Raw genomic sequence first — 57,671 nt, forward strand, 5'->3', positions numbered from 1 at the left:
TTTTACAATACCCAAAGAATACATTCTGCTCTGGGGTATAAAACCCCTAAGCAGATCGAAGAGATGCTATTGGAAAAAGAAAAAATGGCAGCATAAAAAAGTCTCCTAATTTAAGTTGCAATTCCAGACTGCTGTTCGGGTGGCAGTCGAAGAACAACCGAAGCTCACCCGAAGCAATACCGAAGTTGTCCCGAACCAGTCCCGAAGCGGACTCGAAGCGCTCCCGAAGGACACCCGAACAGCACCCGAAGAAACAGGTGGCGTTTTTGCCGTTTTTTTGACCTGCTTAAAGCGAGGATCAAGTATAGATGCAGTAAGGATGTAGTACCTTTTACGCAACTTTTGCGTAAGATAGCTGAGGTACCGTTAATGTACCGCGAGTGTACCGTTAGTGTACGGGGAGTGTACCGAAAAGGTACTGGAGATCTACTAAGAAGCTACTGGAGATCTACTACTGACCTACTAAACGCATGTACCTCTGGCGTAGATCAGCGATACAGTAAAAGTAGGAAAGTGGTAGGGGTAGAGGCAATGACGAACAAAGTAACCCTTTGTCTGACAGGGTTACTTTGTTTTTCAAGGAGATTGTTTTCTTTAATGGCATTGAAGAACATAAGAATCCTTTGGTTGGGATTCTTTTGTTTCATGTTGTTTAATCTATCAGACGCCTGGGCGCAGTCCGCGGAACCGCGGACTGCCGAAGGGCAAACCGAAATCAAGCCTTTACAGATTGGGGATACCATACCAGAGGAGGTGTGGGATATGCCTTTGCAGCTGGTAAGCCATTCAACGGGAGAAGATACCATTAAGCTAAGGGATTATCGGGATAAGAAGCTGATCATACTCGATTTCTGGGCTACGTGGTGCGGAAGTTGTTTGGCAAGTATGCCTTATATGCACGAGCTAGAGACCAAGATGGGGAAACAGGCAAAGTTGCTGCCCATTACCTTTCAAGATCATAATACGATTCTTAATTTCTTAAATAAAAGTGTTTCTCCAACTATCACCGCTATAAAAAGTAGTTTTAGTTCTATCGTAGACGGTAAGGTATTAGATGCCTACTTCCCGAGCAAAAGCATACCCCATGTCGTCGTTTTAGATACAAGAGGAAGAGTTAGAGCTGTTTCCGTGCCGTCGGCATTGAACGTGGAGAACTTGGAAGAAATGATAGCAGATGGAAATGCGGAGCCAGTCCGTCAACGGATGCAAACCATAGATTCTCCTTTATTGAGCGATGGTGCAGGTACAGACGGTATCTATTATAGTGCTTTTTTGCCCTACAATGCAGCTATGCCATTTACCACGTCCTTCAGGACAGATAGTGCAAAACGCCATGCTCATTATTATTCACTAAATACACGGCTTATTAAGCTATTTGGGCATGCCGTTTTTGTTGAAGATGAAAACGTAAAACACACAGGTATCCATCTTCTACCTTCACGACGGATTTTTGAAGTAGCAGATCCGGCACTTTATGACCAGAATAATGATGAATATCCTCTCGAGAAGGTAATGTTCACGTATGAGTCGGTCATGCCCTTCAAAACGACGGTCACTGAGGCGAAAAGGAAAATGAAAAATGATCTAGAATTCAAATTTGGTTTACAAGCAGGTTTAAAGAAAATCAAAGTTCCGTGTCTGGTGCTGACGGTATCGGATACGTCTAGAATCCCTTACGCAGAGGATGGTCTCCAGCGAAAACTCGTGAGAAAAGGTGTAACAGTTCTTAATGGAGGGTATGAAGTATTAGACCAGCCTTCTCGTAATCGATCATCGTCTTATCTGCAGAATTATCCAATCACGCAGCTGGTGTATATGCTCAACAAACTAGCTGATGGAAAAACGCCATTCGTAATCGATGAGACTGGCATACGTAAAAATATAGACCTTGATATCGTAGATGATCTATCCGATTTTGGTGAACTTCAGAAAGCTTTACTTCTACAGGGAATAAAAATAGAAAAGCAAGAACGAGAACAGGTGATGTTCGTACTCAAAGAATCAAACTATCGAAGCCCTTCTACACAATTGGAATTGACACCGAGCGGATATGTCTATCTTAAGAAAGAGGGAGGAGATTTATGAGGCCAATTTTATTGCTGATAGGTTTATATCTAGGATGTCTGTCAGAATCGTATGCACAGTCTATAAGGCTGGTTGTACGGGATGGCAATTCCAAGGATGTTCTTTCGGGAGTATCGATATCGGATTGCGGCGGTCGGTATGTTGGTCGGACAGATTCGGAAGGAGTATATCAATTGGACAACGGCGCGGATTGTTTCGTTTTTTATTTAATCGGTTATGGTAGGGACACATTAAGTTTTGAACAGATTGAATTAAAAGCTGGTCATGTCTGGCTGTACGAGACTTCACAAGAGTTGGAGGAAGTCCTCGTTTCAACAGGATATGAAACGATGTCAAAAGAACGCGCTACGGGATCTTTTGACTATATAGAAAATAGCTTGTTGGAGCGGCAGATTGCACCCGATATTATCAGTAAACTGGAAGGATTGAGTCCCGCAATACTTTTTGACAAAAGAAACGGAGCCGAGGGAAACTTCAGCGTCCGCGGGCTCAGTACGATCACGAATAATATGAAAGCCCCGTTGGTCGTTGTGGATAATTTCCCGTATGAAGGCGATATAAACGATATCAATCCGAATGACGTCGATAATATTACCGTCTTAAAGGATGCTGCGGCTTCATCGATTTGGGGTGCAAGGGCAGGAAATGGTGTGATCGTCATTACATTAAAGAAAGGCAGGACTGATTCCCCTTTCCAGCTGACGGCAAAAAGTAACCTTTCTATAATTGATAAAGAAGATGCATTTTATAGGCAGCAGGTAAGCAACGAGACCTATATCGAAACAGAACGTTTCCTTTTTGAAAGAGGAAATTATGACGCAGCCCTTAATAACCGCCGGACATGGCCGATCGTAAGTCCGGCGGTGGAACTCCTGAATAATTTCCGTGAGGGAGATATTTCGGAGGAAGTGCTATTGGCGGAACTGGAGAAGCTAAAGGATGGTGATATCCGTCGAGATATATCCAAATATTTAAGACAGAAGGCTGTCAACCAGCAATACGTCGTTCAGCTTTCTGGCGGTAGTACGAAGGCATCTACGTTAATTTCGTTGGGTTATGACAACATGCGAGATCAAGTTGTTGGTAATGGAAGCAATCGTTTGACGATGAGAGCGTCGCAAAACTGGAAACCTTTGGAGAAGCTTTCTATTGAGGCCGGCATGCTCTATACAGCTACGACTACGAACAATAATGGTTTAGCTTCGGTGAGACCGGGCGTCTCCGGCACGCTTTATCCGTATGCTCGACTTGTCGACGACAACGGAAATCCGGCTCGTCTTGTCCAGAATTATCGAACAGGTTTTGTGGACACCGTTGGCGGGGGGCAGCTATTGGATTGGACCTACGTCCCTTTGGCAGACCGCGACTTGAACAATAACCATACGCGTGCTAAAGCGTTGACGATGAACTTAGGAGCAAAATATGAGTTATTGGCAGGGCTGAATTCCGAATTTCGATATCAATATCAGTATTCAAATACTGTAAATGATCATTTGCAGGATGAGCAGAGTTTTTTTGTGCGCGATCTGATCAACAAATACAGTCAGATGAATGGTAATACCGTTGAACGTGCCATACCGCTTGGCTCGATATTAGATCGCGCGAACTCCGAAAGGAGATCACACGCCATCCGGGGGCAATTGACTTATCAGAAAAGTTTCATCAATAGTGAATTAAATGTACTGGCAGGGGGAGAGGTCCGTGAGAACGTAACGGCAGCTGGTAACATACGCTGGTATGGTTACGACGCCGAGACACTGATTATGCAACCTGTAGATTACACAACTAGATATGATTATTATGGGGGATTGGGATCAGGAACAATACCCTACCTCCATGCGGACAGAAAGTTAAATGACCGGTTTGTTTCTATATATCTAAATGGTGCTTATGCTTGGGAAAGGAAATATACTTTTTCCTTTTCCGCCCGTCGTGACGCATCCAATCTTTTCGGGGTGAACACGAATAACAAATGGAAACCGTTGTGGTCCGTTGGTGGGCTTTGGAACATCGATAAGGACAGTTTTTACAAATGGGATGCCCTACCACGATTAGCGGTGCGTCTCACGTATGGACATAGTGGAAACGTTAACAACAGCGTACCAGCGCAAACGACAATTACGTATGGCTCATCTGTTACGAGGACAGGACAATTTATAAATGCATATGTCAATAGTCCTCCTAATGCCGATCTGCGCTGGGAGAATGTTAGGCAGATTAATGGCGCAATAGAGTTTGGTACTAAAAATAACCGCGTTCGTGGATCGATAGAATACTTCAATAAACTGTCAACAGATCTTTTAGCGATTGTCAATGCCGATCCGACCTTGGGTTTTGCGATTATAAATAAAAATAGCGCGACGATGGAGACACACGGTTGGGAAGCGCAGATAACGACGTCAAATCTATCGGGTAAATTAAATTGGGATACGCATTGGATGTATTCTTTTAATAAAAGTACGGTTAAAGAATATCTGTACGATACGCCGTTGCCCTATAGCTTAGTTAGCCAAGGGAGTAGCTTGATTCCTATTGAGGGGCATTCGGCTTACAATTTGGTTAGTTACCGGTTTATGGGGCTGACACCGGAAAATGGTGATCCACAATTCAGCGTAGATGGTGAAGCTTATTCGAATTATGTAGATCTGCGGAACAAAGTTTCGCTTTCTGATCTGGTGTTCCATGGGTCTGCTATTCCGGAGCATTACGGAACCGTGAGAAATAGCTTTTCTTATGGCTCTTGGAGTTTGTCTGCGTTAATAGGCTATCGGTTTGGGTATTTCTTCAGGAGGGAGTCGATAAACTATGCAACGATGATTGGTGGTGAGGCTGCCCATGCTGATTTTTATGATCGATGGCAACAAGCAGGGGACGAGCAATCAACGAATATACCATCCTTTGTCTATCCGAATGACTCCAGGCGGGATCAGATATATGCTTATGCCGATATTTTAGTCGAAAAAGGGGATAACATCACGCTGCACGACGTAAATCTTAGTTATGCGCTGTCTCCAAAGAGGGGGATGTTTAGCCGACTGGTGCTGCAGGCTTACGCAAGGAATCTGGGCATCCTATGGAAACATACGAAGACACCCGTCGATCCGAATAGCATCAGTATGAGATTGCCACTCCACTTATCTGTGGGGATTAACATGATATTTTAGGAAAGGAATACAAATGAAAAAAATTATCACATTAGCAGGAATATTAGTATGGTGTTTCACAAGCTGTGAGCATTATTTGGATAAGAAATCGGATATGTCGCTCGCTATACCGTCAAGCGTTAAAGACCTACAGGCTATTATGGACTTTGAATTAAACTCGGTAGTCAATTACCCGATGGCAGGCGATGTGGGGGCTGACTACCACTACGTGAACGATACGAGGTTACAGGCACTGCCAGCCAGAATTCAGGACGGGTATCTATTTACAGGAACGGAGAGTTATGATGCCGATTGGATTGATGGTTACAAAAAAATATTTAATGCAAATTTGGTCATTGAAGAAATCGATAAAGTGAAATTGAACGGTTTGAACGAAGTGGATCGGAATAGAGTAAAGGGAACTGCCTATTTTGTAAGAGGATGGTCTCTCTTAACATTAGCGATAATCTATGCACCTGCCGTTGACGAAAAAACGGCCGATAGTAGGTTGGGCTTGCCACTCAGAACAACGGCCGATATCAATGTCAATTTTCAGAGAGCTACCTTAAAAGAAACGTTTTTAAGAATTACAGATGATTTAAAAACAGCTGTATCCTTACTACCTCACGTTGCGGTTAAACCGACCCGTCCATCCCGTGGTGCCGCTTATGGTGCGCTAGCGAGGACATATTTATATATGGGAGACAATCAGCTGGCAAACCTATACGCAGACTCTTGCTTGCAGATAAACAGTAGCTTAATCGATTATGCTGGAATTGATACTGCCGCAATAAGCCCATTTAGTCAGTTTAATGACGAAGTTATTTTGCATAATACGATGATTGCAAATAATAACCTTTTTAGTGATGCAAATGTTAGGGTCGATAGTGTATTGTATGCCAGCTATCTCGATTCGGACCTTAGAAAGCGGGTTCTTTACAAGAAAATGGATGATGGTGGATATGCTTTTAAGGGAAATTATTCGGGGATTAATAACAGCTTGATTTTTAGTGGTATATCCGTGAGCGAGATATTTTTGATCAAAGCGGAATCTGCATCAAGGCTAGGGTTGTTAGAACAGGCACGTGAGTATTTAAAGACGTTTTTAGAGCATCGCTACACCATGGATCAGATACCAAATATCGACCTCCCACAGCAAGACCTGATATCGTTTGTATTAGAGGAGAGGAAAAAAGAGCTGGCTTTTCGAGCAGGTATACGATGGGGCGATATAAAAAGATTGAATGAACAGTATAATGCGGAGATCAGCTTAAGGAGAAAGGTGGAGGGAAATTTCTACGACTTACCTGCTGGCGACAATCGTTTCGTTTATCTGATTCCAAGAGATGTAATTCAATTGGGAGGGTTAATTCAAAATGACCGATAATGAAAAAGAGGGAATTGCAAGACTGCAGTTCCCTCTCATTCTACTAACAAACCGTATGTGACATTTTACGGTAGGGGTTGTAGGAAAACACGTTCGGTCTCACTACCAGCATTAATTTCTGCCAACAGTTCAGGAGATATGTCCGGCATGTCGGTCGTTCCGTCTTCCGGTGCCTTTATACCACAAACTTCGCTTTCGCCACCACAGGCTTGAGAGATATCACCGTTGTAGCGTTCATAGTTTGACGCGTCGGTTGGGTCGTCATCGTGATTTTTTAATACCCAATCTTCTTCCGTCTGAACCTTTTCCGCTTCAAGCGCTTTCATTTTTGCGTTTACGGTGTAAACGCCAAGTCCTAATAGTAGTGCCATCATCGGCACGAGTTTAATGAGCTTTTTCATCTTTTTAAATTTAATTGTGTTAAAATGGTTGGTCAGGGATGGTAAAGCGAGGCGGAACGTTTCGGCAACTTGCCTGATCTAAAGTTTTTTCCTTGTGGATATCGATATCTGAATTGTCGCAATCCCAAAAGGTTCTGCCTTTGCCTCCCGATCGTCAGACCGTTTGTTGGCTTTCCGTCGAAAGCTACTATGCATAGTTTTTTCTTATTCTTTCTTTTTTGTTGATTTTAATGTTTTGCTTTTATAGGCGAAATAGAATCCCGCTAATGCTACTAAATTATGCTTGGCGTTGAAATAAAAATGCTCCCGCCAGCCCATGTCTTCAAATACTTTCCCGCAGGCACAGATCACATATCCATATACCTCGCGATAAGCCAAATAAGCATATATCGTGTAGGCAAACATCAGGGCAGAAGCAATTAACAATCCCCAAACACGTGTTCTCGTGCTACAGAGCAGAAGTACCGTTGATAATTCGATCGTCGGTAGTGCGTATACCAAGATAGGTTTTGACCATATCGGTAGTGGCTGTTTGTTCATCTGTATACTAAATACTGTATGGTATAAAACTTTGTTCAGCCCCGTTTGTACAAACAGATAGATCAGTATAGCCGAGCAAAGTATGGCAAGGATGTCGAGATACGTCGTCAAATGACGTTTGAAATGTGTTGTAATATGTGGCGTTATTGTTTGCATATTCCAAAGTTAGCTACGGTACACCAGTTATTATTGTCATGTTGTTGCCATCGCTTGTCAACATCTAGACAGCAGTTGACATTGTCTAAAAGAACCGTCGGAGATATTCACGACTCACACCAAGGTATTTCGCCAATTCGGTTCGACTGATGAGGGGAATAATGCTGCTGAATTTACTGCGGAACATCTCCAATCTTTCTGCTTTGGGCATTTCTAGCACCAACTCTCTGAAATCAGCAGCTTGCTCCTGTCTAGCCAGTAATTGATCGTATAATTGGATCGTCACGGGATAGTTATTTGCAAGCTGATAGAGGTCACGTCGTTGAATCAATAGGATGCAACTATCTTCCAAAGCGCGGAAAAACAGTGGTTTGCTGTCGAACTTGATCATGATGAGCTCACCCGGTGTAATGTAGCGCTTGGGTATTTTTTTGTGGTATTTGGCGATAGCACCGCTCGAAACAAAATAGATGTCGCCCCGCTGGCTGGGCAGCGGCTCGTCTGTTTCCAGTTTTATTTCTTCGATGTAGTCCATAAACTTTGGAACTTCCTTTTCCCAGAGGGGGAATATGCTGTCTAGGTAATCGGTAAGTAGGATTTTTTCTCTTTTCATAATGATCGTTTTTTGGTGATTGTCCTGTTGATCCGCTACTTTAAAAATAGGGCTTTATGTAAAAGGATTCGGTAAGTACCGGCATTCTGTGGGTTTGAATAGTCTGAAATGCGTTTTGCCTACCTTTTCAGGATCAAACTGGTAAACGTGTGTAGGGAAACCTTATAATCGACGGTCTTATTTGCATCAGGCTTACTTTCAGCTAATCTTTGTAATCCATCGGTCGGTGGCTTCATGATGAGAAGCCTCTGCACAGGGTAGATTACAACAGAATAAGGACGGGAATTTGGGTCTTTGGCTGGAATTCCTTATATTTTTCTACTTGAAATAGATAAACCTATCATACTTATGCGGAAATTTATAAATACTAACGTGACCAGACATGTCTTTTTTTGGATAGCATATACGCTCTATTTTTATATAATCAATCGAGCGGGAAACGATAATTTGTCTATAGCTATCACTTTGTTGACCGTACCGTATTTTGCTTTGGTGTTCTATACCGTCTATTATATATTGGAAACTTTCTTTAGGCATGGAAAGTATCTGATGGGCGCTTTGTCATTGCTTGTTTTCTATACGCTGTCAATTATCGGGGTTTATTGGGTTATGTACGGAGGATTGGATCCTAGTGGTACCTATCAACGGCTGCAATTGGAGGGGAAACTGTTCTCCTGGGGGGATTTTTTTATTTCACTCCGTGTAATGCACATAAATTTTACGATCTGGGCGATAGTATATTATCTGCACCGAAGTAAGCTGCGGACCGTTAAGGAGAAGTTAGCGGAAGCGGAACGCCGTATCGAGATGGAAGAAGAGCGGCGGCAATATGAGTTCGCGGCCTTAGCAAGCCAAGTTTCGCCACACCTGTTAACGAATGTTTTTCATAACTGGAGCCAGCAACTGCGTAAAAGTACTCCGGAAATTGCCGACCAGATGATGGAAACGTATGAGCTGATGAAGTTCTATATGAAAGCACATGAGAAAGATGGAGCGATGACAGTCCTGCTACATGACGAAATGAAAGCAGTAAACCGCTTTATCTCCATAGAGGATAAAGCAAGAAATAATAAATGTCATGTGCATATTGTCCGGCAGGGTAATCTCTTAGGCCATACCATCCCCCCGACAACCTTATTGACGTTGGTAAAGAATGCGTTCAAGCATGGTGACTTGAGCCGTCCGCTTTATCCGCTGGCAGCCGTTATCAGCATAGAAGAAGACTACTTGCTGATTACGGTAGAGAACAAAAAAAAGCGAAGCAAGACAGCGGTAGCAGCGCACGGGTATGGACTCCATAACTTGAAACGACGTTTAGCCATTGTTTATGGGGAGCGGGCCGATCTGAAGATAGAAGAAACGGAAACAACATACAAAGTAATACTAAACATTAATTTTTAATTCTTAAAAACAGCTATTATATGAGAAAATGGATTGGCGTCATTATAGACGATCAGCAATCAGCTATTGAATATCTGCTGGACATGCTGAGGGACGTGGCTTACGTTGAAATCGTTGCGACGTTTGTGGACGAACAAAAAGCAAAGCGCTTTTTACATGTAAACAAGGTCGATTTTTTGATCCTGGATGTAGAGCTGGAAGGAACGAATGCTTTTCGCTTCCTGACCGGTCTATCTAACCCAAAGATACCGACCATTTTGTATACGGGACATGAAAAATATGAAGACGAGGGGTACGACCGTGATTTCGTGGATGTATTGTTAAAGCCTGTCAGCCAAAGTCGGTTGTTGGGTGCACTGCGGCGTATAGACCGGGAGCTGAGGAATTTGATCCCGATGGCAGAGGATGCTCTGGAGAATTATTACGAGTATTTTCAGGTTAAGGGACCCGTAAGACTCCAACGTCAAATGGTATGGCTGAAAAACCTAGCCTATGTGAATATGCAAAACGGAAAACTTTGCCTCCACCTGTCGGATGCGCGTGTATTGGAAACGAATGCGACCTACAAACAGGTAAAAGAATTGCTACCCTCCAAATGGTTTTTGGAGTGTGCCAGCAGCGTGATAGTGAATGTCAATTTTTATAAAGGGATAGCAGGAGGAACTATATCGTTAACGCTTCCAAAAGCTAAAAAAAACAATAGCACAGAAGATAGTGATCAATCTGCGAATGAAACGATACCTGCGGGTTCCCGCAAAACCTATACGGACTTCTACGCTTTTGTGGATAGTAACTTATTATAGAAACCGATAAACGATAGATATGAAGAACAACGAATTAAAGAACGGGAACTGTCAGCGACCAGCAGGGAAGTGCGTACAATGTGCCATCCTACTAGCCATCTTGAAAGCACTGCATATTGATGTGGAGTTACCACAAAACTGCACGGCGGCTCCGAAACCGCACGAAATGCACTTACTATTAACCCGAAAAGAAGTGATGGGCAAGCTGAATATCAAAGACAGTACCTATACCCGCTGGGTAGACCGTGGTATCTTGGTGCCGCGTATAATGGGCACCCGCCATTTCTATACCGAAGATGATCTGGGACGCGCTTTCGAGGAAAGCAAACGCAAAGGCAAGCGTTGATGAGCAACCAGCGTCATACGCTTTAATCACGCAAGGGGAGGTACATAGATCATCGTGCTTCCCCTTTGTTTTTCCGTACGCCGACGGCTTGACGGCGTGCGACTTCTGTAATCCGTCGGACAACGGCATGCTTCTTTCGTGTGGGATCGCGGTTCTTTTACCCGCCGATACAATGAAGTTGACTTTCATGGTTATCTCCCTGTCCGGAATATTCATGGTTTCCTGTACCGAGATGATACTTCCGTCCATCATGCTCATTTCTCCGTGCGCCTGGAAGCAACTTCTATGCACTAAAGCATGCTCGGCATACGGGAACATGTATGCGTTGGGCAACGAAATTGTTGTCCCGTACACCGATATGAAAAAGATAGACGGAAGTTTGATCAGGTAGGGCAACGAAATGATGTCGGCGTACGACGACGTGATACTTCCGCCCATCGATAGGGCACTTCCGTCCGCCGAAGCGATACTTCCGTCCGGGTTGCTGACGCCGTTGTCGTCGTCGTTAGTGCAATTCCGGCTGGACGATATAGGTTGACGTTTCGGCGCTACGGAGGTATGCATGGACGTTACCATCGGTTATTTCCTGATTTTCATACAAAAATATCCTGGATGTAGATAATATGTAGCGTGCGATAAGTTGCTTGAGTAAGACCGGTTATTTACTTTTACACAGATGAATAGGTTGAATTTTTTTATTGTCTTTTTGTTATCCATAAGCATAATGAGTACACGCGCACAGGAATCTTTTACGTCTTACGGGAATTGCACAGAAAAGACCTATGGTTTTGCGAGTGTGAGCGGCCAGGACTACGACATACCGCCTACGTATTGCGATGCTACCGGCTTTTCCGAGGGGCTGGCATCGGTAAAGTTTGACGGGAAATGGGGATATATTGATGTTAACCAGAAAACACGCATTGCCTTTTCGTTCGATTATGCAGCGCGCTTTAAGTATGGGCACGCAATCGTGCAGCAGGGCAAATTCCGCGGCGTCATAGACAAGCAGGGCGATTATACAGTTCCTCCGATATACCTGGATTTACAAATGCTTGAAATAGATGGAAAACCATATTATGTATCGCGTGACAGTACTTTTTTCGCGGGGCTAATTGATAGTAAAGGGGAAGAGGTTATACCGCACCGGTATACCTACCTCATGCCGCTGGCGGGGTATCAACACCTTCCGTTCTATACGGTTTATCGCGAAATTGACACAGCTCTAGGCAGCTTCTATGAGCAGTTTGAAGATAATCCGTTTTTGTTTTCCCCTGAACAGGGTAGCCACGATCTTTACGACAGCCAATTCAATAAGCTGGCCTCCAGACAATCGCGCGACTACAGTGACGGGTTCCCGCACGATAAGCTCCAAAAGATCGACGCATTACTCTTGGAAGCTCGTGATAAACCTGCGGAAGAGAAAGTGAAGACGGCGGAACGTATACTATCCCTGCCCGACTCAACACTAATAGCAGAGTCAGTTTCTCTATATGTGGAATACGCATCTAGGAAAAGCAGCGAAGTAGACGGGTATTTGGAAGGACTCGGTTACCGATTTTTTACGGAAAACGGAAAAACCGGATTAAAAAAAGGACACGATATCTTGATTCCGGCAGCGCACCGTGAGCTGCGTTTCGTGAATGCGGTTGTCCTGTTTCCGCAACCAGCCGATAGGCCTATGTTGGAAAAGCATTATGGTGGCGTGTACCGAAACAAAGAAAAAGGGATTTTTGATATCTTTGCTGTGCTGTCGACGGACGATGAACCAACCGAAGGTGCGATGCAATACAGCTTAAGTGGCGATGTTAGTCTCCCGATTGCCGAAACCGTAGATGGAAGCAAAAAGCTGATCTCGACAATCAATTCGCTTGGGTTTTTGTACCTCCACACCAGGCAAGATGAAACCGGATTGGTCGAAAAAAAATATAGCCTTGTTAGCTGGATAGGTGAGGAGTTGCTGCCACCGGTTTACCAGAAAATAGAGGTGACAAAAGCCGGACATGTGCTGGTCTCTCAAGAAAAGAAAGTCCCGGAGGGTATGGAAGAACATGTCGGGCTGTTTAGTCCTACGGGGGAGGAAATTGTCCCGGTAGGTGTTTATTCATCTATCAAGGCATTTTCCGGGTGCGAGCGTGCGCTGTACCTCGTTACCTGGAGTGACCCTTACCCGACAATGGCGGAATGGAAAGAAAGAAACGACTCCAATAAAACCTACGTCATATTGGAAGTTGACGGGAGCGCATCTCGGGTGGTCAACACGTTTACAGCAAGCACGGTACACATGATGCAGCTGGATACAGAAACAGGAATGTTGCAATATAAAAACGGGTTAGTGGAGAGTAAGACCGCGGTATCTAAACAAGTATTTTTTAGTAAAAATTGCCAAAGATTGGAAGATTGTGGATGACGTACAGCGGAAAGTCATTGCACAGCTTAGAAAAGTTTGCACTGAAAATCAAGGTGATGAAGAAAGTACAAAAGGAAAGTGAAACAGAAAAAAACAAAGCCACCTCCAGACAGAATGCACGTTAAATTTCTTTGACGAAAAACAATGCAATGGCATTGCACTACTTTTTTACTAACTTTGCAAAGTAGTATGAAAGTCTTTTCTTCCATAATGGCGCTCTATATGATGGTATTATTCATAATACCTTGTGCCGATATGTATGAAAAAGAGGTGTTTCATCAACACGAACATTCTACGGAAATAGCGCATGAAGATAGCCACGATCACCCGGAAACAACCGATATGTGTAGCCCGTTTTGTTTTTGCGGTTGTTGCGGAATAGTTTCTGGCGTAGTTCTTCAATGGAGTACCTTTAATATTGGCAAGATAATATCTTTTGATTTACCTAAGCCTAAAGTATATTATAAATACGTCTTTATTCCCCGCTACTTCGGGGAAATCTGGCAACCGCCTAAGATTAATGCATAATTTTTAATGTTTTAGTGATTACGGCTTGGTGTAAACTGCATTAAGTTGGAAGTTTTGGCTATAAGTCGTTTTGACCTAAACGGTAATCATTATGATTTTATCATTATCAATTCATCATTAATCATAACAAAAGTGTTAGATAATATTATAAAATTCTCCGTAAAGAATAAGTTCATTATAGGACTGATGACCTTGTTACTTATCATCTGGGGGGTATGGAGTGCCACCAAAATCCCGATTGATGCCCAGCCTGATATTACCAATAATCAGGTTCAGATTATTACGCTCTGTCCGACATTGGCAGGACAGGAAGTAGAGCAATTGGTTACTTTTCCCGTAGAGCAAAGTATCGTTAATCTTCCGAAAGTAGAGGAAATAAGAAGTATTTCGAGGTTTGGGCTTTCCGTTGTAACCGTTGTATTTCAAGACGATGTTGATATTTATTTTGCCCGGCAATTGGTCAATGAGAAACTGAAAGAGGCAGAGGAACAGATACCGGAGGGCGTCGGAACCCCAGAGCTATCCCCTGTCAGTACAGGTCTTGGCGAAGTGTACCAATATATTCTCCACCCCAAAAAAGGAAGCGAGGATAAGTATTCCGCAATGGATTTACGAACGATGCAGGACTGGATTGTTGCCCGCCAGCTTTATGGTACACCGGGCGTAGCGGAAGTCAATAGTTTTGGCGGTCTGCTCAAACAATACGAGGTATCCGTTGACCCTAACCGTATCAAGGCAATGGATGTGAGCATTTCCGATATTTTTACCGCACTTGAAACCAATAACCAGAATACCGGAGGAGCTTATATAGACAAAAAACCCAATGCGTACTTCATTCGGGGAATTGGGTTGGTAACAACGCTTGAGGATGTGGGGAACATTGTCGTAAAAAATACAGGTAGTATTCCGGTATATATTAAAGATGTCGCCGAAGTAAAATTCGGAAACGCTACACGATACGGTGCAATGACCTATAACGGTGAAGTTGATGCCGTTGGGGGAATTGTGATGATGCTCAAAGGCGATAACAGTGCAGCCGTTGTAAACCGTATCAAAGAGAAACTTCCTGTTATCCAGCAATCTTTACCCGAAGATGTTGTGATTGAGGCTTATCTGGACAGAACGGATTTGGTTGGACGGGCTATCAGTACCGTACAGAAAAACCTGATCGAGGGAGCATTGATCGTAATTTTTGTACTTATTCTTTTTCTCGGAAATATCAGGGCGGGTTTAATCGTAGCATCAGCGATACCGTTATCGATGTTGTTTGCATTGGCTATGATGCGGTTGTTCGGAGTAAGTGCCAATCTGATGAGTTTGGGAGCTATTGATTTTGGACTGATAGTAGATGGTTCCCTGATTGTGGTTGAGGCGACGATGCACCATTTGGGCTTACGGAAATCGACACAGAAACTTACCCAAAATGAAATGGACGACGAGGTCTTTGAATCGGCAAGAAAAATCCGTACAAGCGCAGCATTTGGCGAAATCATTATCCTCATTGTCTATATCCCTATCCTCACTTTGGTCGGAATAGAGGGAAAAATGTTTACTCCAATGGCACAGACGGTGGGTTTTGCCATTTTAGGAGCATTGATTTTGTCGTTTACCTACATTCCGATGATGAGTGCATTGTGTCTGTCTAAAAAACCGATTACCAAAAGGAATTTTTCAGACAAAATGATGGACTATCTTCAAGGTATCTATAAGCCCCTATTGGAAAAAGCCATACGCATAAAATATATAGTTATTGCTATTGCCGTTGGGCTTTTTGCCATAAGTATATTTCTTTTTTCACGGATGGGCGGAGAGTTTCTGCCAAAATTAGGAGAGGGCGATTTTGCTTTTCACTGTATCTTGCCACAGGGAACATCGCTTAGCCAAAGTCTGGAAACATCCATGCAGGCATCAAGGATTATTAAAGAATTTGACGAAGTAAAAATGGTCGTAGGCAAGACCGGTGCCGCCGAAGTACCGACAGATCCCATGCCCCCCGAAGCGACCGACCTGATGATTATTCTGAAACCGCGGGACGAATGGAAAACAGATAAATCGTATGATGAGCTTTCCAACGAGATGATGGAGAAGCTGGAAGTTATTCCGGGCGTATTCTTTGAAGCTAATCAGCCCATACAGATGCGGTTTAATGAGCTGATGACAGGTATCAGGCAAGATGTTGCCGTGAAAATATTCGGTGAGAACCTCGACAGCCTGTTGATTTATGCCAATAAGGCTAACAGTATCATCCAAACGGTGGAGGGTGCAACTGCGCCGCAGGTAGAACGGGTAGCAGGTCTTCCGCAAATCAATATCGAATACGACCGTACACGAATAGCCAACTATGGCTTGAATGTACAAGAGATAAATGATATTGTCAGTACAGCATTTGCAGGTAAATCAGCAGGTGTGGTTTATGAAAACGAACGCAGGTTTGATCTGGTGGTACGTCTTGATGAAGCACACCGCAGTTCCATTGAGGACGTAAAGAACCTGTTTATTCCACTTCCAAACGGAGAACAAGTCCCGCTTTCGCAGGTTGCCACCATTGACTATAAATTAGGCCCTGCACAGATCAGCCGTGAAGACGGAAAGCGCAGGATATATGTCGGATTTAATGTGCAGGGACGGGATGTGGCAAGTGTTGTAGAAGAAATTCAGGATAAATTGGCTGAACAGATTAAGTTACCGACAGGATACTATTTTACTTATGGAGGCCAGTTTGAAAATCTTCAAAAAGCAACCGACAGATTGCTGATTGCAGTACCTATTGCATTACTGTTGATTTTTATCTTACTGTATTTCACATTCCATTCATTTAAGGAGGCCATTTTGGTTTATACGGCTATCCCGATGAGTGCCATTGGCGGTGTGTTTGCCCTTTTGTTGAGGGATATGCCGTTCAGTATATCGGCAGGTGTCGGGTTTATCGCCCTGTTCGGTGTCGCCGTTCTAAACGGAATTGTACTGATTGCCACATTCAACAGATTGGAAAAAGAGGGTTGGAACGAGATTATTCCAAGAATTATCGAGGGAGCAAAAACGAGGCTAAGACCTGTATTGATGACGGCATCGGTGGCAAGTTTAGGGTTCTTACCAATGGCGTTGAGTACGAGTGCAGGTGCGGAAGTACAGAAACCGTTGGCAACCGTAGTCATCGGAGGATTGATTTCGGCTACTGCATTGACGTTGTTTGTATTGCCCCTGCTATACCTTGTATTTATGAGAAATAATAGACCCCCTAAAAATAATAAAATGAAAGCTATAAATCCGGTAGTATTGGTATTGTTGTTCTTGGGTTTTTCTCAAATCAGTAATGCGCAAAGCTCAATAAATGTAGACAAAGCTATTGATATAGCTATGGAGAATAACCCTCAGCTCCGTTCCAAAAATCTTGATATTCAATCTGTCCAAAGCCTAAGCAAGACAGCGTTTGAATTGCCCAAGACCGATGTAAACTTTCAATATGGAAATAATGAGGGATTTGAATACAATGACGGCATCCAGATTTCGCAGACTATACCCTTTCCGACACTTTTTGGATCAAAGAAAGACCTTGTTAAAGAGCAGGTAAAAGGTCAGCAGTGGGCAAAGGCACTAACTGAAAACGAACTGAAACAACAGGTCAGGTCGTATTATTATCAGTTAGCATATCTTGAAAATAATGCCGCTGTTCTGAAACGTCTGGACAGTATTTATACAGACTTTATACGTGTCGCAGAATTGCGGTACAAAACTGGAGATATAGGCAGGTTGGATGTCAGTACGGCTGTTACCAAACAAGGGGAAATTAATTTGTTGTTCCAGCAAAACGAGACTCTTAGACAGAATGCGTATCAGAACCTTAAAAACCTCATGCAGATCAATGAAGAATTTGTCATTGAATCCAGATCAGATTATGAGCCGTTGCTCTTAACTTCTGTAATGGACAGTTCAGCTATTGAAAACCATCCAAGTATCCAGCTATTGTATCAGGAGGCAAAAATTGCCGAACAGAACAAAAAAGTAGAACGTGCAAATGGGCTGCCTGATTTTATGATCGGATATAACAACGTATCGTTGATAGGGATGCACAGTAAAAACGGTGTAGAACAATTTTACGGCAGAGGACAGCGGTTCAGTTTTTTTGATGTGGGTGTATCCATCCCGCTGACCTTTGGTGCAACAAAAGCAAGAATCCGCTCCCTTGATTATCAGAAACAATCGTTGGAACAGAATGCCCAATGGCAGGAGAAGCAGCTAAAAACGGAATTGACAAATGCCTTGAAACAATACGAACAATATGTGGCACAGTTTACCTATTTCAAGGAGCAGGCACTTCCGAACGCTGATGAAATTATTCAAGCAGCAAAGCTGGGGTACAGTACGGGAGAGATTTCCTATGTTGAATATCTTTTTGCTTTACAGACGACATCCGATATTCAGCTTAACTATTTAAAGAGCATACAGCAAATCAATGAATCTGTAACGCTTATCCATTCATTAATCAGTAAATAATACAATATATGAAACGTACCATAAATAAGATAGCTTTTGGTGTTATTGCCTTTGTCACACTCCTTGCCTTTAACGCCTGTACGAACAGCCATAAAGAGGGCGACGGACATAATCACGGTACAGAGGCAGAAGCAGAACCAGCGACGGACGAACACGAAGAAGAAAATTCGGCCGTGCTTACCGATGAGCAGATGAAAGCTGTCGGCATTGAAATCGGCATGGTTGAACAGAAACAGTTATCGGCGACTTTGAAAGCAAATGGGGCATTAAGAGTTCCCAATAGCAATAAAGCGAACGCAACTTCAATGTTTGGTGGAATCATTAAATCCCTCAATGTAGAGATTGGAGATTACGTGAAGAAAGGTCAGGTCATTGCCACTATTTCTAACCCACAATTCATACAGTTGCAGGAGGAGTATCTAAGCATCAATAGCCGGATAGAATTTGCCGAACAGGAGCTTGCGAGACAAAGAGAGCTGAACGATGGAAATGTCGGAGCAAGAAAAAATCTGCAAAATGCAACTACCGAACTGAATACCCTGCGGACACGAAAGGCATCATTGAACCAGCAAATCCAAATGATGGGTATCAACCCGACATCCTTATCAAATGCGAGCCTTAAATCGTCATTGGTCGTTACAAGTCCAATAAGCGGAACAATCAGCGATGTTTTTGCCAAAATCGGAAGTTATGTCGATGTGTCATCGCCTATTGCCGAAATAATCGAGAATAGTGCCTTGCACCTGGATTTGCAGGTGTTTGAAAAAGACATTCCTTTAATCAAAATAGGTCAGAAAATAGATTTTGTCGTAACCAACAATCCTAATAAAACCTATTCTGCCGAAGTGTACAACATTGGTTCTTCTTTTATCGGAGGCAGTAAGACAATAGCAGTACACAGTAAGATTATCGGAGATAAAACAGGGCTTATTGATGGCATGAATATAACCGGAGTGGTAAGTTTAGATAATGTATTAAGTCCGGCTGTACCCAACGATGCGATTGTCAATGCCGATGGCAAATATTATATCTTTTTAGTCAAAGAGCAGGAAGAAGAACCTCACGACCATAAAGAGGGAGAAAGTCACGACCATAGCCACGATCACGGTTCGGAGCAAGGCACTCGTTTTGAAAGAATGGAAATAACTATAGGCGCTTCTCAATTAGGTTATACCGCTATAACGCCTGTTAGTGAAATTCCACATGGTACACATATCGTAGTAAAGGGAGCGTTTTTTGTGAATGCAAAAATGAACGATACCGGAGAACACGGTCACGCCCATTAAAAAAATTGTGTAGTAATGAAGAAGAATATTGAACAAAAGCTGTTGAAAAAAAATACCAGTCCAACCAGTATGCGGATTTTGGTGTACGACTTTTTGGAGCAACAGCAAGTAGCGATGTCCTTGTCCGAAATCGAAAGTCATTTTTATAAAGCCGACAGGGTTACGATTTACAGGACTTTGAAAACTTTTGAGGAAAAAGGCATTGTACACAGCATTCAGGAGCATACGACTACCAAGTATATTTTGTGCCATGATGGGTGCGATGAGAAAACCCATAAGGATTGGCACTTACACTTCTATTGCAAGATATGTAAACAGACGACTTGCAAAGAAGATTTTATAATGCCGCAGAATGGAAGCCAAGAATACCGAATTGACGAGATAAAAGTATTCGGAAAAGGTATTTGTGAGGATTGCCTAAAGGGGAGTTTGCAATAGTATTGCAAGCTCCCTTGCTTAATTTTAGGTTTAATGAGGCACTATATAAAAGAAGACATGAATATTGAAACATAGCATAAAAATGCAACAGTCATTAATTTATTACGCTAACCACATATTTGATTATTCCAGTTCAGATACGGTTAGAAGAAACGTTTCTAATAATAGAACATGCCAAAAAATATCAGGCATATAAACAGAAAACTAAAAGATTACTGTAATGGAACACAAACACAGATACGATGCACAGGGCAAACAGCTTTGTTGCATACCACAGGAAGAAAAAATTTACACGGATGCGGACGCTAAAAAACTATTGGAACAAAAGCATCCCAAAACAGCCCACAGCAACGACCACGATGATGAAGACGGACACGACCATTCGCATTCGGGCGATAGCGACAATATTTTCAAAATGTTTCTACCTGCCATTATCTCTCTTGTGCTATTGCTCGCAGGTATCGCAATGGATAATTGGTTTCCGCAAACATGGTTTACGGATTGGGTAAGGGTTGTTTGGTACGTGTTTGCCTATATTCCAGTCGGATTACCTGTACTCAAAGAGGCCGTAGAAAGCATAGGTAAAGGCGAAATCTTTTCGGAGTTCTTTCTTATGGGGATAGCCACTATCGGAGCATTTACAATTGCCGAATACCCGGAAGGTGTTGCAGTCATGTTGTTCTATGCCGTTGGAGAAGTGTTCCAGACATTAGCTGTTTCCAGAGCCAAAGCAAATATCAAATCATTGCTTGACCAAAGACCCGATGAAGTAACCGTTTTACGAGACAATGAACCACAGACCGTCAAAGCAGAGACAGTAGAAATTGGCGAAATCATACAACTGAAACCAGGAGAAAAATTAGGTCTGGACGGAGAACTGTTATCCGCAACATCGTCATTCAATACGGCAGCTCTAACAGGTGAAAGCAAACCCGATACAAAGAACAAAGGCGAAACGGTTCTGGCTGGAATGATAAACCTAAACACCGTATCACAGGTAAAGGTTACAACTGCATACACCGACAGTAAATTGAGCAAGATTTTGGAATTGGTACAAAACGCCACATCACAGAAAGCACCAACGGAGTTGTTTATCCGTAAGTTTGCCAAAATTTACACACCTATTGTAGTGTTTTTAGCCGTAGCCATTTGTTTAGTGCCCTACTTTTTCGTGAACGATTATCAGTTTACTGATTGGTTGTACAGGGCTTTGGTATTTCTGGTTATTTCCTGTCCATGTGCTTTGGTTATCTCTATTCCGTTAGGTTATTTCGGAGGAATTGGAGCAGCTTCAAGAAATGGAATATTGTTTAAAGGGAGCAACTTTTTAGATGCTCTTTCCAATATTCAAAACGTAGTTATGGATAAGACGGGAACGATGACAGAGGGTGTTTTTAACGTTCAGGAAGTTGTTTTTGATTCTGCATTTAATGAAACCGAAATCCTGCAAATGGTCAACGTATTGGAAAGTCATAGTACGCACCCGGTCGCAACGGCCATTCACGAATACGTTGGAAAGCCAAGTAATGAAGTTGAATTGCAAGATACAGAGGAAATTGCAGGACACGGATTGAAATCAACCATCGATGGTAAGGAATTATTGGTTGGCAATTTCAAACTGATGGATAAGTTCGGAATACAATATGATTTAGACCCGAACACTATCGTTTATACCACAATTGCGGTTGCTTATGATAATAAATTTGTAGGTTATATCACTATTGCCGACACGATTAAAGAAGACGCACAGGACACTATAAATCTACTGCACAAACTCAATGTCAAAGCTACAATGCTTAGTGGTGATAAAAGTACCGTTGTAAAGTATGTAGCAGAGCAGTTAGGTATAGACAATGCTTTTGGCGATTTGCTGCCGGAAGATAAAGTAAACAGGGTAAAAGAAATCAAAGCCAAAAATGAAACGGTTGCTTTTGTTGGGGATGGTGTAAATGATGCCCCTGTTGTGGCATTAAGCGATGTAGGTATTGCGATGGGCGGTTTAGGAAGCGATGCCACGATTGAAACGGCAGACGTAGTGATACAAGACGATAGGCCGAGCAAAATACCTATGGCCATCAACATTGGCAAACAGACAAAGAAAATCGTTTGGCAAAATATCACATTGGCATTTGTTGTAAAAGGAATTGTATTGGCTTTGGGCGCAGGAGGTCTGGCTACCATGTGGGAAGCCGTTTTTGCCGATGTAGGTGTGGCATTATTGGCAATATTAAATGCGGTAAGGATACAACGGATGAAATTTTAGAAATAGATAATCGTGTCCTATTAAAAATAAGTAGCAAAGCTAAGCTTTAAGATATATTATATAAGTTGAAACTAAAAAAATAAATGGAAGAAACAGTCGTTCACACCAACAAAACATTTTCAGGTGTTGATTATTCAGAAAAAAAATTAAGAAACAGAGAATTCGTACAATGTGAATTTGTAAGTTGTGATTTCAACAAAAGTGATCTGAAAGAGAATGACTTTGAAGATTGTACATTTAAACAATGTAATTTTTCAATGGCCGACATCGACGGAACAGGATTTCGTAACGCTGTGTTCTTTGGCTGTAAAATGCTCGGCGTGGATTTCACAAGATGTAGTAAGTTCGCTTTCTCTCTTTCATTTACAGACTGCCATTTAGATTACAGTAATTTTTTTGGAACAAAGCTAAAAAAAACAATATTTAAAAACTGTACTTTAAAAGATGTAGAATTTACGGAAGCTGACCTGACCGCTTCGGAATTTTTGGATTGTGATCTTACTTCTGCAAAATTTTCTAACACCAATCTTGAAAAAGCAGATTTTAGAACAGCTGTCAACTTCGCAATAGACCCTGACGGAAACAGAATGAGGAAAGCAAAATTTTCGTCACTAAATATCGCAGGCTTATTGTATAAATACAATCTTGATATTTATTACAGGAATTAATTGTTCACTTCCGTAAATAAAGCTAATTTAGCATTCTGATGAGCAACATTACACCAAGTATTACAAATTACTTTCAGCGATACCTTTTCGTATTCGCTACGTTGTTTTTGGTACTATTCTCATCTTGTGCCGTTAAAGCGAGTGTCAAAACATTCGTTGGCATTCCTACAAAAACACAACAGGGTTTACCAAAAGCAAATCATAACTTACCTGTAAACTCTGTTGATAGATGTACCGTAGTTGCGGCATCGGATACGCAAATCATTCAAAAGCGTGTTTTCGACGCTAATGATTTACTACCTGTAGTTCTTTTTACGGCTTCTTTTCTGTTTTTATTTAGTTTTCGTACTGTAAGCAAAGAAAATAAACATCCTGTTTATAGCGGTAGCTCAAAAATTCGCAGTTCTATTCCAATCTTCTTGGAATACCGGAAACTTATCATTCATTTTTCCCACTAATCCTTTTTCCTTATCAATCACAAAGTTTGGTAGGTAAGACTTCTATTGTTTTCATCGAAATAATTGATTTTTCAATGGCCGATGAGAGCTCTCCCGACTGCGTCGGGTTCAGTTTCATTTTCAAATAATCTTAGGTCGCCTTTATACGACCTTTCCAAAAACTGTACAGTAATATGATTAAACATATTATGGCAACCACAATAGTGTGGGGTGCCGTTGTTGCGACATTTCCACTATATGCACAGCAACAACAAGAACATGCTTTGGGCAGCCTATGGCTCAAAGTAGAGGAAAACTATGTGGGTATTAATGCGAAAACGGCTTCCGTTGATGCCGCTAAACTCCATGAACGGGCAGTAAAAAGCAATATGCTACCGCAGATAAAAGCACAGGTACAGAATACCTACGGAACTTATGAGGGAAGTTCGGGAGGCTTTTTTCCGCAGGCAGGTTTCTTTAACGTGAGCGGTTCGACCGCAGGATTGGATGGTAGTTCCATAGCCGCCAGTACCTTTGGCTCCGCAATTGCCGAATGGGAGGTTTTTTCTTTCGGAAAGCTCCACAAGCAGAAAGAGGCTGCCGGAGCTTTGTACGATAAATCGCTAAACGAAAAAGACGCGTATTTGCTCAATCTGAAAAAGATGTTGTCCGAACGGTACATTGTCTTTTTATATAATAATGCTAAACTGAATTGGACGGAGAAAAATGCCGAACGCCTGAACGATATTCGCAAAATAACTTCGGGGTTGTCCGCATCAGGATTACGACCTGTGGCGGACAGCTTGCTTGCTTCATCATCGTACGTTCAGGCAATGGGCGAATACGATAAATGGAGCGGTTTCAAAAATGCTTCCTTTATCAAACTATTGGAACTCTACGGCGACGAGACAATTGATTATACAACTTCTGTCGAACGGTTCAGCAACCCGTCAGCAATGAATTTAAACAGCGAAAACGCTATAAATCCTTCGCACCCTATATTGAATACATTGGACAAGCAATCTAAATATTATACATTGAGCGGTCAGGCACAAAAAAGAGCCTCATTACCGTCTGTCAGTATTTTGGGAGGTTATGCACACCGTGGAACAGGTATCAGCCCGAACGGAACGGTATCGGGTGCTTGGAAAGACGGCTTTAGCAACACCACCAATAATTTTTTGGCAGGTATCGGCATTACGTGGAATATCACAAGCCTGCATACCAACCGTATGAAAGGCGAACAGCTTTTTAAAGAAGCGGAAAGTATCAAACTGCTCCAAACACAGTACGAGCAGACCATGCAAGCGGATCTGTCCGCATCAAAGACAAAAATCGTACAGCAATACGAACAGCTCCAAAAAACAAGGCTTGCCGTACAGCAGTCGCAGGATGCTTACGAAATGTACCTCGCAAGATACAAAAGCGGTCTTATTGCATTGAGCGAGCTTTTGCAGATAAGAGCCTTGTTGGAGCAGGCTGAAAACACCCATATCGCGGCATCACGGGATTATTGGGTTTTCCTGGCTTATGAGGCAGAGCTGACTGCCAATTTCGATTTTTTGTTTAACAATCTTTAATTAATCGTATATGAACATCATAAAATTTGCGTTAAGGAAACCGATTGCGATTATGGTTGTCGTACTGTCGATTGCTTTCTTTTCCTATAACACCGTAAAAAAAATCAACGTAGATATATTCCCCGAAGTGGAATTACCTACGATATACATCGCTATGCCCTACGGGGGATTGTCCCCGGCCTATATGGATGGGTTTATGGCGAACGAGTTCCAAAAGGTACTTTTATTCGTCAGTGGTGTAGAAAACATCGATTTCAAAAGCGTACAGGGAATGACCCTGATGAAACTGAGCTTTTACCCTGGAACCGATATGGCGCAGGCTGCTGGAGAGGTAGCCACCTTTACCAACCGGGCAATGGGGTTTCTGCCAGCTGGAGCGGTTCCGCCTATGGTCGTCCGCTTTGACGGTAGCTCACTTCCCGTAGGACAGCTGGTTTTTGAGAGTGAACAGCGTTCGGTCAATGAATTACAGACACTTGCCATCACGCGAATACGGCCGATGTTTACCGAAATCCCTGGCATTACTTCTCCAGCTCCATTCGGAGGGAACGTCCGGACAATCGTGGTCAATATAAACCCCGAAGCCATGCAGGCAAACGGGTTAAGTCCTGAAGAAATTACGGCCGCTATTACCAAGAACAGCCTGCCGTCGCCTGCGGGAAATATTCGCATCGGCGATAAAAACTTAATGGCTCCGATTAACTCCATTGCCAAGAACCCCGAAGAATTTCTGAATACACCTGTAAAAACAAACGATAATAGGACTATATATGTCCGTGATGTCGCAAGTGTATTGGACGCAGCAGACCAGACCGTAGGTTATGCAGTTGTTAACGGCAAAAGATCGGTGTACCTGCCGATTATCAAAAAGGCGGATGCCTCCACATTGGACGCCGTAGAAAACTTAAAGTCTTCTATTCCCATGCTGAAAAACCAACTGCCCGAAGACGTGGATGTCCATTATGAATTTGACCAATCGACCTACATCGAAAGGGCACTTTCCACGCTTATCCACGAAGGAATTTTGGGTGCAGTATTTACTGGTGTGGTTATTTTACTCTTTTTGGGCGATAACCGTGGGGCAATCATCGTTGTATTGACCATTCCGATTGCGATTTTGTCAGCTGTTTCCGTTTTGCACCTTTTCGGGCAGACCATAAACATTATGACCTTGAGCGGTCTTGCCTTGTCAATCGGTATTCTCGTCGATGAAGCCACCGTAACGATAGAGAACATACACCAGCATTTTGAAATGGGCAAGCCCAAACAGCGAGCCATTTTGGACGCTTTGCTCGAAATATCTATCCCTAAATTGCTGATTTTGATCTGTATTCTTGCCGTACTGACCCCTGCCTTTATTATGACGGGTATTCCAAAGGATATGTTTATGCCTTTGTCTATGGCTGTGGCTTTTGCTATGATAGCTTCCTTTTTGGCTTCGCAGACCTTTGTGCCGATTTTGGCAAATTGGTTGATGAAGAACAAGCACAGCAACGAAACCAATACGCCGAGAAAACGGGCTTTCTTTGAAAAATTTCGCGTAAACTATGCTTACCGTATGCGTAAATGGTCAACCAAAGCCTTGCCTCTTTTTGCATTATATCTATTAGTTGCAGGAGGGATTGCCGCATTGCTTTTGAACGTCGTCGGAACAGATGTCATGCCGGTTTCCAATAACGGAGACTTTCAGTTACGCATACAAGCTCCGCAGGGGAGTAGGCTCGAAAAGACCGAGAAAATCGTCAGTGAAATTACCGATGAAATCCGTGGGGTTATTCCCGAAAACGGTATCAAACTGACCTCTGCATTCGTGGGAACGCATTCGGCAGGAACGCCCATTAATCCGATATTCCTGTTTACGAGTGCTTCACACGAGGCGGTTTTGCAGGTTTCTGTCAATCAGAAAGTGTATACGGGTTCCATAGAAGATTTGAAAGAAGAAATAAGGGTAAAATTACAAGAAAAACATCCCGATGTCGCTTTCAACTTTGAGCCAATGGAATTGACCGAGAAGATTATGGGACAGGGTGCAATGACCCCGATTGAGGTTAAAGTCGGTGCAAGACAAATAAACGGTGCTTTTGCACACGCATCTAAGATTGCGGAAAATTTGAAGAAAGTACCTTACCTGCGTGATGTCCGCATAGCGGAAGCGATTGCTTATCCTACATTGGAAATTGACGTAAATCGTGATCTTGCCGGACAGTTCGGACTGACCATGCAGGACGTAACCCGAAGCCTTGTAACAGCTACTTCATCTACACGATATACGGATAAAAACCTTTGGATTGACCCCAATTCAGGATTGGTATTCCAAACGCAGGTACAGATACCGGAGGCTACGATGCAATCGGAGGAAAAACTTCGGTCAATTCCATTAAAGAAAGGAAGTCTTCGTCCGGTATTGGAAGATGTGGCAACCATTCGTAAGGTTACTTCTCCTGCACAGGTAAACCGTAAAGGCCCAAATCGATACGTTACCGTTGTAGCCAATGTGTACGGAAAGGATTTAGGAAGTGCTTCTACAGTCGTCAAACAGGCAATTGCAGATGCAGGAGAACCACCCCGCGGCACGACGGTTTGGACAGGGGGAACATTACAGTTATTGGAAGATACCTTGGATAGTCTTTTGGCAGGTTTGGGCGTAGCCATTATTGTTATTTTCCTAATTCTTTCAGCTTATTACCAATCGTTTAAAGTGCCGTTGGTCATCCTTTCAGTATTACCCGCCGTAATTGCGGGAAGTCTAATCCTGCTCTACCTTACAGGCAGTACGCTCAACTTGCAATCCTATATGGGGATTATTATGTCGCTTGGCGTATCGGTATCAAATGCCGTGCTATTGGTCAATCAAGCCGAATTTTATCGGAAAAAAATGGCATTGAAACCCGCTAATTCGGCAAGACTTGCTGCTTCGTCACGATTAAGACCCGTATTGATGACCGCGACAGCGATGTTTGCGGGAATGTTGCCGATGGCAATGGGTTTAGGGGACGGAGCTGAGCAAGTTGCGCCATTGGGTAGGGCGGTTATCGGCGGACTTATAGCTTCGACAGTGTCCATTCTGTTATTGGTTCCGCATTTCTTTTCTTCTTTGATGTCGAGAACTTCCATTATCAGCCCGTCCTTAGACCCTGATGATGATGAAAGCAGATATTATACAGAACAATCAGAAAAAAACTCGCTTAATAGTCGTATTACGGATGATGAAAAACATTAACGGTCCTTTCTGTGCATTGAAAAAAAATAATTTCAAAAAAACAAACGATATAATAAAATTTAAAACCATACATAAAATGTACCACAGTATTTCCATAAATAAAAAATCAGTAGCACTATTGGCTATGACAACCTCGTTGATATTGGTTCTTTCCGCTTGTTCTCAAAAACCAGAGAAAAAAGAACGACCACAGAATGTGGAAGTGAAAGCAGTTAGTTATCCGACGGCTCCTGTACAATTGATCAATCCCGAATATGAAATATCGGTGCCGGCAGAACTGAAACCCTATGAACAGGTAGCGGTATATGCAAAGGTTAGCGGATTTGTCCAGCAGTTGTACGTGGACAGAGGTGACCACGTTCACAAAGGACAGCTTTTAGCCGTATTGGAAGCTCCTGAAATGGAACAGCAATACCTTTCGAGTAAATCATCTGAGCAAAAAGTTTATAACGATTATCTCTATGCAAGGCAGGCTTATGATAGGTTGGTGGATGCTTCCAAAACTACGGGTGCAGTAGCGGATATTGAATTGGATAGGGCAAAAAGTGCCATGGAAAGTGCTAAATCGGCTTACGATGCCTCCAAAGCAGGTACGGCACATTCCTCACAGCTGCAGCAGTACCTGCGTATCACAGCCCCTTTTGATGGTGTGATTACGCAGCGAAATGTTTCGGTCGGAGCATTGGCAGGAACAGGAAGCAACGTGCCTTTATATATAATCGCACAGGGCAATAAGCTCCGTCTGACTTTATCCCTGCCCGAAAAACACGCATCATCTGTTCAGCAAAGTATGCCGGCCACGTTTACGGTTAGCTCACAGCCCGGAAAAATGTTTAATGCCAAACTTTCCCGTTCATCGGGTTTGCTCGATCAACAGGACCGTTCCCTTACTTTAGAGTTTGATGTGAGCAATCCCTCGGGCGAATTGCAAGGAGGAGATTATGCACAGGTCAAATTAAAACTAAAACGTAAAAAGCCATCGCATTGGGTTAACAGCAAGAGCGTTTTAAACACGCAATCGGGAACGTATGTCTTGACGTTAAATAATGAAGAAGTGAAACGGATTGCTGTAGACGAGGGTATACGTATAGATACGCTGATAGAGGTATTTGGTAACCTTTCTCCCGAAGACAAGATTATTGTTAAACCGTCGGAAGAGATTAAAGTGGGCAAAGCCGAGCTTTAGCGAAAATCAAATTTTAGGATTATAATTTTATCAAAGCTATTGTAGCTTATTATTTTATATGGTAACTTGTTAAGCCAATCGAAAGCAAGATTGGCTTATTTTTTGTAAAGATATACTATATAACCAACGTATAAGGCTTATGGTGAGAAGATGCTTTTATGTGATGCTGTTTCAGATGCTAATAACGACGACGGCGTTATTCGGACAAAAACTTTCTCTTCCGGAAATTAGAAAGGATTTTAAAATTGGACATAAGGATGAAGCTACATGTAAAAAGCATCTGAATGCGTTAGAGGAATATGCAGACTGTCCAGTAGAGCGAGGTTATGAGGCCGCATACCATATGTTTATGGCAAACCATATAGGGAATCCCTTTAAGAAAATGGGTTATTTCAAAAATGGAAAAAAAATGCTCGAAGAGGAAATAGCGCGTAATCCAAGTGATATAGAATTACGGTATATTCGCTTGTGTATTCAATATTATATCCCGTCTTTTTTGGGATATAAAGGTAATATAGAGGAAGATAAAGATTTTTTAGTAAATAATTTGTATAAACTAAAAGATCAGAAAACCAAAGAACTCATTTATACTTATTTAAAAGGAGCGAAGATGTATTCTGAGGCAGAATTAGCATTACTAGGCCGTTAAAGGAAATCAATTAAAATCGTTAAAAATACAAGGCGAATATGTAACTTTGCGCCATGTCCGAAAAAATTATCATTCTCGATTTTGGCTCACAATATACACAGCTTATAGCACGCCGTGTTCGAGAGCTTAACGTTTACTGTGAAATTCATCCTTATAATAACTTACCGGTATTTGATAATGAGGTGAAAGGCGTTATCTTTTCTGGTAGTCCGTATTCTGTTAGACAGGAGGATGCCCCCCAAATTGATTATGCCGATATCCAAAATCGTTTTCCGTTATTAGCTGTATGCTATGGCGCGCAGTATCTAGCACAGCAGTCGGGCGGAGAGGTATTACCATCCGAAATTAGGGAGTACGGTCGTGCGAACCTGCAATTTGTGAATCAGGAAAGCGTCTTATTGAAAGGTGTACCGGTGCAATCACAAGTATGGATGTCCCATGGCGACACCATTAAAGAAATTCCTTCCAATTGTAAGATTATTGCCAGTACGGACAAAGTACGGGTGGCGGCGTACGAAATAGAAGGTACACGTACGTATGGTATCCAGTTTCACCCGGAGGTGACACATAGTACCGACGGACAAGTATTGTTAAAGAATTTTGTGGTTGATATATGCGGTTGTTCACAAGACTGGACGCCAGATACCTTTGTGGAAACAACGGTAGCCGAATTAAAAGCACAACTGGGTGACGATCATGTGATCATGGCGTTGTCGGGAGGCGTAGACTCTACCGTAGCAGCCGTATTATTACACCAAGCTATTGGAAAGAATCTTCATTGTATTTTTGTGGATCATGGCTTACTTCGTAAAAATGAATACGAACAAGTGTTAGATTCATACAAAAATATGGGGCTAAATATAAAAGGAATCAATGCGAAAGAATTATTTTTTGGCCGTTTAGCGGGTGTTTCAGAACCCGAGCAAAAACGAAAAATAATAGGTGCGTCTTTTATTGATGTGTTCGATCAAGCGTCCAAGGATATTCAACATGAATTACCGGAAGGCGTGGAAGCAAAATGGCTAGGACAGGGGACAATCTATCCCGACGTCATTGAATCTATTTCTGTGAAAGGTCCATCGGCAACTATTAAATCGCACCATAATGTCGGTGGTTTACCGGATTTTATGAAATTGAAGGTGGTAGAGCCATTAAAAGCTTTGTTTAAAGACGAGGTACGCCGTGTAGGGAAAACATTGGAAGTGGATGCTAATATTTTAGGACGACATCCTTTCCCCGGCCCGGGACTTGCTATTCGGGTGCTGGGCGATATTACGGAAGAAAAGGTACGGATTTTGCAGGAAGCTGATGACATCTATATCCGTAACCTAAAAGACGCGGGATGGTATGATAAAGTATGGCAGGCAGGAACGATCTTTCTACCAGTCCAATCTGTAGGAGTGATGGGGGATGAGCGTACATATGAACACGTGGTCGCGTTACGCGCAGTGGGTTCATTAGACGGTATGACAGCCGATTGGATTCACTTGCCATACGATTTGTTAGCAAAAATTTCAAACGAAATCATCAATCATGTTAAAGGAATTAATAGAGTTGTCTATGATATCAGTTCAAAACCACCAGCTACGATCGAGTGGGAATAGACTATTTTTCGTATTAATCTTAGGTGTCTTTTTTTTTCTGGGAGCTTGTTCCCCTAAAACCAGGGTATTAAAGTCTCCAGATCATGGTGGAGGGAATGTAGGGGGAACTCTTCCAAAAGAAGAGAAACCGGAAATTACCGACAAGGAGGAAACAGCAGAGGATGCTCGTAGAGCAGAAGCAGCAAGAAATAGTGTCACACTAGTTCTACCTTTTCAATTGGATAAGATCGCTCCACATACATTATCAAAGGAAGATGTTAATCGCTCGGCTATTGCACTAGATTTTTACCAAGGTTTTCAATTGGGGCTAGACGAATTGGCTCAGAAAGGAAGATCTTTTTCACTGAATGTAGTTGATTCGCGCGATAACGAACTACATAACCAATCTATTGCAAGGTCAGAGGATGTTACCAATGCTGCGCTGATTGTGGGACCGGTATTCCCGAAAGAGATTACGACTTTTGGTACACATCGGTCAAATAAAAAGGTGTTGCAAGTAAACCCCTTGGCCGCTACAAAAGCACGAGACTTTAATCTGCCTAATTTGGTGTCGTTAACACCATCTATTGATGTACACACAAAAGCTATGGCTAAACGCGTAGCACATGATTATAAAACGGGTGATGTCGTTATTATTTATAATACATCAGATAATGATGGAAAGCAGTTTTTGAGTGGTTTTCTATCCGAGTTGAAAAGTGCGAATTCCTCCGTTCAGGTAAGATCCGTATCCTCTATACCTCAATTAAATGAACAGATTAGTTTAACCGGTACGAATTTGGTTGTAGCGGGTACAACGGACAGATTCCAATTGCGGTCTTTCGTGAGCAATTTGGAAATAAAATCTTCAGAGGAATTTTACACCTTTCGTGTATACGGCCATCCGTTATGGGACCGTATAGATTTTAGTATATATGAGCGTTTTGGTGATTTCCAACCTGTTATTACCACAGAGAGCCATATGAAAGCATGGACAAGGGCGGCCAAAGAGTTTAAAGATCAATACTATTCATTGTATGGTGTTAATCCTTCGGATTATTCTTATAAAGGATATGACGCCGCACGATATTTCGGAAATTTACTAGCGAAATATGGTGACGATTATCCAGCACATATCACAAAAGAGAAATTCGAGGGTTTATTTAGCACGTATACGTTTGATTATAACGAGGGATGGGGGTTTGTAAATAATGCTGTTTCGTTTAAGAATTATCAAGGCTCTTCGTTTCAATTGAAATAATATGGAAGCTAATCCACGTAGAGTTGAGCAGCAATTGCGAAATTTTCAGCGCGCCTTGGATGCTTATAATAATACGGAACCCTTTGCCCGGTTTCTTACCAAATTTTTTAAAGAAAATAAACAGATGGGATCATCCGATAGACGGATGATCTCTCGCTTATGTTATAATATATTCCGGCTAGGGCGTTCTCTACAAGATTTACCCACGGTTGACCGCCTTGTTATCGCTGAATTTTTATGTGAAACGCAGAGTGCCGTTGTAGAATGCTACAAACCGGATTGGATTTCCAATATTAGCGCTTCTATAGCGGAAAAGATATTTTTTTTAGATACGCAGGGATATGATGTGAGGAATCGCCTTTTTCCCTTCGCGTCTCGTTTGTCCCCCACCATAGATACCGAACAATTTGTATTAAGTCACTTGATACAGCCCGATTTATTCATTCGTGTGCCGAATAATAATAAAGTGGTTGTAGAACGGGAGCTTGTCGAACATGGAGTTGCCTTTGCACCTGTTTTTGGAAATGCTTACCGTTTAGAAAATGGGAGTAAACTGCAAAATATAAAGAAGATAGAGGGTTTATATGAAGTGCAGGATTTATCCTCCCAGCAAAGTCTCGAAGGTCTTTCTTTAACTCCGGGAGAAAAATGGTGGGATGCGTGTGCCGCTTCGGGCGGAAAATCACTTTTATTACTAGATCGTTGTCCACTTATTGACTTGCTAGTCTCCGACATACGGCGAAGTGTACTTCGCAATCTAGATGAGCGTTTTGATAAAGCAAAGATAAAGACGAATTATAGGAAGAAAGTGCTGGATTTAACGCAGGATATTGATCATTTGATGAACGGGGAGACTTTTGATGCCATATTGGTTGACGCACCTTGCTCCGGTTCTGGAACTTGGGGACGTACACCCGAGATGCTCAGCCAGTTTGACGAAGAACGGATACAGACTTTTGCTTCTCTTCAACGTCAAATCGTGGACACTGTCGTTCGGTATCTTAAACCACAAGGAATATTAGTGTACATTACCTGTTCCGTATTTGAAGCAGAAAATGAACAGCTTGTACGGTATCTGGAAGATAAACATGCATTGGTCGTGGAAGAAGGTGGTATTATAAAAGGATATAATAGAAAATCGGACAGCATGTTTGCCGTCCGACTGCGAAAACCTACTCACATTTACCGGGAATAACAAGTACCGGGCAATTTGCTTTTCGTATAACTGATTCGGATACGCTACCCGAGATAAAGTGTTCAAAACCTGTACGTCCATTAGATCCCATAACGATAAGATCCGCTGTCCATTCGGTAGCGGTACTGAGAATTTCGTCCCGAACATGGCCTACTTTGTTAAATAGAAAGACTTCCTGCGCCCCTTCAAAATGAGCGGCTATACTTTCCAAAAAACGTTGAGCGGATTCTTGCTGTATCTCCGAAACTTCTGGTACTATGATGGGTTGTTGTCCTAATAGCGGATCTGCTCCGTAGTTGGCAGGTGATGTCGGAGGGACGACAGTAACCAGTGCAATCGACGAACGGAACTCCCGAACCAAGTCTTTTGCGTAATCAATTGCCTTAACGGTACATGGTGTATCGTCCACGGCTAAAAGTATGCGATTGAATCTATGACTGCTCATCTTTTGTGGCTATATAAAAAGTGATATATTCGTAAATATAAAACAGCGTTGCTGTGGTATTTGTTTTTATAAAAACAACTCATATGAATATAGGTATCTGTAACTTATCGGCAATTCCCTTAAGAGCAACGAATAGCCACCGCAGCGAAATGGTGAATCAAGTACTTTTTGCAGAGCGATTTGAAATACTCCAGGAGGAAAAGGAATGGGTGTACATTCGTATGTTCGATATTGATTATGAAGGCTGGTTACAGCGCGGTCAGTTTGTATTCTTACCGGAAAATAATTTTATAGCTACCTCGGAAGACAATTTCCTAGTTGTTGATATCGCAGGAGCAACAGCTTTCGTTGACGATCAAAAAGTGCGTTTATTTCCAGGAACGAAGATTTCTGCGCAACTTTTGCAAAAGCAGTATTCGGATTTTCCATATCGGATTGAAGGAAATTTACGTAAACCAAATGTAATAGACTTTGAAGGAGAATTGCCCAAATTGATAGATTATTATTATAACAGTCCTTATCTGTGGGGTGGACGTATCCAGGCGGGCATCGATTGTTCGGGACTTAGCCAAACGATATATACTCACTTCGGAATACAGTTGCCACGTGACGCATACCAGCAAGCCGAAAAAGGTGAGGTGGTCGATTTCTTACCCGAAATTAAACCTGGAGATCTAGCTTTCTTTGATAATGAGGAACGTCGGATTACACATGTTGGCATTATGATCGATGCAGAAACGATTTTCCACGCTTCTACAAACGTACGTATAGATAAAATGGATTCCGAGGGTATCTTTAATAAAGAACAAAACCGCTATACCCATAAGCTTCGCATTGTGAAAAGATTCTGGTAATTACTATTTTTGGTCATGTCTTTAAAAAACAATAGATACTTTCTTCTGGCAAGTGCCCAGCTTTTTCCTTTAACTTTTTTAGAACCCATAGAGATCGCGGTAGAGGATCAGGCATTGGTTGCAGCTAGAGAAGCGTTCTTATCCTATAAAAGTGGGCAACTGAAAATCGCACTTGAACAATATACAAAAGCCATTCAACGATTTTCCGACCAACCCTTTTTCTATGCTTGCCGATCAATTCTAAATATGGCTTTGGGTGATGAAGAAGGTGCATTTTATGACTATCAGGTAGCCAAAGGGTTAGATTTTAATTATCAAGCTTTTTTGGAGTGGGTAGAAAATAGACCCTCGGAAGAGAGACCTTTAGAAAGGAATACCGAGCTGAAGCAGTTATTGTCTGATGCGTTGGAAACAACACAGCAATTTGATTACGAGCATACGCTAAAATTGTATGCATACGCCCATGGAAAATATCCGGAGGACGTGGATGTGCTCGTATATCGGGGCGCTTTACATATACGGTTATTGAGATATGATAGGGCCTTGACTGATTTGAATCAGGCAATAACCATGAATCCGACACATTTTCAAGCATATCTGTTTCGGGCTAAATTATTTAAAGCTATCCAAGAACACGAAAAAGCGAAAGAAGATTTTGATAAAGCCATAGAGATTCAGCCAGAAGCTGGCGTCATTTACGAAGAAAGAGGAGGCTTTTTAGTTGATTTAAAATACTACGAAGAGGCTTTGTTGGATTTTAATAAATTAGTAAGCTTGCTTCCCGAAGATTTTTATGTGTATGCATTGCGCGCGGATCTTTTTGAGAAAATGGAAAATTGGGAAGCTGCGCTGCACGATTACTCAAAAGCAATAGCGCTAAATCCTTATTATTCCGATCTATATGCTTATCGCGCCGACATGAAGGATCGACTAGGCGATACAATGGGTGCGGCCGAAGACCGCCGTATGTTTGAAGAATTGGAAAAGGAGGATTAACATATAAATTTATGCAGACAAAAATCAGTCTACCTTTTACAGGATACGAAAAATTTGTAATCTTTATCTTAGCGATCAGTCAGTTTACGGTTATCTTGGATTTTATGGTAATGTCGCCTTTGGGTGATTTGCTTATCAAATCTATAGATATGCATGCCTCATCTTTTGGTATCGTGGTATCCGCATATGCTTTCAGTGCGGGTGTTTCCGGACTTTTAACGGCTGGTTTTGCAGACAAGTATGATCGGAAGAAACTATTATTGTTTTTTTATACAGGCTTTATTATCGGTACGATCTGTTGTGGGATTGCCCATACATTTTACACGTTAGTAGCGGCAAGAATTATAACCGGCCTGTTCGGTGGGGTTATTGGCTCTATTTCCATGGCCATTATCACAGATCTGTTTGCATTGGAAAAAAGGGGACGGGTAATGGGTTTTGTTCAGATGGGATTTGGTGCCAGCCAGGTTTTAGGCATTCCAATCGGACTATATATAGCAAATAAAATGGGTTGGGAAGCGCCATTCTTATTTATAGCAGGATTGGCCGTACTCATTGCGATTGTTATCGTCTTGCGATTAAAACCAGTGGATGCTCATTTAGGGATGGAAGTACAGAAAAAAGCTATTAGTCATTTAGTACAAACGCTAAAGAAAAAACCGTATCGTATCGGCTTTTTAACAACCGCGGTGTTGTCTGTCGGTGGTTTTATGATGATGCCATACGGAACAGTGTTTGCCGTAAATAATCTGGGAATAAACAACGAACAATTACCTTTTTTATTTATGGCATCGGGTGTAAGTTCGCTTCTTATTATGCCATTTATTGGCAAAATGAGCGATAGGGTGAATAAATATAAATTATTTGCCATTGCGACGATTTGGTTGATGGTTGTTTGTGTTATTTATACGAACCTTTCTACAACTCCTTTTATGTGGGTATTGGTTATTAATATCTGCATGATGATGGGAATTATGAGCCGAATGGTGCCGTCGTCGGCGCTGATATCAGCCGTTCCAGATATGCAAGATCGTGGTGCATTTATGAGTATCAATGCATCGCTACAGCAAATAGCTGGAGGAATTGCAGCAACAATTGCGGGGCTTATCGTCTTTCAGCAAAATAAATTCAGTCCATTAGAACATTACGATATTGTCGGTTATACGGTTGTTGCCGTATCATTGGTTTCTATATTGCTCATGTATAGCGTAGATAAACTTGTTAAAACTAAGATGAGAAACATACCCTCATCTGTTTTAGATGAAGCAACGGGGTCATCGACTCAGGAACAGGCTTAAAACAACGTGTTTTCTTTGTTTGGTATACGGAGGTTTGAACCTATTTCCTTGTTGAGGTGTTCAATGAAATGTGTTGCTAGCAAAGGTGATTCCAACTCTATGTTTTGATGTATAAAAAAATATAATTGTTGCAAACCAGCTTCTTTCCATTTCTTGATGACCTTTACCCATTCAACCAACCGCTCATAGTCTGATGGATGATTAGCACCAACATAGCGTATAAACGCTGTCGGAGTGGTTAAACGCATATGCACCATATCACGGCGTCCAGCGGTATCGACGAGTACGTTGGTCGTATGCGTATCTTCGAATAACTTGTATAAGTTCTCACTGATATTTTTGTCTGAGAACCACTCTTGATTACGGACTTCTACAGCCAATGGATAACCTTTCGGAAAGCTATGTAAGAATTTTTCCAGTCTGTCAAAATCCTTTGGTTTATAATTATCGTGCATCTGTAAGAATGCCATACCCAGTTTCTCTTCAAATAATACAGTGGCATCTACGAAATCCTTTATTTTTTCATCGGTGTTGAGGAGTCTGGAATAATGACTAACCGATTGTGGGATTTTGGGGAAGAACTTAAAATCATCAGGTGTTTTGTCTTTCCAGGTTTTCACCTGTTCTTTGGAAGGAGAATTGTAAAATGTTGCATTTAACTCAATGGAATTAAACTGTCTGGAATAGTATAACAATTCATCTTTAGTCCCCCGAGGGTAGAACCCCTTTAAATCTGCTTTGTTCCATTTTGCACAGCCTACAGCTATTTCTAGTGGTTTCTTTTGTAGATGTGCCTCCAGCAACTGGAATGTCTCCGACGGAGTAGGAGGAAGCGAAAAATCAATTTCTTCCGGATTACTTACTTGTCCAAATTTCATACTCGAAGATAAAAAAAAAATAAAAAACGCCCAACAATAGTCGGGCGTTCATTTTATAATGAGTTTGGTTTATTATACATTAAATCTAAAGTGCATAATGTCGCCATCTTCAACGATATAGGTCTTTCCTTCTACACTAAGCTTACCTGCCTCTTTAACCGCACTCTCTGAACCATATTGAATGAAATCGTCATATTTGATAACCTCGGCACGGATGAAGCCTTTTTCGAAATCCGTGTGGATAACCCCCGCAGCCTGAGGTGCCGTAAAACCTTTCTCGATCGTCCAGGCGCGTACTTCTTGAACACCAGCGGTAAAATAAGTAGCAAGATCCAATAGAGAATAAGCTGCCCGAATTAATTTATATACGCCAGACTCGTCCAATCCTAGATCGTCTAGGAACATTTTACGCTCTTCATACGATTCAAGTTGGGCAATTTCGGACTCAATTTGTGCGGAGATGACGAGTACTTCTGCATTCTCATCTTTGACAGCTTCTTTCACACGGTCTACATAGGCGTTTCCTGTTGTTACCGAAGCTTCGTCTACGTTGCATACATATAAAACAGGCTTTATCGTCAACAGGGCAAGATCACTGATAAACTCAAAATCCTCCGGTTGGATAGGAGCCGTTCGGGCGGATTTACCAGCTTCGAGGTGTTCTTTGACAACAGACAGGATTTCATATGTTCTCTTTGCGTCTTTATCACCGCCTGTTTTTGCCATTTTTTCTACTTTCTGGACACGTTTTACAACGGTATCCAAATCTTTCAGCTGCAATTCCGTATCAATGATTTCTTTATCGCGAATGGGATCCACAGAACCATCTACGTGTATAACATTACCGTCGTCGAAACAACGCAATACGTGAATAATAGCATTGGTTGTGCGTATATTTCCTAAAAATTGATTTCCTAAGCCTTCGCCTTTTGAGGCTCCCTTTACTAAACCCGCTATATCAACGATTTCAATGGTATTGGGAACGACGCGTTGTGGTTTGACAATTTCTGCCAATTTATTTAATCTATCGTCAGGTACGGTAATAACACCGACATTAGGTTCTATGGTGCAAAAAGGAAAATTTGCCGCCTGTGCTTTTGCATTGGACAGGCAGTTGAATAATGTTGATTTACCTACATTTGGTAAACCTACTATACCACATTGTAAAGCCATGAAAATTTCAATTTTTTGAATCGCACAAAGATAGCGAAAATCAACTATTTTTTGTCTGTTATTTTTGTTTCATTCAACGGATATACGGCATTGTCAAGGGACATTATAAATTCTTCCTCATCCAGCATGAAATAAATTGTGTATATTAACGCTGGGTGTGGGGAATGGATATCTCTGGAAGCTACCTAATTTGAAATATATCCTTTTTTAAGTTTAATCAATAAAAATTTTTTAATTTCGAATCAAATTTATAATTGGAAATAGCGTATGGTGAAGGCGATAAAACCCATCCTAAGTTTGGGGGCTGTCATAGGTGCAGCAATATCGTTTGTGGGATGTCAGGGGAGCATGAACACAAAAGCAGCAAGTTCATTAACAGATACGGTAGTGGTTGATAGCTCTTTCGTGATAGACAGCACGTCGGTCGTGAAAGATACGGCTGTACAGAAAGAGAAAGGATATTTAACCGAACGATGGCGAAATCCTGTTCAGGTTCCGGTAGTGGATACGTTGAACCCTATCAGCAAAGATTCGCTGGCAAGATTTGTAAGACTGGAGCGTCGCCGTGTTCGGGACTCCGTAACGCAAGAATTAGATAAACTTCCTAAACATGTTTATTTTACCTTTGATGATGGTCCCTTGATAGGGAGTTCGGCAATTGATTCTATTTCAAAAGCAAAAAATATTAAAATTAACGCATTTTTAGTCGGTAGGCATGCCAATATGTCGAAACGACTGAAGAAAGATCTTCAGCGGTATAAGGATAACACTTTGGTAGAATGCTATAATCATAGCTATACCCATGCCGGCAATAGATTTAATACCTTTTATAGCAATCCAGTTAGTGCGTATGAAGATTTTGAGAAAAATGAATTGGATTTGGAATTGAAGCATAAAATAGTGCGTTTGCCGGGGCGTAATATCTGGATTTATGATGACATAAGGCGGATAGATCTAAAAAGTGGTGCCAGTACAGCGGATATGTTGTATACGAACGGATACAAGATTTATGGATGGGATGTGGAATGGAGAATTCATAGTGCTTCGGGTAAACCTGTACAATCCGTTGAGGAAATATATACACGTATTCGGAATTATATGAATAACAAGTCGTCTATGGAGCCGAATAATGTTGTGTTGCTGATGCACGATGATATGTTCCAGAGCAAAAAAGGACAGCAATTGCTGTCCTCGTTGATCGATACTATTCAAACCACAACGGATTATAAGTTTGAATTTATAAGCGATTATCCGTTTCGGTACTAATTGTTTTATTCTACAACAACCCCCATTTTACTAAACTTATCGATGCGCTCCGCCACAAGGCTATCGGCATCTTTTCGCGTTAGTTCAGTAAGGTCGCTTAATATCTTTGCTTTTAGGTTTTCAGCTGCCAAGGCTGGATCTTGATGTGCGCCACCCATAGGCTCACCAATGATACCGTCAATTAATCCATTTTTCAGCATATCTTCTGCTGTCAGTTTAAGGGATTCTGCTGCTTTTTCTTTCTGATCCCAACTCCTGTAGAGAATAGAAGAACAAGACTCTGGCGAGATAACCGAATACCAGGTGTTTTGCATCATGTAAACACGATCTCCCACGCCAATTCCTAGTGCACCACCAGAAGCACCTTCTCCAATAACAATACAGATAACAGGTACTTTAAGCACAGACATTTCCAAGAGATTGCGAGCGATAGCTTCGCCTTGTCCACGTTCCTCTGCTTCCAGGCCAGGATAAGCCCCCATGGTATCGATTAATGTTACTACCGGTTTATTAAATTTCTCTGCCATCTTCATCAATCGAAGTGCTTTTCGATATCCTTCAGGGTTGGCCATTCCAAAATTTCGGTATTGACGTTCTTTAGTGTTTTTTCCTTTTTGGTGTCCAATTACCATCACGGATTGGCCGTTAATAGAAGCAAATCCACCAATAATAGCTTTGTCGTCCCGTACCGTACGGTCGCCATGGAGTTCGATAAATTCATCGCAGATCATCTCAATGTAATCGAAAGTCTGCGGACGGTCTGGATGACGGGACATCTGAACCTTTTGCCAGCCGGTCAGGTTGGCATAAATATCTTGTTTGGTGTGTTCGAGCTTTTCCGCTAGTTCATTAACAGTAGCACTCATATCTACCTTGGTCTTTTCCTGCACTTGTAAGACCTTTTCTATTTGGGTTTGCAAGTCTGCAATAGGCTTTTCAAAATCAAATGTTGTTTGCATAATTATATGTGTCTAGCGCATTTCAGCTCGCTAAGTTAGCTTATTTTATGCTTTTTCAGAAATAAGAACGAAAAAAGCTATACTTCCTAATAAACCAGCACTCTTTTTGCCGAGACACAATTGTATTGGAATATCAGTGGAAAAGTGATAATTTAGGACATTTTATGATCATGACAGAAGAAAAGAAAGATACCAATCCCATACCATTTTTAGTGAAGCTGGTTTTATGGATTTTATTATATGCCTCGTTTTGGTATTCCGGCGATTTTTATGAGCAACATCCTCGGCTGAATAAAGTGTCCGATGGACTTAATCTGTTTTTGACAGCCAGCATATTGTTTTCTATAGGTCGGTATATCATTATAACCATATATAATAAGAGGCATGAAAAGCGCATAGTACGTGGTAATTTCGTGTTGGGTATTAATCGGCTTACGGTAGTACTCAACACATCTGTAGCGTTGATCAGTTTTATGATTGCTTTTGGTATAGACCCGCGAGAGTTTGTTACTAGCTTAACCATTGTGGCAATGGCAATAGCGGTTACATTTCGGGAATATATTACCAACTTGATATCGGGATTGTTTATTATGTTTTCGGATCAGCTGTCGGTAGGCGATAGGGTAAAGGTTGGCGAACATAAAGGGCGTATTGTCGATATCAATTTTTCTAGTCTGATTATACAAAATGAAGATGACGATATGGTCATGGTACCTAACAACATGGTTTTTACGTCTCCGATAATCAACTTGTCTGCACATCGCTCGACGCTTTTTTTGGTGAAATTTGAATTGCCGCTACAGGCTGCAGTGGAAGTGGATAAGTTGGAAAAAAGCATACAAGCGCTTCTGGCAAATCATCCTTATCTAACCGGAGAAGATGATTTACAGCTTAAAGTCGTTGAAATAGGGAAAGATTATGCTAAATACAAGATGGAAATGCATGCAAAAAGCAGTAGTAACAAAGTACATAAACAAGTAGAAAATGAAGTGTTTAAAGAGGTTCTGAAGTTTAAGAGGGACTATGATGTAGAGGCTTAAGCTATATTTTACGAACCTTTATTTGTTTAACAAAATGATGAGATCCTTTTTCCAGAATTAAATCCGCGCGGTAGCGGGTAGGTAATATGTTCTTATGCAGGTTTGGGAGGTTAATGGTATTCCAGATAGTTGTAGCCATGGCAATACTTTCTTCTTTATCTAGATTGGCATAACGATGAAAATAGGAGGCCGGATTTTGGAAAGATGTTGCACGTAAAGATTCAAATCTATTAATATACCAATTTATTAAATCCTTCTCATCGGCATCGACATAAATAGAATAATCAAAATAATCTGAAACGAAAACGCTGTTTCCAGTAGATGAGTTAACCTGCAATACATTTATCCCTTCCACAATAAGTATATCCGGTTGTGCTATGATTTGGCTTTCGTGCGGAATGACATCGTATTCCAAATGTGAATAAACAGGTACTTCAAACTGGGGAAGCCCAGATTTCATCGATGCAAGAAAACTCAGTAATAGTTTGGTGTCGTAACTCTCCGGAAAGCCTTTACGTATATTCCGTTCTGCTAAAATTTTGTTAGGGTACAGAAAACCGTCTGTTGTTACCAGCTCCACTTTGGGTTTGTTTGGAAGCATGGAGAGCACTTTCTGTAGCACACGTGCGGTTGTACTTTTTCCTGCAGCTACAGATCCAGCTATCCCTATGATAAAAGGAAGGCTATTCGTAGCCTTGTTTAGAAAATTATTTACAGCAGCATGCTGGTCTTTTGTACGCTTAATCAAAATACCCAACAAGTGTGCTAACGGGAAATATATTTCTTCAATTTCGGTAACAGTGAGGGGTTCATTTAAAGCCCGTAAATTTTTCACATCCTCCCCCGCAAGGTGATGTGAAAAATGGCCGTTTAAATTTTTCCATTCCGTCCTGTCAAATAACTGAAATGGTGTATCAACCTCGCTGTTGTTAGTTGAAGACATTTATTTAAATTTTGAATGTCGGCAAACATAGATAAAATGCTTCGCATTCACGAATACATTATAAAAAATTATATTAAATTGCTTTGTATGACAATAGGATTACTTAATATTTTATGTATCGGACATTTGTCGGCAATTTTCAACAGGCGCTGTCTTTGCGTTTCATCGAGATTGCCATCCAGACGGATATGACACTTGATAAAATTAGTTTCCTGTAACTCACCCTTCTGTTTACTGACGGATAAGGAAATTTCGATAGCATCTACATCCCATTTTTTTCGATCGGCATACATACGCATCGTAATCGCTTTACAGCTACCGAGGGATGATAACAGGAGTTCCCCTGGTGCCGGTCCTAAATCCTGACCGCCCAAGTCTTTTGGTTCATCGGCAATAAGCACGTGGGGCTGTATATGAATTTCTGTTTTGTATGGATCTTTTCCAATTTTTGTAATAACGCTTTTAGTCATATGTCCCCGCTGATTGTTTAGGTAAATAATCCTTCAATAATTAGGCTTCCGGTTGCTGGATTTGTAGCTAATGGTACATTATATAAATCAGATATCCGCATCAACATTTGAATATCAGGTTCATGAACGTGTTTACCTAATGGATCCCGGAAGAATATGATTCCGTCGACTTTGCCTTCCGCCGTTAGTGCAGCGATCTGTGCATCACCTCCTTTAGGACCACTTAGTTTGAGCTCCACTTCTAACCCCGTTTTTGCTATGTAGGATCCAGTAGTACCTGTCGCAATGATGTGCGCTTCCTGAAGAAATTCAATATGGTCTTTTACAAATGCCACCATGTCTGCTTTCTTTCCGTCGTGTGCAATTAATGCAATTGTTTTCTTCATCTATTTAAATTTTGTTTTAGTGTTTTCTTTAGCACTTTAAGATAGTTAAAAATATTGGGCTATCCAAAGAAAATATAAGCTACAATAATAGCGGCGATAATACCAACAAGTTCCGCTAAAAGCGCACAAGGTAATGCATGTCGTGTCTTTTTGATCGCTACCGATCCAAAATAAACAGCCAACACGTAAAATGTAGTTTCGGTAGAACCCTGTATTACACACGCCACACGGGCAGCAAAATCATCAGCACCTTTTGTTGCCATCAGTTCTACCATCAGTCCCCGCGCACCCGAACCACTCAATGGTTTCATGAATGCGACGGGCAATGCTTCTACAAAAGAAGTGTCTATTCCTACTAATGCGATGAGCGAAGAGATGCCCTGTACCAAATAATCCATCGTGCCAGAAGCTCGAAACACCGCTATACCCACTAAAATGGCTACCAGATAGGGGATAATTTTCACGGCCACTTCGAATCCCTCTTTTGCGCCTTCGATAAAGGCATCATATACGTTGATACGTTTAAATAAAGCTAGGGCAATGAATGAAACAAAGATGCTAAATAAAACGAGATTACCGAATACGCGGGATATCACATCAATTTCCGCAGGTGCTAATGTGCTGAAATAATATAATGCACTGCCTACCAAAACAAGCAATCCACCCAAATAGAGGATAATCGTTTTATGAAAGAGGTTAATTTTTTGGTAAATGGCAACCATAACAAGTGCGGCTAGTGTCGAAAAGAAAGTCGCAATAAGAATAGGTAAAAAGATGTCGGAGGGTTGTGCAGCGCCGGCTTCTTGTCTATAGGCCATAATAGAAATAGGTAGCAACGTTAGACTTGATGCATTTAATACAATAAACATAATCTGCGCGTTGCTGGCGGTATCTTTCTGGGGATTAAGTTCCTGTAGTTCCTTCATTGCTTTTAATCCTAATGGCGTAGCGGCATTGTCCAGACCTAAAGCATTGGCCGAAAAATTCATCAGTATGGAACCCAATGCGGGATGGTTTTTAGGAATTTCGGGAAAAAGCCGGTTAAAAAAAGGCCCGACGGCTTTAGCAAAGATATTAATCATACCTCCTTTTTCTCCTATTTTCATAATCCCTAGTGCAAACGTCATCATACCGATTAAACCGAGAGATATGGTGGCACCATTAGCTGCGCTTTCAAAGAGAGAATTCACAATATTTTGGAAAACCTCGGTATCGCCGCCAATAAGCTTAACGATAGCAACTAGAAATGTTATTAAGAAAAAAGAGACCCAAATGTAATTTAGTGCCATACGTGTTTTTTTGCTGCGTAAACCTAAATAAATTCATTTTTATATGCAATTTAATTGCGCATAATATAAAATGAATTTATTTCGTTCTCCTCTGCCATCAATGGCTATTTTTATAGAGGAAATTAGGACTTAATTTTTTAAAAAATTCCATACGGATCGATCCGAGTTATTTTTTTTGTCCTGTATGATTTCAGCGACTATTTGATTCATCCGTTCTTCATGTTCACTGATTAATTTATCCCCTAACGAGATCAGTTTTTGGATATTAGACGGAGAAGCAGAATCCATGGATGGGTTGACAGAGGAGAGACTACTAGGTTCTATACGGATATAATTACTCGATTTGTTAACAGACCGGAACAATTGTTTTAAGTAATAGTCTGTACTTTCCGCAGAGCTACTGCTCATGATATCGACTAATGCAGGTCCGATGGAGATAGCCCACTTCTTTTTGAAATCTTCGTAATTATACGATATTTTTGACAAGCCGGTTCCCAAAGAAAGAATCCAAATATCATTTATTTTATACGTATTATAGCTTTTAATGACCTCTAAAAGAGCGGATAGGGAAGGGTTGTGGGCAAAGACACCGCCATCAACTAAGGGATAGCGCGTTTCAGCGAGAGAAAATATCTCTGCCACCGAGAAATACGTAGGCGCAGCGGACGTCGCACGACAGGCATCTCGTATGTAAAAGTCGCGCGAGTCACCATGCGAGATGGCCTTTTGTTGTCGGAAAAGATGATTTTTACGTAATTCAATATTATATGCAGTGATAATGCAAGGCTTGAGCAGTTCACTAAGCCTTTTATCTCCAAAATAACTTTTCAAAACATTTTCCAATATCGTCTCATCGTAAAGTTCGCTTAACAAACCGAATTTGCTCAGAAAACGACGCCAAGTTGAAGCAGAAAATATTTCTGTACCGTGGTCTACATAAATATCCAGTGCATCCTTCGCGGTATACTTTTGTTTTTTCTGATCGCTATCATCCGGGCATAATAATATAGATAAAAGGATTCCGCCGGTGCTTGTACCTGCAAAAAAATCAAAATAGTCGGTTAAATGCGCTTTGGGATTATTAGTTGCCTGTTGTATTTTTTCTTCTAACGCTACCAAAAACATTCCTGGAATGATACCTCGGATACCGCCGCCGTCTATTGAAAGTACTCTCTTCATACGCTCATTCGGTTTATCTTTTAAATCTAGGTAAAAAAGGTCAAACCGGCGAATTTTTTATATCTTGCCCTATTAAATATAAATCAAGAAACGAGTGCTGAAGCAACAAATGGCTATAAAATTTCGGTTAGAAAAACTAATTCCTGCTGATTTTCCGATATATTTCGATTTGGTTGGTAATGAAGAGGTAATGGCGATGATTACAGAGCGGGCTATTCCGCTAGAAGAAGCAAAATCGGATTACGAGAAGCGGATGTTGGAAAATCAGTTTCATAGTGATTTTGGACATTTTAAAATCATGGAGGAAAAATCCGATAATTTTATAGGGGTTGGAAAATTGGAAATAGAGGCACCCGATAGTAATAAGGCCGAGTTGGGATATATGCTTCTACCTAAATATTGGGGAAAGGGGATTGCAAGTGAGGTTGCCTATCAGCTAATCGGAGCAGCGAGGAAACATGTCTTTATTAAAAAGTTGTTTGCCATCATAGACCCCAAAAATATCCCATCTAGAAAAATCCTAGTTAACAATGGTTTTGTTTCTAAGGAATTTACGGATTTTGATGGTTTACCGGGAGAGGTTTTGGAATTGGTAATTCCGCGAAATTAAACGAACTATTATTTTTTGTTCAGATACTCTATCTTGTAATCACCGATATGATTGTTGCTCTCCGCAATTTTCTTTTTGTGGGTAAAGTAGTTAAATAATCCGATAGCAATCAAGATGGCCGAAATACCGATAAATATATTTTCAATAATTCGTCCGTATTCTACCGTAGTCAAATTATTTATACTTATGCCCGCAACCAAAAAATACATGGAAGTGCGTATAAAAGCCAATAAAGTGGATTGATTGGCTAGAATTGTTCGTTGCAAAGCTAATTTTTCCCGTAAAATCAAATCCTTATTCATCTTATCTGCTGTAACTTCCTTCGGATCGAACCCTGCAGATTCTAATCCCTAAACGCTATAAAAGTAAAAGTCCATCTTTTGGATGAACTTTTACCTTGCGGAGAGAGCGGGATTCGAACCCGCGGTACCGTTTCCAGTACGACAGTTTAGCAAACTGTTCCTTTCGGCCACTCAGGCACCTCTCCTTTATTTGAGTAGTGCAAACATAACGCAAATATTTCAATCCACAAAGCTTTAAACCCGTTTTTTTACTAAAAACGAATAAACATCTGACACTCAATTTAATTTTTTGTATTAGGCGTTGCAAGAGCAGTTTTCTTGTTGACATCATAGTCAATCCGTACGTGATAAATGCTCTTTAGCATCGATTTAAAAATATCCGAAACTTCGGTAATATCACGCATCGTAATATCAGAATTAATAAACTGCCGTTGAGCAATTTTGTAATCCACAATCTTATCTACCAAGTTATTGATAGACTCCTCGGTAGGCTCTTTCAACGCTCTTGAAGCAGCTTCTACCGAATCTGCAATCATGAGTACGGCAGTCTCTTTAGAAAAAGGTACCGGGCCTGGATATTTGAAGATGCTTTCGTCTACCAATTTGTCTGGATTGTTCTTGACGGCCATATTATAGAAATAATCGACTTTCGTTGTGCCGTGGTGTGTGCGTATAAAATCAATAATAACATCTGGCAGTTGGTTTTTCTTCGCCATTTCAATGCCTTTATGCACGTGCGATATAATAATTTGAGCAGATTGTTCCGGTGTAAGCTCCGCGTGGGGGTTGATGTCTGTTTTTTGGTTTTCGATGAAAAACAAAGGATTCGACATTTTCCCGATATCGTGATATAATGCTCCTGCACGAATTAACAACGGATTTCCACCAATTTTATAGATAGCTGCTTCTGCAAGATTAGCAACCTGTAAGGAATGCTGAAAAGTTCCAGGCGCTTTTAAGGAAAGTTCCCGTAACAAACGGGAATTACTATTGGTCAATTCCATTAACGTCAGATCGGAGACGATGCCAAATAAGCGCTCGAATGCATATATTAATGGATAGGCGAGGAGCGTTAATCCGACGCTAACAACGAAAGGTATAATGTCTGTCCAGTAAATAGTGCTTATAGATCCGTTACGTGTTAACACTAAACCCACATAAGCGATGATATAAGTCCCTAGAATGATAAGCGATGATACTAAAAACTGTTCCCGTTTGACGAGTGTTCTGATGCTGTAAATAGCCACCATACCGGTCATAAACTGTAAAAACACGAACTCAAAGCTATTTGGTACAAATAGGGCGGCTAGCAATACCATGAGCAAATGGATGTTCAGGGCTACACGTGTGTCGAACAACACCCTAAAGATAATTGGAACACTACAGTAGGGGATGTAATAAAGGTTAGGGATTTTCATGTTGATGGCCCATGAGAGCACACCAAGCATGGATATAATGACGATTAAAATAATAAATAGCAACCTGTTACTATCAAAGATAGTTGATCGGAAAAAATACAAGAAGACCATTAAAAGGGATACACACATGGAGATGACGACAAAGTGGCCAAGCATAACGTATCCCTGATTACCGCTAATGCGCGCTTCATCCTCAAAAACCTTACGTAAAGAAGTCAATTTCTGGTAAGTTTCATTACTGATGATTTTATCTTTTTCTGCGATAAGTTCTCCTTTTTGTACCATTCCACGGGTAGTAGAAATATTGGCCAACGCATTCTGTTCCGCTTTGTTTGTTAGATTTTCATGAAAAATGTAATTAATCGTAACGTAATTTTTGAGCGTCTCTGCCAGCCAGCTCTTCTGATCTATTTTGTTATTTCTGGAAAGGTTGCTTTCGATATACTGGTTAGCCGATTCGATGGTGAAAATATCTGCCGTATTTTTCTGTTGGGCAACATTATCTTGAAGTAGTGTGAAATTATACTGGCTTTGGGCTTGGTCCACCTGTTCCGCGTTCAGCCCCTTGTTTTGATAACGGTTATTCAACGAGATAATACCTCTATTGTAAACGTAACTAAGAAGGGCATTTCCGACAGACTGGTATGTTTCTTTATCTTGATTAGATATGGAATCCATATTTGCTATTTGCCATTTCTCCGCAATATCCGTATTAAATTGATCAATTTGTTCTTTGCTGACACTACTGTTTAAATTGTATATAGGTTGTACGGTCTTCAAAATCTGCTCTCTATCTTTATTAAGCTCCTCCTGTGTTTTTAAGATGGCAAAATTATAGGGAGATACAAGGTTCTCATGATTCCATACTTTTCCTTTTTCAAATTCGTACCGAAAGCGTGGTTGTTTAGGTAAAAAAATACAAATCAATATGATTGCCAAAATGATCATGGCAGATTTCACTATAAAAGAATTGTTTTGATTCTTGTCGCGAAGATAATTGATCTTGAGTTTAGCCACTTGCTTGTCGTTTTTATGCTATCCAATATAATTTACAACAAATGTACTAAATACTAATTTACTCGCATAATAGCCTTAAACTTCCGTATCTTTGCAAAAAGATATAAAGAACATGCCAATAACAAAACATCTGATAGCCCCCTCTGTTCTGGCCGCTGATTTTGCGAAGCTTTATGATGATATCCAAATGATAAACAATAGTGAGGCGGATTGGTTTCATATTGATATTATGGATGGTGTTTTTGTGCCGAATATCTCTTTTGGCTTTCCGGTTATGCAGGCGATTGCGAAATACGCAACTAAGCCATTAGATGTACACTTGATGATTGTAGACCCAGATCGTTATCTAAAAAACTGTAAGGATTCAGGTGCTTCTATGATTACCGTGCATTACGAAGCCTGTACACACCTTCACCGCACATTGGCAGCTATTAAGGAACTAGGTTGTAAAGCCGGTGTCGCCTTAAATCCCCATACGCCGGTGTCGTTGTTAGCGGATGTCATTCGGGATATCGATTTAGTGTTAGTCATGTCGGTGAACCCTGGATTTGGAGGCCAGAAGTTTATTGAACGTACCTATGATAAGGTGAAAGCTTTAAGAGCTTTAGCCGCAGGCGTGAACGATAGTTTATTAATCGAGATTGACGGGGGAGTAACCCTACAAAATGCTGCCCCACTGTTGCAGGCCGGAGCAAATGTATTGGTAGCCGGTTCCTTTGTATTTAATGCGGCAGATCCTCTGGAAACGATTAAAAAATTAAAGACTGTTGATTATACTATGCGTTCGGTATAACCACAGATTTTCTTTAATTATAAACTCCAATAATGAGATTGTTTATCAAAGTGATCAGCCTCATTGTTTTTGGTGGCATCTATTCAGTTTAGAATAATTCCAAATTATGCAATCAGGTGCTTATTTTCTCGATAAAGTTTGTTTTTTTTTACTTTTGCGCTGAAAAAAAAGAGTGTTGTTTTTCGGTAAATTGTTCCGTGAGCAACCTATTGATAAAAAAGTAATAACCGTTCATATTTATACAACAAAACGGTTTTAGCTTGATAATACACCATTATGAGTATATATAACGATTACATTCAGGAAATCGAAGAGAGAAAAGGACAAGGTCTTCATCCTAAACCTATTGATGGAGCAGAATTGTTAAGTGAAATCATTGAACAGATTAAAGATTCGAATAATCCATATCGGAAAGATTCAATTCAGTTTTTTGTGTACAATACCTTGCCTGGAACGACGCCCGCTGCAGGTGTAAAGGCTAAATTTCTCAAGGAAATTATCCTTGGACAGTTTTTTGTCGAAGAAATTACGCCGGCTTTTGCATTTGAGTTGTTGTCGCATATGAAGGGTGGGCCTTCCATCGAAGTATTGCTTGATCTAGCTTTAAGTGAAGATGCTGCAATTGCCAAAGAAGCCGCAAAAGTTTTGAAAACACAAGTATTCCTTTACGATGCGGATACGGATCGTTTAAAATCAGCTTACGAAAGTGGAAATGCTATTGCGAAAGAGATTTTGGAGAGTTATGCAAAAGCGGAATTTTTTACAGAGTTACCTGAAGTGCCTGAAGAAATAAACGTTGTTACTTATATCGCTGCCGAGGGAGATATTTCTACAGATTTATTATCTCCGGGTAATCAGGCGCATTCACGTTCTGACCGTGAGTTGCATGGAAAATGTATGATGTCGCTTCATGCGCAAGTGGAAATCAAAGCCTTACAAGCGAAACATCCGAATGCAAGTGTGATGTTAATTGCCGAAAAAGGGACGATGGGCGTAGGTTCGTCGCGTATGTCGGGAGTCAATAATGTTGCGCTCTGGACGGGTAAACAAGCGAGTCCTTATGTGCCGTTTGTAAATATTGCGCCGATCGTAGCAGGAACAAATGGGATTTCGCCGATTTTTCTAACGACAGTAGATGTGACCGGAGGTATTGGTATTGATTTGAAGAACTGGGTTAAAAAAATCGATGCCGATGGGAGACCCGTGTTGAACGAAAAAGGTGAACCGATTTTAGAACAAGTGTATTCTGTAGCTACCGGTACCGTATTGACCATTAATACGAAAACAAAAAAATTATATAACGGTGATCAGGAGTTGATTGATATTTCCAAATCATTAACTCCTCAGAAAATGGAGTTCATCAAAGCTGGAGGTTCGTATGCTATTGTGTTCGGTAAAAAAATCCAGACATTTGCAGCAAGAATTTTGGAGGTAGAAGCTCCGCAGGTATTTGCAGCTTCGAAGGAAATCACCGTCGAAGGACAAGGGCTGACAGCTGTTGAAAAAATATTTAACAAAAATGCTGTTGGTGTCACAGCAGATAAAGTTTTGCATGCCGGTTCAGACGTTCGCGTACAAGTTAACATCGTTGGCTCGCAAGATACAACAGGTTTGATGACGGCCCAGGAATTGGAATCTATGGCAGCTACTGTCATATCACCTATTGTCGATGGAGCGTATCAGTCAGGTTGCCATACAGCTTCGGTTTGGGATAAAAAAGCGCAGGCTAACATCCCGAAATTAATGAAGTTTATGAACGATTTTGGGTTGATTACAGCGCGGGATCCGAAAGGTGAATATCATGCGATGACCGATGTTATCCATAAAGTGTTGAACGACATTACCGTCGACGAATGGGCAATCATCATCGGTGGTGACTCCCATACGAGGATGTCTAAAGGGGTAGCTTTTGGTGCCGACTCGGGAACTGTTGCGTTGGCTTTAGCGACCGGTGAGGCTTCTATGCCGATTCCGGAATCTGTTAAAGTAACCTTTAAAGGCGAGATGAAAGATTATATGGATTTCCGCGATGTGGTTCACGCGACACAAGCCCAAATGCTTAAACAATTTGGTGGTGAAAACGTATTCCAAGGAAGGGTTATCGAAGTTCATATCGGAACACTTCCCGCTGACCAAGCCTTTACGTTTACCGATTGGACGGCAGAAATGAAAGCGAAAGCATCTATCTGTATTTCGGAAGATGATACCTTGATTGAGTCATTGGAAATTGCGAAACGTAGAATCCAGATCATGATTGATAAGGGAATGGATAACAACAACGCGGTGCTCCAAGGCTTGATTAATAAAGCGAATAAACGTATTGAAGAAATCAAATCTAGTGAAAAACCAGCCTTGAAGCCAGATGCCGATGCAAAATATTACGCTGAAGTGGTGATTGATTTGGATATCATCGATGAACCAATGATTGCCGATCCGGATGTCAACAACGAAGATGTTTCGAAACGCTATACACATGATACGATACGTGATTTGACGTATTACGGTGGTGATAAAAAAGTGGACCTTGGTTTCGTAGGCTCGTGTATGGTACACAAAGGTGATTTGAAAATTGTTTCTAAAATGCTGCGTAATATAGAAGAACAGCAGGGTGAAGTGAAATTTAATGCACCTTTGGTTGTAGCCGCTCCGACTTATAATATTATTGATGAGTTGAAAGAAGAAGGAGATTGGGCATTGTTGGAAAAATATTCCGGATTTGAGTTTAACGACGCTGCACCAAAGGGTGCCGCCCGTACAGAATATGAAAATATGATGTATTTGGAACGTCCAGGTTGCAATCTTTGTATGGGTAACCAAGAAAAAGCGGAGAAAGGTGACACGGTAATGGCTACGTCAACCCGTCTTTTCCAAGGTCGTGTAGTCGAAGATTCGGAACGTAAAAAAGGAGAATCTTTGTTGGCTTCAACTCCGGTTGTCGTGTTATCGGCAATTTTGGGAAGAATTCCGACAATTGAAGAATATAAAGCGGCTGTAGTCGATATCGATTTGACTAAATTCACACCGTCAAACAAGCAACTTGTTCATTAGTTGTAGGTAATTTCAATCGTACGGACAGCATCCGAAATCCATATCGATTTCGGATGCTGTTTTTTTGTAGGTCAACGCTCGCTTTCCATTCTTGACAATTTGATATTTACACCATTTTTTCGTATCTTTCGCTAAATCAAATTGTTAATAAACGAATTTATTTAGAGAGAGAATATGGCTTTTGACATTGAAATGATTAGGAAGGTGTATAGCCAATATGACGAACGCATTGCTGCTGCGCGTCAAGTGGTTAATAAACCTTTAACGCTTGCGGAGAAAATTCTGTATACACATTTATGGGCAGGAACCGCAACCGAAGCTTATGAGCGAGGAGCTTCTTATGTAGATTTTGCACCGGATCGTGTTGCCATGCAAGATGCTACGGCACAAATGGCTTTATTGCAGTTTATGCAAGCCGGACGCCCTAAAGTAGCGGTACCTTCAACTGTTCACTGTGACCACTTAATCCAGGCAAGGGATGGTGCGGAACAGGACTTGACACGAGCGAAAAACGAAAGCTCAGAAGTATTTAATTTTTTATCTTCTGTATCCAATAAATATGGAATAGGCTTTTGGAAGCCAGGGGCAGGTATTATCCACCAAGTGGTGTTGGAGAACTATGCTTTCCCTGGTGGAATGATGATTGGAACGGACTCACACACAGTGAATGCCGGAGGCTTAGGTATGGTGGCTATTGGTGTTGGCGGAGCTGACGCTTGCGATGTCATGGCTGGTTTACCATGGGAACTTAAATTCCCAAAACTAATCGGTGTTAAATTGACCGGTAAGTTATCTGGATGGGTTGCACCAAAAGATGTCATTCTAAAAGTAGCCGGTATTTTGACGGTAAAAGGTGGTACAGGTGCTATTGTCGAGTATTTTGGCGAAGGAGCAGAGTCCTTATCATGTACAGGTAAAGGTACCATTTGTAACATGGGGGCGGAGATTGGAGCAACAACTTCGACTTTCGGTTATGATGCTTCTATGGAACGTTATCTACGTGCCACTGATCGTGCTGACGTTGCTGATGCAGCAAATGCAATCAAACAGCATCTAACAGCCGATCCTGAAGTATATGCGAATCCAGAGCAATATTTTGATCAGTTAATTGAAATCAATTTGTCTGAATTGGAACCGTCGTTGAATGGTCCGTTTACACCGGATTTATATACGCCGGTTTCGCGTATGCGCGAAGAAGCGGAAAAGAATGGTTGGCCTTTAAAAGTCGAATGGGGGTTGATCGGTTCCTGTACAAACTCTTCTTACGAGGATTTATCCCGTGCCGCTTCAATTGCTAAACAGGCTATTGATAAAGGCTTGGTTACAAAAGCGGAATTTGGTATTAACCCGGGTTCGGAACAGGTACGATATACAGCAGACCGTGACGGTTTGCTAAAAACGTTTGAAGATTTAAACGCTACTATCTTTACGAACGCTTGTGGCCCTTGTATCGGTATGTGGGATCGTGCTGGAGCTGATAGACAAGAGAAAAATACCATTGTCCACTCGTTTAACAGAAACTTTGCAAAACGTGCTGACGGTAATCCAAATACGTACGCCTTTGTGACTTCTCCGGAAATGGTGGCCGCAATTGCTATCGCTGGTAATCTAGGGTTTAACCCAGTTACGGATACGTTGACTAACAAAAACGGTGAGCAGGTTAAACTGGATCCACCAACAGGTGATGAATTGCCGTCAAAAGGTTTTGATGTGGAAGATCCAGGATATCAGGCGCCAGCAGCCGATGGTTCGGCAGTAACAGTGGACGTATCGCCTACGTCTGATCGTCTTCAATTATTAGAACCATTCGCTGCATGGGAAGGTACGGATCTTACTGGATTGAAACTGTTAATAAAAGCCAAGGGTAAATGTACGACCGACCATATTTCGATGGCAGGGCCTTGGTTGAAATATCGAGGGCATTTGGATAATATTTCTAACAATATGCTTATTGGAGCGGTCAATTTCTTTAACGATAAAACAGACTTTGTGAAGAATCAATTGACTGGTGAATATGCGGCAGTGCCAGCTACACAACGTGCCTACAAAGCGGCAGGTATTGGTTCGATCGTCGTTGGTGATGAAAACTATGGTGAAGGATCTTCTCGTGAACATGCGGCCATGGAGCCTCGTCATCTAGGTGTGCGTGCGGTGTTAGTTAAATCTTTCGCCCGTATTCACGAAACCAACTTAAAGAAACAAGGTATGTTGGGCTTAACGTTTGACAATAAGGACGATTACGATAAAATTAAAGAGGATGATACTATTGACATCATTGGCTTAACAACGTTTGCTCCTGGAAAACCATTGACTATTGTCTTGCATCATGCTGATGGCACACAAGATAGTATCTTGGTTAATCATACATACAATGCACAGCAGATTGAATGGTTTAAAGCCGGTGGAGCATTGAATATTATCCGTGCAAATCAAACGAAATAAATTTAAGTAAGTAAACGAATGCGAAAGCCGCGGCTCTTTAATAGGTCGTGGCTTTTTCTATGGTCTTAAATGCGCTTCGCATACACAACCACAAGCCGGTCATCATATAGTGTCGTAAAATATAAATAATCTTCTCCGCCCTCTTTAATTTTGAATTTCTTTCGGATCTGTTCGACTTTTAAAGGAAAATTTTTAGTGACGATATTGGCTTTCGCTACACCAACACTTTTTTTAAATATAGAAAACGGAACAACCTGTTGTATACGAAAGACACGTCCAGGAAAATCACCTATGACATCATCGTGGCTATACAAATGGCTGTGCTGATGTAGTTTCTGAAGATGGAAAGCGGTAGCGACAGATTTAAAAGCACCCGCTTTGGTAATGGCCACATCAGGGTCATATAGAAAGTTTGTCGGTTTCCCCAATGTTGGTACCGTTTCCTTCTCTTGTATATAATTAAAAGAGAACGTCTGCGATTTGTCTGCCGATAGACGTACGGCATGAATAGTCGGTATGCCTTGAAAAGATTTCTCCTGGACAAACAATAATTCCTTACAATCGTTTTCGATGCTGATGACGTATACTTCTCTGACATGTGGCAGTACATTTAATGCCCCCGAGATATCGAGCAGTGGTGCTGATTTAGTGAGGAGCGTATCCGAATGTTCAAAAAATAAGGATTGATAAGCGAGTATATTAGGTTCGCAATCTTCCAGCCGGAAAACTTTTTGATTTTTTACTCTACGGGATGGATCAGTATAAATATAATCATATCGTTTACGTGATGAAGCT

45 protein-coding genes and 1 tRNA gene (1 of these 46 running past the window's edge) are annotated in these 57,671 nt (G+C 41.4%); 29 read left to right on the forward strand and 17 right to left on the reverse strand.

Features of this window, described 5'->3' with window-relative positions; translation table 11 throughout:
* The first annotated feature begins 115 nt into the window (after positions 1-115).
* Genes H8B06_RS19480 through H8B06_RS19495 form a run of 4 tightly spaced genes read left to right on the forward strand, consistent with a single transcriptional unit; the run spans position 116 to position 6,615 of the window.
* Positions 116-325 (forward strand): hypothetical protein, encoded by a 210-nt coding sequence (locus H8B06_RS19480; RefSeq protein WP_190995875.1) that lies wholly within the window; start codon positions 116-118, stop codon positions 323-325.
* 17 nt (positions 326-342) lie between these two features.
* Positions 343-2,085, forward strand: a complete 1,743-nt coding sequence (locus H8B06_RS19485; RefSeq protein WP_190995876.1) for a TlpA family protein disulfide reductase — start codon at positions 343-345, stop codon at positions 2,083-2,085.
* A complete protein-coding gene (locus tag H8B06_RS19490) occupies positions 2,082-5,249 on the forward strand; it encodes a SusC/RagA family TonB-linked outer membrane protein (protein WP_190995877.1) in 3,168 nt (1,055 codons plus the stop codon). Before H8B06_RS19485 ends, H8B06_RS19490 begins: the two co-directional genes overlap by 4 nt.
* A 13-nt stretch (positions 5,250-5,262) precedes the next feature.
* Entirely contained in the window at positions 5,263-6,615 is a 1,353-nt protein-coding gene (locus H8B06_RS19495) for a RagB/SusD family nutrient uptake outer membrane protein (protein ID WP_190995878.1), read from the forward strand.
* Between the two features lie 65 nt (positions 6,616-6,680).
* On the opposite strand, the gene H8B06_RS19500 is transcribed toward H8B06_RS19495, so the two are convergent.
* The 3 genes from H8B06_RS19500 to H8B06_RS19510 form a co-directional block, all read right to left on the reverse strand.
* Positions 6,681-7,016 (reverse strand): hypothetical protein, encoded by a 336-nt coding sequence (locus H8B06_RS19500; protein ID WP_190995879.1) that lies wholly within the window; start codon positions 7,014-7,016, stop codon positions 6,681-6,683.
* A 204-nt stretch (positions 7,017-7,220) separates the two neighbouring features.
* Positions 7,221-7,712 carry a MauE/DoxX family redox-associated membrane protein gene (locus tag H8B06_RS19505; protein WP_190995880.1) on the reverse strand — a complete coding sequence of 164 codons (492 nt, stop codon included), beginning with the start codon at positions 7,710-7,712 and terminating at the stop codon, positions 7,221-7,223.
* A gap of 85 nt (positions 7,713-7,797) precedes the next feature.
* Positions 7,798-8,325 carry a Crp/Fnr family transcriptional regulator gene (locus H8B06_RS19510; protein ID WP_190995881.1) on the reverse strand — a complete coding sequence of 176 codons (528 nt, stop codon included), beginning with the start codon at positions 8,323-8,325 and terminating at the stop codon, positions 7,798-7,800.
* 348 nt (positions 8,326-8,673) lie between these two features.
* Here H8B06_RS19510 and H8B06_RS19515 point away from each other — a divergent pair, with 348 nt between their 5' ends.
* Together H8B06_RS19515 and H8B06_RS19520 are read left to right on the forward strand one after the other, a co-directional pair.
* A complete protein-coding gene (locus tag H8B06_RS19515; RefSeq protein WP_148918948.1) occupies positions 8,674-9,726 on the forward strand; it encodes a sensor histidine kinase in 1,053 nt (350 codons plus the stop codon).
* A gap of 20 nt (positions 9,727-9,746) precedes the next feature.
* The gene (locus H8B06_RS19520; protein WP_148918947.1) at positions 9,747-10,529 is read left to right on the forward strand and encodes a LytR/AlgR family response regulator transcription factor; all 783 of its coding nucleotides are present in this window, start codon (positions 9,747-9,749) and stop codon (positions 10,527-10,529) included.
* A gap of 178 nt (positions 10,530-10,707) precedes the next feature.
* On the opposite strand, the gene H8B06_RS19525 is transcribed toward H8B06_RS19520, so the two are convergent.
* A complete protein-coding gene (locus H8B06_RS19525) occupies positions 10,708-11,451 on the reverse strand; it encodes a hypothetical protein (RefSeq protein ID WP_190995882.1) in 744 nt (247 codons plus the stop codon).
* Between the two features lie 148 nt (positions 11,452-11,599).
* Between H8B06_RS19525 and H8B06_RS19530 the strand changes: the two genes are divergently transcribed.
* The 14 genes from H8B06_RS19530 (at position 11,600) to H8B06_RS19595 (ending at position 34,070) form a co-directional block, all read left to right on the forward strand.
* The gene (locus H8B06_RS19530; protein ID WP_190995883.1) at positions 11,600-13,282 is read left to right on the forward strand and encodes a WG repeat-containing protein; all 1,683 of its coding nucleotides are present in this window, start codon (positions 11,600-11,602) and stop codon (positions 13,280-13,282) included.
* A gap of 189 nt (positions 13,283-13,471) precedes the next feature.
* Positions 13,472-13,810: a DUF6660 family protein gene (locus H8B06_RS19535; protein ID WP_148908956.1), complete on the forward strand. Its 339-nt coding sequence runs from the start codon at positions 13,472-13,474 to the stop codon at positions 13,808-13,810.
* Between the two features lie 54 nt (positions 13,811-13,864).
* On the forward strand, positions 13,865-18,304 hold the full coding sequence (locus tag H8B06_RS19540) for a CusA/CzcA family heavy metal efflux RND transporter (RefSeq protein ID WP_223857803.1): 4,440 nt from the start codon (positions 13,865-13,867) through the stop codon (positions 18,302-18,304).
* Positions 18,305-18,312: 8 nt separating this feature from the next.
* Positions 18,313-19,590 (forward strand): efflux RND transporter periplasmic adaptor subunit, encoded by a 1,278-nt coding sequence (locus tag H8B06_RS19545; protein ID WP_190995885.1) that lies wholly within the window; start codon positions 18,313-18,315, stop codon positions 19,588-19,590.
* Between the two features lie 15 nt (positions 19,591-19,605).
* Complete coding sequence (locus tag H8B06_RS19550) at positions 19,606-20,028, forward strand: Fur family transcriptional regulator (RefSeq protein WP_148908928.1); 423 nt, start codon at positions 19,606-19,608, stop codon at positions 20,026-20,028.
* A gap of 220 nt (positions 20,029-20,248) precedes the next feature.
* The gene (locus H8B06_RS19555) at positions 20,249-22,291 is read left to right on the forward strand and encodes a heavy metal translocating P-type ATPase (protein ID WP_190995886.1); all 2,043 of its coding nucleotides are present in this window, start codon (positions 20,249-20,251) and stop codon (positions 22,289-22,291) included.
* Positions 22,292-22,374: 83 nt separating this feature from the next.
* A complete protein-coding gene (locus tag H8B06_RS19560) occupies positions 22,375-22,959 on the forward strand; it encodes a pentapeptide repeat-containing protein (RefSeq protein ID WP_130140052.1) in 585 nt (194 codons plus the stop codon).
* A gap of 646 nt (positions 22,960-23,605) precedes the next feature.
* Positions 23,606-24,976, forward strand: coding sequence for a TolC family protein (locus tag H8B06_RS19565; RefSeq protein ID WP_223857804.1), 1,371 nt, complete (start codon positions 23,606-23,608; stop codon positions 24,974-24,976).
* Between the two features lie 10 nt (positions 24,977-24,986).
* On the forward strand, positions 24,987-28,196 hold the full coding sequence (locus tag H8B06_RS19570; protein WP_190995888.1) for an efflux RND transporter permease subunit: 3,210 nt from the start codon (positions 24,987-24,989) through the stop codon (positions 28,194-28,196).
* Positions 28,197-28,272: 76 nt separating this feature from the next.
* Positions 28,273-29,382, forward strand: coding sequence for an efflux RND transporter periplasmic adaptor subunit (locus H8B06_RS19575; RefSeq protein ID WP_190995889.1), 1,110 nt, complete (start codon positions 28,273-28,275; stop codon positions 29,380-29,382).
* Positions 29,383-29,521: 139 nt separating this feature from the next.
* Positions 29,522-30,031 carry a hypothetical protein gene (locus H8B06_RS19580; protein ID WP_130140057.1) on the forward strand — a complete coding sequence of 170 codons (510 nt, stop codon included), beginning with the start codon at positions 29,522-29,524 and terminating at the stop codon, positions 30,029-30,031.
* A gap of 53 nt (positions 30,032-30,084) precedes the next feature.
* A complete protein-coding gene (gene guaA, locus H8B06_RS19585; protein WP_190995890.1) occupies positions 30,085-31,635 on the forward strand; it encodes a glutamine-hydrolyzing GMP synthase in 1,551 nt (516 codons plus the stop codon).
* Complete coding sequence (locus tag H8B06_RS19590) at positions 31,592-32,875, forward strand: ABC transporter substrate-binding protein (RefSeq protein WP_190995891.1); 1,284 nt, start codon at positions 31,592-31,594, stop codon at positions 32,873-32,875. The genes guaA and H8B06_RS19590 overlap by 44 nt, the downstream gene beginning before the upstream one ends.
* Before the next feature lies 1 nt (position 32,876).
* Positions 32,877-34,070, forward strand: coding sequence for an RsmB/NOP family class I SAM-dependent RNA methyltransferase (locus tag H8B06_RS19595; RefSeq protein ID WP_190995892.1), 1,194 nt, complete (start codon positions 32,877-32,879; stop codon positions 34,068-34,070).
* Here H8B06_RS19595 and H8B06_RS19600 read toward each other — a convergent pair.
* Positions 34,048-34,515, reverse strand: a complete 468-nt coding sequence (locus tag H8B06_RS19600; RefSeq protein WP_190995893.1) for a universal stress protein — start codon at positions 34,513-34,515, stop codon at positions 34,048-34,050. The two genes, H8B06_RS19595 and H8B06_RS19600, sit on opposite strands and share 23 nt — an antisense overlap.
* 83 nt (positions 34,516-34,598) lie before the next feature.
* Here H8B06_RS19600 and H8B06_RS19605 point away from each other — a divergent pair, with 83 nt between their 5' ends.
* From H8B06_RS19605 to H8B06_RS19615, 3 genes are read left to right on the forward strand one after another with little or no spacing between them, the layout of a single operon-like run.
* The gene (locus H8B06_RS19605) at positions 34,599-35,369 is read left to right on the forward strand and encodes a C40 family peptidase (RefSeq protein WP_190995894.1); all 771 of its coding nucleotides are present in this window, start codon (positions 34,599-34,601) and stop codon (positions 35,367-35,369) included.
* A gap of 15 nt (positions 35,370-35,384) precedes the next feature.
* A complete protein-coding gene (locus H8B06_RS19610) occupies positions 35,385-36,365 on the forward strand; it encodes a tetratricopeptide repeat protein (RefSeq protein ID WP_130140063.1) in 981 nt (326 codons plus the stop codon).
* 11 nt (positions 36,366-36,376) lie between these two features.
* The gene (locus tag H8B06_RS19615) at positions 36,377-37,663 is read left to right on the forward strand and encodes an MFS transporter (RefSeq protein ID WP_190995895.1); all 1,287 of its coding nucleotides are present in this window, start codon (positions 36,377-36,379) and stop codon (positions 37,661-37,663) included.
* Here H8B06_RS19615 and H8B06_RS19620 read toward each other — a convergent pair.
* On the reverse strand, positions 37,660-38,541 hold the full coding sequence (locus H8B06_RS19620; protein WP_190995896.1) for a DUF72 domain-containing protein: 882 nt from the start codon (positions 38,539-38,541) through the stop codon (positions 37,660-37,662). The two genes, H8B06_RS19615 and H8B06_RS19620, sit on opposite strands and share 4 nt — an antisense overlap.
* Before the next feature lie 72 nt (positions 38,542-38,613).
* Positions 38,614-39,714, reverse strand: a complete 1,101-nt coding sequence (gene ychF / locus H8B06_RS19625; RefSeq protein ID WP_130140067.1) for a redox-regulated ATPase YchF — start codon at positions 39,712-39,714, stop codon at positions 38,614-38,616.
* A 267-nt stretch (positions 39,715-39,981) separates the two neighbouring features.
* Between ychF and H8B06_RS19630 the strand changes: the two genes are divergently transcribed.
* A complete protein-coding gene (locus H8B06_RS19630; RefSeq protein ID WP_223857805.1) occupies positions 39,982-40,980 on the forward strand; it encodes a polysaccharide deacetylase family protein in 999 nt (332 codons plus the stop codon).
* A 5-nt stretch (positions 40,981-40,985) separates the two neighbouring features.
* Here the strand turns inward: H8B06_RS19630 and H8B06_RS19635 are convergent, their stop codons facing one another.
* Positions 40,986-41,939: an acetyl-CoA carboxylase carboxyltransferase subunit alpha gene (locus H8B06_RS19635; RefSeq protein WP_190995897.1), complete on the reverse strand. Its 954-nt coding sequence runs from the start codon at positions 41,937-41,939 to the stop codon at positions 40,986-40,988.
* A 164-nt stretch (positions 41,940-42,103) separates the two neighbouring features.
* Here H8B06_RS19635 and H8B06_RS19640 point away from each other — a divergent pair, with 164 nt between their 5' ends.
* Positions 42,104-42,979 carry a mechanosensitive ion channel family protein gene (locus tag H8B06_RS19640; protein WP_223857806.1) on the forward strand — a complete coding sequence of 292 codons (876 nt, stop codon included), beginning with the start codon at positions 42,104-42,106 and terminating at the stop codon, positions 42,977-42,979.
* A 1-nt stretch (position 42,980) separates the two neighbouring features.
* Here the strand turns inward: H8B06_RS19640 and coaA are convergent, their stop codons facing one another.
* From coaA to H8B06_RS19665, 5 genes are all read right to left on the reverse strand, one after another.
* On the reverse strand, positions 42,981-43,922 hold the full coding sequence (gene coaA / locus H8B06_RS19645) for a type I pantothenate kinase (RefSeq protein ID WP_190995898.1): 942 nt from the start codon (positions 43,920-43,922) through the stop codon (positions 42,981-42,983).
* Between the two features lie 68 nt (positions 43,923-43,990).
* Positions 43,991-44,392: an OsmC family protein gene (locus tag H8B06_RS19650; protein ID WP_190995899.1), complete on the reverse strand. Its 402-nt coding sequence runs from the start codon at positions 44,390-44,392 to the stop codon at positions 43,991-43,993.
* A gap of 17 nt (positions 44,393-44,409) precedes the next feature.
* Positions 44,410-44,778, reverse strand: a complete 369-nt coding sequence (locus H8B06_RS19655) for a methylglyoxal synthase (RefSeq protein WP_130140071.1) — start codon at positions 44,776-44,778, stop codon at positions 44,410-44,412.
* 59 nt (positions 44,779-44,837) lie between these two features.
* Positions 44,838-46,067 (reverse strand): nucleoside recognition domain-containing protein, encoded by a 1,230-nt coding sequence (locus H8B06_RS19660; RefSeq protein WP_130140072.1) that lies wholly within the window; start codon positions 46,065-46,067, stop codon positions 44,838-44,840.
* A 129-nt stretch (positions 46,068-46,196) separates the two neighbouring features.
* Positions 46,197-47,246 (reverse strand): patatin-like phospholipase family protein, encoded by a 1,050-nt coding sequence (locus H8B06_RS19665; RefSeq protein WP_190995900.1) that lies wholly within the window; start codon positions 47,244-47,246, stop codon positions 46,197-46,199.
* 109 nt (positions 47,247-47,355) lie between these two features.
* Here H8B06_RS19665 and H8B06_RS19670 point away from each other — a divergent pair, with 109 nt between their 5' ends.
* A complete protein-coding gene (locus H8B06_RS19670) occupies positions 47,356-47,856 on the forward strand; it encodes a GNAT family N-acetyltransferase (protein ID WP_190995901.1) in 501 nt (166 codons plus the stop codon).
* Positions 47,857-47,864: 8 nt separating this feature from the next.
* Here H8B06_RS19670 and H8B06_RS19675 read toward each other — a convergent pair whose 3' ends face one another.
* The 3 genes from H8B06_RS19675 to H8B06_RS19685 all read right to left on the reverse strand — a co-directional run bounded on the left by H8B06_RS19675 (position 47,865) and on the right by H8B06_RS19685 (position 50,593).
* Positions 47,865-48,158, reverse strand: a complete 294-nt coding sequence (locus H8B06_RS19675; RefSeq protein ID WP_130140074.1) for a DUF202 domain-containing protein — start codon at positions 48,156-48,158, stop codon at positions 47,865-47,867.
* 98 nt (positions 48,159-48,256) lie between these two features.
* Positions 48,257-48,343 (reverse strand) — tRNA-Ser (locus H8B06_RS19680).
* A gap of 96 nt (positions 48,344-48,439) precedes the next feature.
* Positions 48,440-50,593, reverse strand: a complete 2,154-nt coding sequence (locus H8B06_RS19685) for an HD family phosphohydrolase (RefSeq protein ID WP_190995902.1) — start codon at positions 50,591-50,593, stop codon at positions 48,440-48,442.
* Positions 50,594-50,705: 112 nt separating this feature from the next.
* On the opposite strand from H8B06_RS19685, the gene rpe reads away from it, so the two are divergent.
* The 3 genes from rpe (at position 50,706) to H8B06_RS19700 (ending at position 56,876) form a co-directional block, all read left to right on the forward strand.
* Positions 50,706-51,386 carry a ribulose-phosphate 3-epimerase gene (gene rpe / locus H8B06_RS19690; RefSeq protein ID WP_190995903.1) on the forward strand — a complete coding sequence of 227 codons (681 nt, stop codon included), beginning with the start codon at positions 50,706-50,708 and terminating at the stop codon, positions 51,384-51,386.
* Between the two features lie 276 nt (positions 51,387-51,662).
* Entirely contained in the window at positions 51,663-54,434 is a 2,772-nt protein-coding gene (locus H8B06_RS19695; RefSeq protein WP_190995904.1) for a bifunctional aconitate hydratase 2/2-methylisocitrate dehydratase, read from the forward strand.
* Positions 54,435-54,608: 174 nt separating this feature from the next.
* Positions 54,609-56,876, forward strand: coding sequence for an aconitate hydratase (locus H8B06_RS19700; RefSeq protein ID WP_190995905.1), 2,268 nt, complete (start codon positions 54,609-54,611; stop codon positions 56,874-56,876).
* Positions 56,877-56,941: 65 nt separating this feature from the next.
* On the opposite strand, the gene H8B06_RS19705 is transcribed toward H8B06_RS19700, so the two are convergent.
* Positions 56,942-57,671, reverse strand: partial view of a class I SAM-dependent methyltransferase gene (locus H8B06_RS19705; RefSeq protein ID WP_190995906.1) — the 3' portion only. Its footprint extends 452 nt past the window's final position; 730 of the gene's 1,182 nt are visible here — the last part of the coding sequence; its start codon lies off the right edge, out of view — the gene reads right to left on this strand; it ends in the stop codon at positions 56,942-56,944.

This window comes from Sphingobacterium micropteri (assembly GCF_014692515.1).
Taxonomy (GTDB): Bacteria; Bacteroidota; Bacteroidia; order Sphingobacteriales; family Sphingobacteriaceae; genus Sphingobacterium; species Sphingobacterium micropteri.

Coding starts and splice junctions, on each gene's coding strand:
- H8B06_RS19490 (WP_190995877.1), top strand. CDS start 2,082: ATGAGGCCAATTTTATTGCTGATAGGTTTATATCTAGGATGTCTGTCA.
- H8B06_RS19495 (WP_190995878.1), top strand. CDS start 5,263: ATGAAAAAAATTATCACATTAGCAGGAATATTAGTATGGTGTTTCACA.
- H8B06_RS19500 (WP_190995879.1), bottom strand. CDS start 7,016: ATGAAAAAGCTCATTAAACTCGTGCCGATGATGGCACTACTATTAGGA.
- H8B06_RS19505 (WP_190995880.1), bottom strand. CDS start 7,712: ATGCAAACAATAACGCCACATATTACAACACATTTCAAACGTCATTTG.
- H8B06_RS19510 (WP_190995881.1), bottom strand. CDS start 8,325: ATGAAAAGAGAAAAAATCCTACTTACCGATTACCTAGACAGCATATTC.
- H8B06_RS19515 (WP_148918948.1), top strand. CDS start 8,674: ATGCGGAAATTTATAAATACTAACGTGACCAGACATGTCTTTTTTTGG.
- H8B06_RS19520 (WP_148918947.1), top strand. CDS start 9,747: ATGAGAAAATGGATTGGCGTCATTATAGACGATCAGCAATCAGCTATT.
- H8B06_RS19525 (WP_190995882.1), bottom strand. CDS start 11,451: ATGGTAACGTCCATGCATACCTCCGTAGCGCCGAAACGTCAACCTATA.
- H8B06_RS19530 (WP_190995883.1), top strand. CDS start 11,600: ATGAGTACACGCGCACAGGAATCTTTTACGTCTTACGGGAATTGCACA.
- H8B06_RS19535 (WP_148908956.1), top strand. CDS start 13,472: ATGAAAGTCTTTTCTTCCATAATGGCGCTCTATATGATGGTATTATTC.
- H8B06_RS19545 (WP_190995885.1), top strand. CDS start 18,313: ATGAAACGTACCATAAATAAGATAGCTTTTGGTGTTATTGCCTTTGTC.
- H8B06_RS19550 (WP_148908928.1), top strand. CDS start 19,606: ATGAAGAAGAATATTGAACAAAAGCTGTTGAAAAAAAATACCAGTCCA.
- H8B06_RS19555 (WP_190995886.1), top strand. CDS start 20,249: ATGGAACACAAACACAGATACGATGCACAGGGCAAACAGCTTTGTTGC.
- H8B06_RS19560 (WP_130140052.1), top strand. CDS start 22,375: ATGGAAGAAACAGTCGTTCACACCAACAAAACATTTTCAGGTGTTGAT.
- H8B06_RS19565 (WP_223857804.1), top strand. CDS start 23,606: ATGGCAACCACAATAGTGTGGGGTGCCGTTGTTGCGACATTTCCACTA.
- H8B06_RS19570 (WP_190995888.1), top strand. CDS start 24,987: ATGAACATCATAAAATTTGCGTTAAGGAAACCGATTGCGATTATGGTT.
- H8B06_RS19575 (WP_190995889.1), top strand. CDS start 28,273: ATGTACCACAGTATTTCCATAAATAAAAAATCAGTAGCACTATTGGCT.
- H8B06_RS19580 (WP_130140057.1), top strand. CDS start 29,522: ATGGTGAGAAGATGCTTTTATGTGATGCTGTTTCAGATGCTAATAACG.
- guaA (WP_190995890.1), top strand. CDS start 30,085: ATGTCCGAAAAAATTATCATTCTCGATTTTGGCTCACAATATACACAG.
- H8B06_RS19590 (WP_190995891.1), top strand. CDS start 31,592: ATGATATCAGTTCAAAACCACCAGCTACGATCGAGTGGGAATAGACTA.
- H8B06_RS19595 (WP_190995892.1), top strand. CDS start 32,877: ATGGAAGCTAATCCACGTAGAGTTGAGCAGCAATTGCGAAATTTTCAG.
- H8B06_RS19600 (WP_190995893.1), bottom strand. CDS start 34,515: ATGAGCAGTCATAGATTCAATCGCATACTTTTAGCCGTGGACGATACA.
- H8B06_RS19605 (WP_190995894.1), top strand. CDS start 34,599: ATGAATATAGGTATCTGTAACTTATCGGCAATTCCCTTAAGAGCAACG.
- H8B06_RS19610 (WP_130140063.1), top strand. CDS start 35,385: ATGTCTTTAAAAAACAATAGATACTTTCTTCTGGCAAGTGCCCAGCTT.
- H8B06_RS19615 (WP_190995895.1), top strand. CDS start 36,377: ATGCAGACAAAAATCAGTCTACCTTTTACAGGATACGAAAAATTTGTA.
- H8B06_RS19620 (WP_190995896.1), bottom strand. CDS start 38,541: ATGAAATTTGGACAAGTAAGTAATCCGGAAGAAATTGATTTTTCGCTT.
- ychF (WP_130140067.1), bottom strand. CDS start 39,714: ATGGCTTTACAATGTGGTATAGTAGGTTTACCAAATGTAGGTAAATCA.
- H8B06_RS19630 (WP_223857805.1), top strand. CDS start 39,982: ATGGTGAAGGCGATAAAACCCATCCTAAGTTTGGGGGCTGTCATAGGT.
- H8B06_RS19635 (WP_190995897.1), bottom strand. CDS start 41,939: ATGCAAACAACATTTGATTTTGAAAAGCCTATTGCAGACTTGCAAACC.
- H8B06_RS19640 (WP_223857806.1), top strand. CDS start 42,104: ATGATCATGACAGAAGAAAAGAAAGATACCAATCCCATACCATTTTTA.
- coaA (WP_190995898.1), bottom strand. CDS start 43,922: ATGTCTTCAACTAACAACAGCGAGGTTGATACACCATTTCAGTTATTT.
- H8B06_RS19650 (WP_190995899.1), bottom strand. CDS start 44,392: ATGACTAAAAGCGTTATTACAAAAATTGGAAAAGATCCATACAAAACA.
- H8B06_RS19655 (WP_130140071.1), bottom strand. CDS start 44,778: ATGAAGAAAACAATTGCATTAATTGCACACGACGGAAAGAAAGCAGAC.
- H8B06_RS19660 (WP_130140072.1), bottom strand. CDS start 46,067: ATGGCACTAAATTACATTTGGGTCTCTTTTTTCTTAATAACATTTCTA.
- H8B06_RS19665 (WP_190995900.1), bottom strand. CDS start 47,246: ATGAAGAGAGTACTTTCAATAGACGGCGGCGGTATCCGAGGTATCATT.
- H8B06_RS19670 (WP_190995901.1), top strand. CDS start 47,356: ATGGCTATAAAATTTCGGTTAGAAAAACTAATTCCTGCTGATTTTCCG.
- H8B06_RS19675 (WP_130140074.1), bottom strand. CDS start 48,158: ATGAATAAGGATTTGATTTTACGGGAAAAATTAGCTTTGCAACGAACA.
- rpe (WP_190995903.1), top strand. CDS start 50,706: ATGCCAATAACAAAACATCTGATAGCCCCCTCTGTTCTGGCCGCTGAT.
- H8B06_RS19695 (WP_190995904.1), top strand. CDS start 51,663: ATGAGTATATATAACGATTACATTCAGGAAATCGAAGAGAGAAAAGGA.
- H8B06_RS19700 (WP_190995905.1), top strand. CDS start 54,609: ATGGCTTTTGACATTGAAATGATTAGGAAGGTGTATAGCCAATATGAC.